General features: G+C 39.8%; 50 protein-coding genes (2 of these 50 only partly in view). 32 read left to right on the forward strand and 18 right to left on the reverse strand.

The genetic code is table 11. The features are described 5' to 3' along the window. From mnmG to rpmH, 7 genes are all read right to left on the reverse strand, one after another. A protein-coding gene (mnmG, locus tag G613_RS0103840; RefSeq protein ID WP_029231400.1) for a tRNA uridine-5-carboxymethylaminomethyl(34) synthesis enzyme MnmG crosses the window boundary here: on the reverse strand, positions 1-154 show its start. Its footprint begins 1,775 nt before the window's first position; 154 of the gene's 1,929 nt are visible here — the first part of the coding sequence; its start codon is at positions 152-154; the stop codon falls past the left edge of the window. A gap of 3 nt (positions 155-157) precedes the next feature. Then, positions 158-1,594: a tRNA uridine-5-carboxymethylaminomethyl(34) synthesis GTPase MnmE gene (mnmE, locus tag G613_RS0103845; protein WP_029231401.1), complete on the reverse strand. Its 1,437-nt coding sequence runs from the start codon at positions 1,592-1,594 to the stop codon at positions 158-160. 115 nt (positions 1,595-1,709) lie between these two features. Then, positions 1,710-2,465, reverse strand: coding sequence for an RNA-binding cell elongation regulator Jag/EloR (gene jag, locus G613_RS0103850; protein ID WP_029231402.1), 756 nt, complete (start codon positions 2,463-2,465; stop codon positions 1,710-1,712). 14 nt (positions 2,466-2,479) lie between these two features. Continuing rightward, positions 2,480-3,793 carry a YidC/Oxa1 family membrane protein insertase gene (locus G613_RS0103855; protein ID WP_029231403.1) on the reverse strand — a complete coding sequence of 438 codons (1,314 nt, stop codon included), beginning with the start codon at positions 3,791-3,793 and terminating at the stop codon, positions 2,480-2,482. A gap of 20 nt (positions 3,794-3,813) precedes the next feature. Beyond that, positions 3,814-4,023 carry a membrane protein insertion efficiency factor YidD gene (yidD, locus tag G613_RS0103860; RefSeq protein WP_029231404.1) on the reverse strand — a complete coding sequence of 70 codons (210 nt, stop codon included), beginning with the start codon at positions 4,021-4,023 and terminating at the stop codon, positions 3,814-3,816. Further along, positions 4,020-4,370: a ribonuclease P protein component gene (gene rnpA, locus G613_RS0103865; RefSeq protein ID WP_029231405.1), complete on the reverse strand. Its 351-nt coding sequence runs from the start codon at positions 4,368-4,370 to the stop codon at positions 4,020-4,022. The genes yidD and rnpA overlap by 4 nt, the downstream gene beginning before the upstream one ends. A 55-nt stretch (positions 4,371-4,425) precedes the next feature. Then, positions 4,426-4,560, reverse strand: a complete 135-nt coding sequence (gene rpmH, locus G613_RS0103870; RefSeq protein WP_013282343.1) for a 50S ribosomal protein L34 — start codon at positions 4,558-4,560, stop codon at positions 4,426-4,428. 571 nt (positions 4,561-5,131) lie between these two features. On the opposite strand from rpmH, the gene dnaA reads away from it, so the two are divergent. The 7 genes from dnaA to G613_RS0103905 all read left to right on the forward strand — a co-directional run bounded on the left by dnaA (position 5,132) and on the right by G613_RS0103905 (position 15,384). Continuing rightward, positions 5,132-6,532 (forward strand): chromosomal replication initiator protein DnaA, encoded by a 1,401-nt coding sequence (dnaA, locus tag G613_RS0103875; protein WP_029231406.1) that lies wholly within the window; start codon positions 5,132-5,134, stop codon positions 6,530-6,532. A 319-nt stretch (positions 6,533-6,851) separates the two neighbouring features. After that, positions 6,852-7,961: a DNA polymerase III subunit beta gene (dnaN, locus tag G613_RS0103880; protein WP_029231407.1), complete on the forward strand. Its 1,110-nt coding sequence runs from the start codon at positions 6,852-6,854 to the stop codon at positions 7,959-7,961. A gap of 33 nt (positions 7,962-7,994) precedes the next feature. Then, positions 7,995-8,210, forward strand: coding sequence for an RNA-binding S4 domain-containing protein (locus G613_RS0103885; protein ID WP_029231408.1), 216 nt, complete (start codon positions 7,995-7,997; stop codon positions 8,208-8,210). After that, positions 8,207-9,325, forward strand: coding sequence for a DNA replication/repair protein RecF (gene recF / locus G613_RS0103890; protein ID WP_029231409.1), 1,119 nt, complete (start codon positions 8,207-8,209; stop codon positions 9,323-9,325). The genes G613_RS0103885 and recF overlap by 4 nt, the downstream gene beginning before the upstream one ends. A 15-nt stretch (positions 9,326-9,340) precedes the next feature. Next, entirely contained in the window at positions 9,341-11,281 is a 1,941-nt protein-coding gene (gene gyrB, locus G613_RS0103895; RefSeq protein WP_029231410.1) for a DNA topoisomerase (ATP-hydrolyzing) subunit B, read from the forward strand. 47 nt (positions 11,282-11,328) lie between these two features. Further along, positions 11,329-13,878: a DNA gyrase subunit A gene (gene gyrA / locus G613_RS0103900; protein ID WP_029231411.1), complete on the forward strand. Its 2,550-nt coding sequence runs from the start codon at positions 11,329-11,331 to the stop codon at positions 13,876-13,878. A gap of 63 nt (positions 13,879-13,941) precedes the next feature. Further along, on the forward strand, positions 13,942-15,384 hold the full coding sequence (locus G613_RS0103905) for a GGDEF domain-containing protein (protein ID WP_029231412.1): 1,443 nt from the start codon (positions 13,942-13,944) through the stop codon (positions 15,382-15,384). Positions 15,385-15,482: 98 nt separating this feature from the next. Here G613_RS0103905 and trpA read toward each other — a convergent pair whose 3' ends face one another. The 5 genes from trpA to trpD are packed head-to-tail and all read right to left on the reverse strand — an operon-like array spanning position 15,483 to position 19,978. Next, positions 15,483-16,256 (reverse strand): tryptophan synthase subunit alpha, encoded by a 774-nt coding sequence (gene trpA / locus G613_RS0103910; protein WP_029231413.1) that lies wholly within the window; start codon positions 16,254-16,256, stop codon positions 15,483-15,485. Continuing rightward, the gene (gene trpB / locus G613_RS0103915; protein WP_029231414.1) at positions 16,249-17,439 is read right to left on the reverse strand and encodes a tryptophan synthase subunit beta; all 1,191 of its coding nucleotides are present in this window, start codon (positions 17,437-17,439) and stop codon (positions 16,249-16,251) included. Before trpB ends, trpA begins: the two co-directional genes overlap by 8 nt. A 50-nt stretch (positions 17,440-17,489) precedes the next feature. Then, positions 17,490-18,107, reverse strand: a complete 618-nt coding sequence (locus G613_RS0103920; RefSeq protein ID WP_029231415.1) for a phosphoribosylanthranilate isomerase — start codon at positions 18,105-18,107, stop codon at positions 17,490-17,492. Positions 18,108-18,118: 11 nt separating this feature from the next. Further along, on the reverse strand, positions 18,119-18,907 hold the full coding sequence (gene trpC, locus G613_RS0103925; protein WP_029231416.1) for an indole-3-glycerol phosphate synthase TrpC: 789 nt from the start codon (positions 18,905-18,907) through the stop codon (positions 18,119-18,121). 33 nt (positions 18,908-18,940) lie between these two features. Then, on the reverse strand, positions 18,941-19,978 hold the full coding sequence (trpD, locus tag G613_RS0103930) for an anthranilate phosphoribosyltransferase (protein WP_029231417.1): 1,038 nt from the start codon (positions 19,976-19,978) through the stop codon (positions 18,941-18,943). A gap of 854 nt (positions 19,979-20,832) precedes the next feature. On the opposite strand from trpD, the gene G613_RS0103935 reads away from it, so the two are divergent. From G613_RS0103935 to G613_RS0103950, 4 genes are all read left to right on the forward strand, one after another. After that, positions 20,833-22,566 (forward strand): ABC transporter ATP-binding protein, encoded by a 1,734-nt coding sequence (locus G613_RS0103935; RefSeq protein ID WP_029231418.1) that lies wholly within the window; start codon positions 20,833-20,835, stop codon positions 22,564-22,566. Further along, the gene (locus G613_RS0103940) at positions 22,566-24,347 is read left to right on the forward strand and encodes an ABC transporter ATP-binding protein (protein ID WP_029231419.1); all 1,782 of its coding nucleotides are present in this window, start codon (positions 22,566-22,568) and stop codon (positions 24,345-24,347) included. Before G613_RS0103935 ends, G613_RS0103940 begins: the two co-directional genes overlap by 1 nt. An 85-nt stretch (positions 24,348-24,432) precedes the next feature. After that, entirely contained in the window at positions 24,433-25,194 is a 762-nt protein-coding gene (locus G613_RS0103945; protein ID WP_029231420.1) for an exodeoxyribonuclease III, read from the forward strand. A gap of 17 nt (positions 25,195-25,211) precedes the next feature. Next, positions 25,212-26,204, forward strand: coding sequence for an AEC family transporter (locus G613_RS0103950; protein WP_029231421.1), 993 nt, complete (start codon positions 25,212-25,214; stop codon positions 26,202-26,204). A 27-nt stretch (positions 26,205-26,231) separates the two neighbouring features. Here the strand turns inward: G613_RS0103950 and G613_RS0103955 are convergent, their stop codons facing one another. Beyond that, entirely contained in the window at positions 26,232-27,170 is a 939-nt protein-coding gene (locus G613_RS0103955) for an alpha/beta hydrolase (RefSeq protein ID WP_029231422.1), read from the reverse strand. Positions 27,171-27,299: 129 nt separating this feature from the next. Here G613_RS0103955 and arfA point away from each other — a divergent pair, with 129 nt between their 5' ends. Next, positions 27,300-28,817 carry an arabinosylfuranosidase ArfA gene (gene arfA, locus G613_RS0103960; RefSeq protein WP_029231423.1) on the forward strand — a complete coding sequence of 506 codons (1,518 nt, stop codon included), beginning with the start codon at positions 27,300-27,302 and terminating at the stop codon, positions 28,815-28,817. A 90-nt stretch (positions 28,818-28,907) separates the two neighbouring features. Here arfA and G613_RS19010 read toward each other — a convergent pair whose 3' ends face one another. Further along, positions 28,908-29,495, reverse strand: coding sequence for a DUF4234 domain-containing protein (locus tag G613_RS19010; protein ID WP_081647769.1), 588 nt, complete (start codon positions 29,493-29,495; stop codon positions 28,908-28,910). Between the two features lie 258 nt (positions 29,496-29,753). Here G613_RS19010 and G613_RS0103970 point away from each other — a divergent pair, with 258 nt between their 5' ends. Next, positions 29,754-30,935: an aldo/keto reductase gene (locus G613_RS0103970; protein WP_029231425.1), complete on the forward strand. Its 1,182-nt coding sequence runs from the start codon at positions 29,754-29,756 to the stop codon at positions 30,933-30,935. On the opposite strand, the gene G613_RS0103975 is transcribed toward G613_RS0103970, so the two are convergent. Continuing rightward, positions 30,924-31,352: a hypothetical protein gene (locus G613_RS0103975; protein ID WP_029231426.1), complete on the reverse strand. Its 429-nt coding sequence runs from the start codon at positions 31,350-31,352 to the stop codon at positions 30,924-30,926. The two genes, G613_RS0103970 and G613_RS0103975, sit on opposite strands and share 12 nt — an antisense overlap. Then, positions 31,349-32,896 carry a Y-family DNA polymerase gene (locus tag G613_RS0103980; RefSeq protein ID WP_029231427.1) on the reverse strand — a complete coding sequence of 516 codons (1,548 nt, stop codon included), beginning with the start codon at positions 32,894-32,896 and terminating at the stop codon, positions 31,349-31,351. Before G613_RS0103980 ends, G613_RS0103975 begins: the two co-directional genes overlap by 4 nt. A gap of 120 nt (positions 32,897-33,016) precedes the next feature. Here G613_RS0103980 and surE point away from each other — a divergent pair, with 120 nt between their 5' ends. The 9 genes from surE to G613_RS0104025 all read left to right on the forward strand — a co-directional run bounded on the left by surE (position 33,017) and on the right by G613_RS0104025 (position 45,288). Further along, a complete protein-coding gene (gene surE / locus G613_RS0103985) occupies positions 33,017-33,733 on the forward strand; it encodes a 5'/3'-nucleotidase SurE (protein WP_029231428.1) in 717 nt (238 codons plus the stop codon). A 78-nt stretch (positions 33,734-33,811) separates the two neighbouring features. Continuing rightward, positions 33,812-36,067 (forward strand): DUF3160 domain-containing protein, encoded by a 2,256-nt coding sequence (locus tag G613_RS0103990; RefSeq protein WP_029231429.1) that lies wholly within the window; start codon positions 33,812-33,814, stop codon positions 36,065-36,067. Further along, positions 36,064-36,702 carry a hypothetical protein gene (locus tag G613_RS0103995; RefSeq protein ID WP_029231430.1) on the forward strand — a complete coding sequence of 213 codons (639 nt, stop codon included), beginning with the start codon at positions 36,064-36,066 and terminating at the stop codon, positions 36,700-36,702. Before G613_RS0103990 ends, G613_RS0103995 begins: the two co-directional genes overlap by 4 nt. 139 nt (positions 36,703-36,841) lie before the next feature. Then, positions 36,842-40,732, forward strand: a complete 3,891-nt coding sequence (locus tag G613_RS0104000; RefSeq protein WP_029231431.1) for an endo-1,4-beta-xylanase — start codon at positions 36,842-36,844, stop codon at positions 40,730-40,732. A gap of 115 nt (positions 40,733-40,847) precedes the next feature. Next, complete coding sequence (locus G613_RS0104005; RefSeq protein WP_029231432.1) at positions 40,848-42,386, forward strand: MBOAT family O-acyltransferase; 1,539 nt, start codon at positions 40,848-40,850, stop codon at positions 42,384-42,386. A gap of 29 nt (positions 42,387-42,415) precedes the next feature. Beyond that, entirely contained in the window at positions 42,416-43,516 is a 1,101-nt protein-coding gene (locus G613_RS0104010; RefSeq protein WP_029231433.1) for a hypothetical protein, read from the forward strand. A gap of 57 nt (positions 43,517-43,573) precedes the next feature. After that, on the forward strand, positions 43,574-43,819 hold the full coding sequence (locus G613_RS0104015) for a TIGR03905 family TSCPD domain-containing protein (RefSeq protein ID WP_029231434.1): 246 nt from the start codon (positions 43,574-43,576) through the stop codon (positions 43,817-43,819). Between the two features lie 30 nt (positions 43,820-43,849). Further along, positions 43,850-44,929, forward strand: coding sequence for an undecaprenyldiphospho-muramoylpentapeptide beta-N-acetylglucosaminyltransferase (locus G613_RS0104020; protein ID WP_029231435.1), 1,080 nt, complete (start codon positions 43,850-43,852; stop codon positions 44,927-44,929). 158 nt (positions 44,930-45,087) lie between these two features. Next, positions 45,088-45,288 carry a hypothetical protein gene (locus G613_RS0104025; protein ID WP_029231436.1) on the forward strand — a complete coding sequence of 67 codons (201 nt, stop codon included), beginning with the start codon at positions 45,088-45,090 and terminating at the stop codon, positions 45,286-45,288. A 64-nt stretch (positions 45,289-45,352) separates the two neighbouring features. Here the strand turns inward: G613_RS0104025 and G613_RS0104030 are convergent, their stop codons facing one another. After that, positions 45,353-45,895, reverse strand: coding sequence for an NADH peroxidase (locus G613_RS0104030; RefSeq protein ID WP_029231437.1), 543 nt, complete (start codon positions 45,893-45,895; stop codon positions 45,353-45,355). Positions 45,896-46,164: 269 nt separating this feature from the next. Here G613_RS0104030 and G613_RS0104035 point away from each other — a divergent pair, with 269 nt between their 5' ends. The 8 genes from G613_RS0104035 (at position 46,165) to G613_RS0104070 (ending at position 54,729) form a co-directional block, all read left to right on the forward strand. Continuing rightward, positions 46,165-47,031, forward strand: coding sequence for a MurR/RpiR family transcriptional regulator (locus G613_RS0104035; protein ID WP_029231438.1), 867 nt, complete (start codon positions 46,165-46,167; stop codon positions 47,029-47,031). 9 nt (positions 47,032-47,040) lie between these two features. Beyond that, positions 47,041-47,520, forward strand: coding sequence for an S-ribosylhomocysteine lyase (locus G613_RS0104040; RefSeq protein ID WP_029231439.1), 480 nt, complete (start codon positions 47,041-47,043; stop codon positions 47,518-47,520). Positions 47,521-47,538: 18 nt separating this feature from the next. Then, positions 47,539-48,234 (forward strand): 5'-methylthioadenosine/adenosylhomocysteine nucleosidase, encoded by a 696-nt coding sequence (locus tag G613_RS0104045; protein WP_029231440.1) that lies wholly within the window; start codon positions 47,539-47,541, stop codon positions 48,232-48,234. A 143-nt stretch (positions 48,235-48,377) separates the two neighbouring features. After that, complete coding sequence (locus G613_RS0104050) at positions 48,378-49,958, forward strand: glucose-6-phosphate isomerase (RefSeq protein ID WP_029231441.1); 1,581 nt, start codon at positions 48,378-48,380, stop codon at positions 49,956-49,958. A 143-nt stretch (positions 49,959-50,101) separates the two neighbouring features. Beyond that, positions 50,102-51,034, forward strand: a complete 933-nt coding sequence (locus G613_RS0104055) for a glycoside hydrolase family 43 protein (RefSeq protein WP_029231442.1) — start codon at positions 50,102-50,104, stop codon at positions 51,032-51,034. Between the two features lie 117 nt (positions 51,035-51,151). Beyond that, complete coding sequence (locus G613_RS0104060; protein WP_029231443.1) at positions 51,152-52,666, forward strand: sensor histidine kinase; 1,515 nt, start codon at positions 51,152-51,154, stop codon at positions 52,664-52,666. A gap of 23 nt (positions 52,667-52,689) precedes the next feature. After that, positions 52,690-53,379 carry a response regulator transcription factor gene (locus G613_RS0104065; protein WP_013279449.1) on the forward strand — a complete coding sequence of 230 codons (690 nt, stop codon included), beginning with the start codon at positions 52,690-52,692 and terminating at the stop codon, positions 53,377-53,379. 60 nt (positions 53,380-53,439) lie between these two features. Beyond that, positions 53,440-54,729 carry a sensor histidine kinase gene (locus tag G613_RS0104070; protein WP_029231444.1) on the forward strand — a complete coding sequence of 430 codons (1,290 nt, stop codon included), beginning with the start codon at positions 53,440-53,442 and terminating at the stop codon, positions 54,727-54,729. Here G613_RS0104070 and G613_RS18440 read toward each other — a convergent pair. Further along, positions 54,718-55,314, reverse strand: coding sequence for a response regulator (locus G613_RS18440; RefSeq protein ID WP_029231445.1), 597 nt, complete (start codon positions 55,312-55,314; stop codon positions 54,718-54,720). The genes G613_RS0104070 and G613_RS18440 overlap by 12 nt on opposite strands. 280 nt (positions 55,315-55,594) lie before the next feature. Here G613_RS18440 and G613_RS0104080 point away from each other — a divergent pair, with 280 nt between their 5' ends. After that, positions 55,595-57,256, forward strand: coding sequence for an InlB B-repeat-containing protein (locus G613_RS0104080; protein ID WP_029231446.1), 1,662 nt, complete (start codon positions 55,595-55,597; stop codon positions 57,254-57,256). Positions 57,257-57,389: 133 nt separating this feature from the next. Continuing rightward, positions 57,390-57,671, forward strand: partial view of an RluA family pseudouridine synthase gene (locus G613_RS0104085; protein ID WP_029231447.1) — the beginning only. 492 nt of this gene lie beyond the right edge of the window; only the first 282 of its 774 coding nucleotides appear in the window; the start codon lies at positions 57,390-57,392; its stop codon lies off the right edge, out of view.

Here is a 57,671-nt window from a genome sequence, read left to right on the forward strand (position 1 = left end):
TATGAGGGTTACATGGCATGAATGCTATATTGTCAGCACTCATTGTAAAGATAATTGTCTCAAGACCAAGTCTTGCACAGGCAAGAGCTGCCTCACATCCGGCATGTCCGGCACCTATAACAACTACATCATATTTTTCTCTAATATCTATCATAAATCACTTACCCATACAGAACTTGGAGAAGATTTCTTCTACAAGATCATCTCCAACTTCCTCACCAATAATTTCACCTAAACTTGCATAGGCATCATTTAAATCCACAGTATAAAAATCTTCTGACAAATCTTTTGAAATACTATCTTTTACAAGTTCCAAACTGTTATAAGCATTTTGTAAAAGAGCCTTGTGCCTCAGATTTGTAATATATAGTTCCTGCTTAGGAACAATTTCTCCATTTAAGAACAGATCAGATACAGCTTTTTTCAAATCATCAATACCATTTCCTTTAAGCATTGAAGTCTTAATAATAGGTAAATTATCACTTGAAGAATCTGAAAAACGCATACGAACAATATCTTCTGTTATTTTAATATCATCGCTAAGATCATCTTTATTAAGAAGAACTATCGTCTTCTTATCTCTGCAAAGATCTATTATTTCTTTATCTTCATCATCAATTTCTGATGTAGAATCCAATATATATAAAACAAGCTCAGCTTCTGCCACCATAGATCTGGCCTTATCCACACCAATCTTTTCTATAATATCATCAGTGTTTCTGATTCCTGCAGTATCAACCAGGTGAAGAATAATATCTCCGAGTCTGACTGATTCTTCTATTATATCTCTGGTAGTTCCGGCTATATCGGTAACAATAGCTCTTTCATCTCCTATCAGAGTATTTAAAAGAGATGACTTTCCGGCATTAGGTTTACCAACAATTACTGTTTTTATTCCATCTTTTCTAATTTTGCCTTCGTCGGCAGTTGAAATCATATGTCCAATTTCATCTATAACTTGAGTAATGATTCCATCGAGCTTATCAGAAAATCCTGTAAGATCATAATTCTCAGGATCATCAAGAGCAGATTCAATAAAGGCCATCTGATAAATGATCTTTTCGCGAAGAGATTTAATCTTACTATATATTTTTCCCTGAAGCTGATTACGTGAAGCTTCCAATGCGAAATTGTTCTGTGCACTGATAACATCCATAATAGCTTCAGCCTTAGTCAGATCAATTCGACCATTCAAAAAAGCTCTCTTAGTAAATTCACCGGGCTCAGCAAGACGACAACCGGATTTAAGTAAAAGCTCAAGGATTTGATTCATCACCAGCATTCCACCATGAGAGTTGATTTCTATAACATCTTCTCTGGTATAACTGTGTGGAGCTTTCATGAATGAAATCATTACTTCATCAACTATCTGATTTTCACCCAGTAAAGATTCATCCACAATATAACCATAGGTAATGGTATTGGGCTTATGAGATATAAGATTGTGCTCCTTACCTGCAGAAACGTAAATCTTATCACATATTTCTACAGCTCTATCACCGCTAACCCTGATGATACCAATTCCGGCATCACTCATTGCTGTAGCAATAGCACAAATTGTATCTCCACTTAAATTACTAAGAACTGAACTCATGACTTCTCCTCTGCTGAGCACACAAAGTTTTACATATTAACTATAACATAACACAGCAAATCACGTGCGCATAAGTAAACCCCTTAAGTAAGTACCTAAGGGGTTTGAAAAAGCATTATTTCTTGAGTGTTACTACAACGCGTCTGAATGGTTCATCACCTTCACTGTGTGTTGTAACATATCTGTCATTCTGAAGTGCTGAGTGAATAATTCTTCTCTCGTAAGGATTCATTGGCTCAAGAGCAACTGACTGTCTTGTCTTTCTAACCTTATAAGAAATGTTCTTAGCAAGGTTTTCAAGAGTAGCCTTTCTACGCTCTCTGTAATTTTCTGTATCAACCTTAACATGAATATAATCAGAAGATTCTTTGTTAACAACCAGTGAAATGAGGTACTGAAGAGAATCAAGTGTCTGGCCTCTCTTACCGATGAGTACTCCCATCTCAGCGCCACTAAGCTCAACATCAAGAATATTGTCATCTGCATTGAACTTAGTGTTAACACTAACTTCCATGTTCATAGCTCCGAATACATCCTTGAGGAAATCGTTTGCTTTCTTAACAAATACATCACCATCAACAGGATTAGAATTCTTTGACTCTGACTTAGGTGTTTCTTTTACTTCTTTTTTAGCTTCTTCCTTAACAACTTCAGCCTTAACTTCTGAAGCCTTAGGTGCCTCTGCTACTTCCGGCTTATCTTCTTTAATTCTTGCTTTGATTACAGCAGGCTTTGCATTGATTCCAAGAAATCCTGCTGAACCATTTGAAACTACTTCATACTCAAGTCTGTCGCTTGTAACCATAAGCTGTTCGCAAGCTTCTGTAATAGCATCATCTACATTTTTAGCTGTAAATTCCTTAAAGTCCATTACATTCTCCCCTATCATTCTTTTGTATAGTTTTCGTTATAATCTTTTACCATATTTGCCTTAGCTAAAAGAGAATCCTTACGAATGTTGTTCTTTTCATAAATTTCTCTAGACTTGGCAACCTTCTCTTCAACATCCTCTGTTGTCTCGATTGTAGAATTCTTAGCAATAGTACTGATGTTTCTTGTAGCCATATTAGCGTACATATTCATCTGAGGAGATGACTTCATCTTCTCCATCTTCTTTTTGTACTTCTCAGTATTCTTGGCAATCTCAGCATCGATGTCTGTCTTATCAATGTGCTTGTTGATAACGATCTGCTGAATAGATCTGATAACAGCACCTGCAATCCAGTAAATACCCATACCTGCAGGAAGACTTAAACAGAAGAATGCTGACATAAGAGGCATCATCAGGTTCATAGTCTTCATAGACTGCTGCATCTGAGCTGTAGGATCATTAGGATCAATCTTAGCATTAGGATCAGTATTCTGAGGCATCAGCTTAACATTAACCCACTGAGTAAATGCAGCAAGAACAGGAACTAATACACCACCAACAAGTAAAAGGAACTGCTTGTTAGCAAATGCAGTCTGAATCATATACATTGGGCTGTCACCAATATTAAGACCAATGAATGAGTTGAACTGATTAAGAGCTGTGTGAGTCTTATCTATAGAAGAAGTAAGACCTGTAAAGTGCTCAGAAATATTAGCCCAATCTGATGTTGATGTCTTATTAAGAATATCAATATAAGTATTCTCAACAAACTCAACATTACCTGATGTGAACTGTTCATTAGTAAATCTGCTGGAAAACTGTGAAGCGCTCTTTAAAGTCTGAATAAAATCAGCTGCTCCATCAGTATTACGAAGTTCCTCAACAAGAGGATAAAAAGCATTCCTTACTATTGTAACGTAAGCAGGAATGTTATTGATAACTCTGTAAAGAGCGAACAGAATAGGCATCTGAATGATAAGCTGAAGACAGCTACCAGTCTGTGATACACCATATTTTGCATAGAGCTCTTTGGTTTCTGCCTGCATTGCAAGCATTGAATCGTTATCTTTCTTACCTTTATACTTATCCTGAATAGCCTTGAGTTCAGGACTCATCTTAGCCTGAAGCTTAGAAAACTTCTGCTGTTTGTAAGTTAAAGGAAGAAGACACAAATAAATTACGATTGTGAAAATAATGATAGCAAGACCGATGTTTGGAATTCCAATAGCATTAAGGACATTGAAAATACCATTCATTACGTGACCAAGAAGCCACGCAACAGGTCCTACAATCTTACCTGTATCCTTGGTTAACAAAACTCCTGTCAAATTGTACCTCCTCTGAAAGTTTACGGAACCGGATCATAACCACCGCTTGAGAATGGATTACATCTAATAATTCTCCAAGCTGCTAAAAGTCCCCCTTTTAAAGCTCCGTACTTTTCTATTGCTTCTAGTCCATATTCTGAACAAGTTGGAATATATGGACATTTCGTTCTCTTTAATGGAGACAAATACTTCCTATAAAACTTGATTATAAAGATAAGTATTTTTTTCATTGAATACCGCCATTTTTCTTTATGCGGGCCTTCCCTGCCAGGCTAATTAGAGATTCCTGTATATCAAAAAAACTTGCATCTCTTGCACAGGCTCTGGCTACGACTACTATATCCAAACCACTATTGAATACATTTTCCTGTAGTCGGTATGATTCTCGAACAAGTCTTGCAAATCTGTGCCTTACAACACTGTTCCCAACTTTCTTACTACATGATATCCCAAGTTTATTGTCTGAACGGCCATTTTCCCACACATACAACACAATATACTTATTAGCATAACTTTTGCCATTCTCATAAACATTGCGGAAATCACTTGTTTTCTTCATTGATTGTGAAAAAAGCATTTTAATATCCTTTTTTTATTGAAGAAAAAAGGCCACAATTACTGCGGCCTTTAAATCATGCTGATAATCTCTTTCTTCCCTTTGCTCTTCTAGCAGCAAGAACTTTTCTGCCGCCCTTAGTAGCCATTCTTGCTCTGAAGCCGTGTACTCTGGCTCTCTGGAGCTTATGAGGCTGGAATGTCATCTTCATAGTGGAAACACCTCCTTCTTATACAAACTAAAATGGATCTCAAATTTAATGTACGTAACCACCCAAATGAACCAGATATTCATTTAAATGATTAATGATTGCATCCTTGTGTGGAAAAAATCTTTATAATTATAATAAATAAAAACATGTCAGTCAAGCCATAAACGCCCTGAAAATTAGTTATAAAATCTTAAAATATTTTTAAAATTAATTTCATCAATATGTGGTATTTAAAAAAATTATCCACAGCAAAATGTTGATTTTGTGGATAACATGTTGATTAATTTTTTTTCGACAAATTTATCCACATTTTTTCTGATTTTTGTGGAAAACATTGTATATATTAGGTTGATTTTTTTCTGAAAATGGCTTATTTAAGCCATTTATAACGGTAGATAGTTAATAGTGGAAAAAAAAGGGGTTTTCCACAAATCATTTTTCGAGTGGTACATTTTTAACCAAAAAAAATAGTTTTCCACATACCCACAATTGTGTCTGCTCTGTTTGATATTCATACCTAATTAGTATAAAATAGTTAAAGTCTAAAATTATGCTTTGTTGGGAGTTTTTCATGCAATCATCAGTAGAAATCACAAAAAAACTTAAATCAAATTGGGATGAAATTAAGAAGAATATAAGAATAGAATCCGGAATTACAGATATTTCTTATAGAACCTGGATTGAGCCTCTTACAGTATATGATGTACAGGGCAATACTGTTCTTATTCTTATTCCACAGGATAACCCTGTCGCTCTTTCATATATTAGTAAGAACTACATGGACTTTTTCAAAGTATCTATCTCTGAATTTCTTGGAGATATGTTCGAGATTAATTTCATGTTGAACAAAGATATTATTAATAATGAAGAAACACATGAAGATAAGAATGAAAATAATGATCAATCCCATTATTCTGGCAATTCTAACATAGATCATTCAAATCTTAATCCAAAATATAGGTTCGATACCTTCGTTGTAGGTAGTAACAATAAGTTCGCTCACTCAGCATCCCTTGCTGTAGCTGAGTCTCCTGGAATATCATACAACCCTCTTTTCCTTTATGGAGGACCGGGACTTGGAAAAACTCACCTTATGCATTCAATCGGACACTTTGTGATGGAGCATAATCACAAAGCCAAAGTATTGTATGTAACTTCTGAGCAGTTTACTAATGAAGTTATTGAATCAATCAGAAGTGGTAAAGCCGAGAGCATGTCTAAACTCCGTGAGAAATATCGTACAGTTGATGTTCTCATGGTCGATGACGTTCAGTTTATTATAGGAAAAGAGTCAACTCAGGAAGAATTCTTCCACACCTTCAATGAGCTTCACCAGGCCGGCAAACAGATTATTCTTTCATCTGATAAACCACCTAAGGAAATGGAAACTCTTGAAGAGAGATTCAGATCAAGATTCGAAATGGGTCTTATTGCTGATATTCAGTCTCCTGACTATGAGACCAGGATGGCAATTCTTCGTAAAAATGCTGAGAACTACGGCAAGCATATTGATGATGAAGTAATCAACTACATTGCTACAAATATTAAATCAAACATCCGTGAGCTTGAGGGAGCTTATAACAAGATCATCGCTTACTCAAGACTTAATAATGTAGATATAACTCTTGAGAATGCCATGGAAGCTCTTAAGGATATTATTTATCCTGATAAGTCCAAGGTTATCACACCACAGCTTATCATTGATACAGTTTGTGAGCAGTACGGATCCAAGAAGGAAGATATCTTCTCCAAGAAGAGAAATTCTGAAATCGTACTTCCTCGTCAGGTAATCATGTATCTTTGCAGAGAGCATACTGATGCTTCACTTGAAGAGATTGGTAAGCTTCTTGGTAAAAAAGATCACACTACAGTTATGAGTGGTATAAATAAGATTAAGAAGCAGATCACCTTTGATGAAGAGCTCAATAAAAATCTGGATATTATAATGAAGAAACTTAATCCTTCTTTATAATTAGTAATTCACAAAAAATAAAAAGTTATACACATTTGTGGATAACTTTCTTGATAACTTGTGATTTGTCAGGGGATTAATTGTGAATTAAGGTGGATTACCTTTTTTATATCTCATTTGTTAAAATTTGGCTTGTTTATAACTTTTTAATTTCTAACATCAAAATTTTTGTTTTCAACAACCAAAAATTTGTAAAAAAGCCGCATAAATTGTATAATAGAATAGGTTTTACACTTTTCAACAGCTATTATTAATTCTTTTATTATTTATTAATATTTATTTTATACTTTTTGGCCAGCGAAGGGAGTATGTGGTTAAAATGAAATTCGTTTGTTCTAAATCAAATCTCGTGAGTGGTCTGCAGATTGTTTCCAAAGCAGTTCCTTCAAAAACAACAATGTCCATTCTCGAATGTATCTTAGTAGATGCTACAGAGGGTATTATCAAATTTATAGCTAATGATATGGAACTTGGTATCCAGACAGTAGTTGAAGGCAATATAGTTGAGAGAGGCTATATAGCATTAGATGCCAAGATTTTTGTAGATATTGTAAGAAAACTCCCTGATAACGATGTAACTATTGAATCAGATAGCAGCAACAAGGTAACTATCAGCTGCGAGAGAGCTAAGTTCAATCTTATTGGCAGAAAGGGAGATGACTTCACTTATCTTCCATCTATTGAGAAGATTGATGGCGTAACAGTATCTCAGTACACTCTTAGAAATGTTATTCAGCAGACTATTTTCTCAATTGCAGAGAATGATGCAAACAAGATGATGGCTGGTGAGCTCTTCGAGGTAGATGGAGAGAATCTTAAGCTTGTATCTCTTGATGGTCACAGAATTTCTATCAGAAAAGTTAAGCTTAACGGTTCATATCCATACAAGAAGGTTATTGTTCCGGGTAAGACTCTGGGTGAGATCAGCAAGATTCTTGGTGATAGCATTGAGAAGATGGTTAACATCTATTTCACAGACAAGCATGTTCTCTTTGAATTTGATAAAACTACAGTAGTATCAAGACTTATTGAGGGCGAGTATTTCAGCATAGATCAGATGCTTTCCAGTGATTATGAAACTAAGATCAGCATCAACAGAAAGGAATTCCTTGACTGTATCGACCGTGCTACTCTTTTGGTAAAAGAAGGCGATAAGAAGCCTGTAATCATTTCAGTTACAGATGGCAAGATTGAACTTAAGATCAATTCTGCTATTGGTAGCATGGATGAAGAAATTGAAATTGATAAACAGGGTAAGGATCTTATGATTGGCTTCAATCCTAAGTTTCTTATTGATGCATTAAGAGTTATTGATGATGAACTTGTAGATATTTACATGGTTAACCCTAAGGCTCCATGCTTTATCAGAGACAAGGAATCAACATACATTTATCTTGTTCTTCCTGTTAACTTCACAACAGTAGACTGATAAATAATATTTTTTAGTATTAAGGATTTACAGATGGAAATAATCAAATTACGTGACGGCGATGATTTTATAAAGCTGGGCCAGGCTCTCAAGAAGGCTGGTCTTGAAGGGTCTGGAGTGGATGCCAAGAATGACATCCAGGCCGGACTTGTTAAGGTTAACGGAGAAGTTGAAGAAAGACGTGGCCGTAAACTGTATGATGGTGACATTTTTGAGTACGATGGCACACAGGTTAAGATTGAGAAATGATAATTAAGTCGCTAGAACTTGCTGATTTCAGAAACTATGAGAATCTCAAGATTGATTTCAGCAGTGGTACTAATATACTTTATGGAGACAATGCCCAGGGTAAGACCAATATACTTGAGGCAATATTTGTTTCGGCAACTACCAAGTCCCATAAAGGCAGCAAGGACAAGGAAATAATACGATTTGGAAAAGACGAAGGGCATGTAAGAACCATTTTGGAAAAAGATGGTGCGGAGTATCGCGTGGACATGCATCTTAGAAGCAGTAAATCCAAAGGTATTGCAATTGACGGTCAGAAGTTAAAAAGAGCTTCAGACCTTATTGGCATGTTGAATGTAGTTTTTTTCTCTCCTGAAGATCTTAGTATCATCAAGAATGGTCCTTCGGAGAGGCGCAGATTCATGGATATGGAGCTGTGTCAGTTAGATAATATATATCTTAATAGTCTTTCTAAATACAACAAACTTGTTGTAGAGCGTAACAAAGTTCTTAAGGATCTTTTTGAACATCCGGAAAATAATGTTCTCCTTGATGTTCAGGACAAGCAGTTATGCGAGTATGGATCCGTCATTATCAAGACTAGAGAAAAATTCATCAAAGATCTTAATGAAATAATAAGACCTATACACGAGAAGTTAACAGGAAACAAAGAGCTCCTGTCGGTTTATTATGAGCCAAATGTAAATGCAGATGAATTTGAAAAGAAATTAAAAAGCGCAAGACAAAAGGATATGTATTCCAAGCAGACTACAGTAGGTCCTCATAAGGACGATTTTTCTTTTATCGTACAAAAGAAAATAGCTGACAGCAGTGAATACGGCGATGGAATCGACATCAGAAAGTATGGATCCCAGGGACAGCAAAGAAGTGCTTGTCTCTCACTTAAGCTTTCAGAGATAGAAATTGTTAAAAGAGCTAAAAGAGAAAATCCGGTGCTGCTTTTGGATGATGTATTGTCAGAGCTCGACAGTAACAGACAGAACTATCTGTTAAATACCATAGGTGATATTCAGACAATCATTACCTGTACCGGACTTGATGAATTTGTTAATAACAGATTTGAAATAGATAAGCTGTTCAAGGTTACAGAAGGAACAGTAAGTAGCGAAAACTAAGAAATGGAGCATAATATGAGCGAAGAAGCAGTAAATTATGGTGCCGATCAAATCCAGATTCTTGAAGGACTTGAGGCCGTAAGAAAAAGACCTGGTATGTATATTGGTACTACTGCCAGCAGAGGTCTTCATCATCTTGTTTATGAGATAGTTGATAACTCGGTTGACGAAGCGCTTGCAGGATTCTGTGATCACATTGAAGTAACAATCAATGAGGACAACACAATTGTTGTTCAGGATAATGGACGTGGTATTCCGGTAGATGTGAACCATAAATCTGGACTTACCGGCGTTGAAGTTGTATTTACTATTCTTCACGCAGGTGGTAAGTTCGGCGGTGGAGGATACAAGGTATCCGGAGGACTTCACGGCGTAGGTGCTTCTGTAGTTAATGCTCTTTCTGAGTGGCTTGAGGTTCAGGTTACTAGAGGTGGTAAGATTTATCAGCAGAGATACGAAAGAGGTAAGGTTTGCTACCCTCTTAAGGAAGTTGGAACAGCTCCTGATAATGCTACCGGAACAAGAGTATATTTCAAGCCTGATGCAGAAATCTTCAGAGAGACAACTGTTTTTGAATACAATGTCCTGAAGCAGAGACTTCGTGAGATGGCGTTCCTTACAAAGGGACTTAAGATTACTCTTACAGATAAGCGCGTAGAGGAAGGTGAAGATCCTATTCAGCAGACTTTCCACTATGAAGGCGGTATCAAGGAATTCGTTCAGTACCTCAATAAGAGTAAGACAGCTCTTTATGGGGATATCATGTACTTTGACGGAAACAAGAATAATGTTCAGGTTGAAGTTTCCTTCCAGCACAATGATTCCTACAACGAGAGTATTTATACATTCGTTAATAACATCAATACACCTGAAGGTGGTACACACCTTGAGGGATTTAAGGCTGCTCTTACAAAGACCTTTAATGACTATGCAAGAGCTAATAAGATGCTCAAGGATAACGAGGAAAACCTTACAGGTGAAGATATCAGAGAAGGTCTTACAGCTATTATTTCTGTTAAGATCGAGGACCCTCAGTTTGAAGGACAGACCAAGCAGAAGCTTGGTAACTCTGAGGCCAGAGGTGCTGTTGCCGGTATCGTAGGTGAACAGCTTACGTATTACCTTGAACAGAATCCTAATGTGGCTAAGCAGATTCTTGAAAAGGCTATCCTTGCTCAGAGAGCAAGAGATGCTGCAAGAAAAGCGAGAGATCTTACAAGACGTAAGTCTGCTCTCGATGGAATGGGACTTCCAGGTAAACTTGCAGATTGTTCAGATAAAGATCCTAAGAACTGCGAAATCTTCATCGTTGAGGGAGATTCCGCCGGCGGATCAGCTAAGACAGCAAGAAGCCGTGCAACACAGGCTATTCTTCCACTTCGTGGAAAAATTCTTAACGTTGAGAAGGCAAGAGTTGACAGAATATATGGAAATGCTGAGATTAAGGCAATGATCACAGCGTTCGGAACAGGTATCCATGATGATTTTGATATCAGCAAACTCAGATATGACAAGATCATTATCATGACCGATGCCGATGTTGATGGTGCGCATATTTCTACACTTATGCTTACATTCCTTTACAGATTCATGCCTGAACTTATTAAGCAGGGCCATGTATATCTTGCACAGCCACCTCTTTATAAGCTTGAGAAGAATAAAAAGGTTTGGTATGCATATTCCGACGAAGAACTCGATAAGATTCTTACAGATGTTGGACGTGATCAGAATAATAAGATTCAGCGTTATAAGGGACTTGGTGAGATGGATCCTGAACAGCTTTGGGAAACAACCATGGATCCTGAGAGACGAGTTCTTTTACGTGTAAATATGGATGAGGAGTCTTCTTCAGATATAGACGTAACCTTTACAACCCTCATGGGTGATAAGGTTGAGCCAAGACGTGAGTTCATTGAGAAGAATGCTAAGTTCGTTAAGAATATAGATATTTTCTAAGAAAAGGATAAAAGGTAATGGCAGATAATAATAATATAAACAACGAAATGCCAGATGACGTTTTTGACAAGACAACCACTGACAGAATTAAAGAGGTTGATCTTCAGAAAACAATGGAGTCTGATTATATTGACTATGCCATGAGCGTTATTGCATCTCGTGCTCTTCCAGATGTAAGGGATGGTCTTAAACCGGTACAGAGAAGAATTCTCTATTCAATGATTGAGCTCAACAATGGCCCAGATAAGCCACATCGTAAGTGTGCTCGTATCGTCGGCGATACAATGGGTAAATATCATCCACACGGTGATAGCTCTATTTACGGAGCATTGGTTAATATGGCTCAGCCCTGGTCAATGAGATACTGTCTCGTTGACGGACATGGTAACTTTGGTTCTGTTGATGGTGATGGCGCAGCTGCCATGCGATATACAGAGGCAAGACTTACCAAAATCTCCATGGAGATGATTGCTGACATCAATAAGGATACAGTAGACTTTGTACCTAACTTTGATGAAACAGAAAAAGAGCCGGCTATCCTTCCAAGTAGATATCCTAACCTTCTGGTTAACGGAACTACAGGTATTGCGGTAGGTATGGCTACTAATATCCCACCTCATAACCTCAGAGAGGTTGTAAATGCTGTTGTTAAGATGATTGATAACAGAGTTCTTGAGGATAGAGAAACAGAGATAGAAGAAATTCTTGAAATAGTTAAAGCTCCTGATTTCCCAACCGGAGGTATTATCCTTGGTACAAGAGGTGCTGAGGAAGCCTACAGAACCGGTCGTGGTAAGGTTATAGTAAGAGCTGTTACAAACATCGAGCCAATGCAGAATGGCAAGAACAGAATCGTTGTAACAGAGCTTCCATATCTTGTAAATAAGGCTAACATGATTGCTAAGATAGCTGAGCTGGTTAAGCTCAAAAAGCTTGATGGTATTACTGCCCTTCGCGATGAATCTGACCGTGAAGGTATGCGTGTTGTAATTGAGCTTCGTAATGATGTTAATCCTAACATCATGCTGAACAAGCTCTATAAGCATACACAGATGCAGGATTCTTTCGGAATCATCATGCTTGCTCTTGTTAATAATGAGCCTAAGGTTCTCTCTATTACTGAGATGCTTAAGCATTACATCAAGCACCAGGAAGAGGTTGTAACTCGTAGAACCAAGTACGACCTTAACAAGGCTGAAGAGAGAAATCATATTTTAGAGGGATTGCTCATCGCTCTTGATAATATCGATGAAGTAATCAAGATTATCAGAGGCAGTGAAACTGTAGCTCTTGCCAAGGAACAGTTGATGGGAAGATTTGGTCTTACCGATGTTCAGGCACAGGCTATTGTTGATATGAGACTTCGTACTCTCACAGGCTTGGAAAGAGACAAGCTTGAGCAGGAGCACGCAGAACTCTTAAAGAGAATTGAGGAGTTGAAGGCAATTCTTGCAGACAGAAAAGTTCTTCTTGGTGTAATCAGAACAGAGATTACTGAAATTGCTGCTAAATACGGCGATGACAGAAAGTCTCAGATTGGCCATGACGATTCTGATATTGATACAGAGGATCTCATTCCTAACGTTAATACAGTAATCGCAATGACAAATCTTGGATATATCAAGAGAATGTCAATTGATAATTTCAAATCACAGAACCGTGGTGGTAAGGGAATCAAGGGAATCACAACAATTGATAATGACTTTGTTGAAGATATCCTTATGACAACAACCCATAACTATGTAATGTTCTTTACCAACACAGGACGTGTATACAGACTTAAGGCATATCAGATTCCTGAGGCATCAAGAACATCAAGAGGAATGGCTATTGTTAACCTTCTTCAGCTTGCTCCCGGGGAAAAGATATCAGCTATGATTCCTGTAAAGGGTTTTGAGGATGAGGAAAAGAGCCTCTTTATGGTTACCAAGAAAGGTACAGTAAAGAAGACTCCTATCACCGACTTCTCAAATGTTAGAAAGACTGGACTTGCTGCTATTACACTCAGAGATGATGATGAGCTTATCGAAGTTAAGACTGTTTCTAAGGATGCAGAAGTATTCCTTGTAACCAAGAATGGTATGTGTATCCACTTCGACGAGAATGATGTAAGATCAACCAGCAGATCTTCTATCGGTGTCCGTGGTATGATGCTTGATGATACTGATGAAATCGTTGGAATGCAGCTCAATACTCAGGGTGATTCACTTCTTATCGTATCTGAGAAAGGTTACGGAAAGAGAACTACTCTTGATGAATTCCACAGTCAGTTTAGAGGTGGTAAGGGAGTTAAGTGCTACAAGATTACTGAGAAGACCGGTAATGTAGTTGGTGTAAAGGCTGTTAATGATGACAATGAGATCATGATGATCACAAATGCAGGAGTTATCATTCAGCTTCGTATGGATGAAATTACAATCCATGGCAGAGTAACATCAGGTGTTAAGATGATCAATCTTGACAAGGGAGTTACTGTAGCACAGATTGCCAAGGTAAGAGAAAAGATTTCAGACGGCGATCATGATATTGATAATATCGATGATGTTCCGGAAGAAGTTGAAGACGAAAAAGAAGCTACTGAAGATCAGGATGAATAATTTAGCAGAGTGCGTAATTATATACGTACTTCAATAGATTATGATTAGGCAATGAGGGGCCCAATGAATATCGGACTGTTGGTTTCAGAATTAGAAGATAAAGATGTAAAAAAGATCTGTATTGGTGCAAGCCAGGCTGCAAGGGAGAATAATGCTACCCTGTGCATTATGCCTGGTAAGTACCTGTTATCAGAGACGAAAGAAACTGATCCTTTTGAATATCAGTATGCTGCTCTGTTTGATTATGCAACAGATTTTTCTTTTGATGTTCTTATAGTTGATATCGACAGAATAGGTAAAAATGTGCCAATTCTCAAAAAAGAATCATTTCTCAAGAAGTTTGCAGATGTGCCGCTTTTAACGCTTACCAAGCAGGAAGGCTTTACCAATGTAAACAGCGTAGAAACTGATAAAGATCAGCTGTATCAGCTTGAATATGAAGCAGTTTGTGATGCTATTTACTATGCAGACAATAAGAAATTACCTAATCCTCAAGCAGCCAAGACCTTCAATTTTGTAGAAAAAGAAGCTTCAGAGTCACTTAGTACACTGGCCAAGATAAGCTATCCTCTCCTTCATAGAAAGTACCCAACTGAAAAGGCCTATGAAGTAATGGCTGAGACAGTTGCGCTGGAAGGAATTAAGAGTTGTAGCGTAATGCTCTATGACAAAAAAATCAGGAATACCATCAAATATTGGTGGGAAAAACCTGAGAAAATAACGGTCAAGGCTAACCTGGTAAATGGAATAGTAAGTGATTTCGAAGACGGTGATAATAAAACAAAAACCAGTGATATTATACAAAACATCACAAAGGGTAAGCCTAATGTACTTGTAGCAGGCCCACTTTTTGTAGGTGAGTACCAGCTAGGTATTTTGGTTACTGAATTTACAGCCAATATTCTCACAGATTATTTCTTTGAGACAATCCTTAGCGTGATTACCGGAGTTGCCAGAGTATCATATTTGGAAAAAGAGCTGAAGAAAACCAACGAGGAACTCTATGAAGTTCAGGAAGAACTGGCCAGAGATGACTCGGTTCTTGACCATATTGGAGATCAGGATTACCTCACAGGTGGACTTAACAGAAGAGGCTTTTTTGCCAAGGCTTATGATCTGCTCAAGGAGAAATTCGGACCGGGAAAATGTGCCATTGTGGCCTATATTCACATGGAATCTCTTAAGGGAATCAATGAAATGTACGGTCATGAGGAAGGTGACAGGGCTGTAAAAAGAGTATCCGGAATACTTGAAGAAGTCTTTGAAGACTGTATTTATGGTCGTATCAGAGGCGATGAGTTTGCGGTATTGGAAATATCAGATGAAGAAGGAAAGGCTGAGAGTTTTAGACAGGAAATGTCCACTCAGAATGCCAAGCTTCTGGCTGAATCCAGCAGATATATGAACTATTTGAAATATTCAATCTGTGAATTCGGATACGAAGATAATCTCTCACTTCGAGAGATGCTCAAGGAAACAGATGAAAATCTGCAGAGAATAAAGTAATAGTGATTTACATAATATAAAAAGAGGATAGTCGCTATCCTCTTTTTTTACGTTTTGGTAAATCACCTTCTCGTCCAAAAACTGCATATTTATAATAATCATCTTACCATGGCTGTTTTCATGGAAGAAACATATTCTCTGATATGATTTGGTGCCTCTTTTCCATATTTTTCCAAAAGCTTGATAATGGCTGATCCGACGATGGCACCATCTGATATAGATGACATCTTAGCTGCCTGCTCCGGAGTTGAGATTCCAAAGCCTATTGCGCATGGAACATCAGTATTTTCGCGGATTACATTAACAATAGAATCAAGGTCAGTTGTAATATTGGTTCTTGTTCCTGTAACACCGAGGCTGGATACCAGGTAGATAAAGCCTTTTGCCTCTTTTGCAATCATGGCGATTCTGCCTGCAGATGTAGGAGCGATAAGAGATACAAGATCCACATCATACTTAGTGCAGATATCTTCAAATTCTTCTTTCTCTTCAAAAGGAAGATCAGGAAGGATAAGACCATCCATTCCGATTTCATTGCATCTTTTTATGAAATCCTCTGAACCATAGGAATAAACTACATTTGCGTAGGTCATAAATACCATAGGAACAGAAACTGATTTACGAAGATCAACAACAAAATCAAATATCTTATCTGTAGTAACACCGCCGTTTAAGGCGCGGAGATTAGCTCCCTGAATTACAGGACCCTCAGCGGTAGGATCGGAAAAAGGTATTCCAAGCTCAATAAGATCAGCGCCGCCTTTAACAGCAGCAATAACAGCTTCTTTTGTTGTTTCCAGATCCGGGTCACCGCAAGTAATAAAGGCTATAAAAGCTTTTCCGTTTTCAAATGCATTTTTAATCTTACTCATTGATATCCTCCCCTCTGTATCTGGCAATTGCAGCACAGTCCTTGTCTCCTCTTCCGGAAATAGTAACTACGATGATCTTGTCCTTATCCATAGTAGGTGCAATCTTCATAGCATGTGCAAGAGCATGTGACGACTCAATTGCAGGAATAATACCTTCGGTTCTTGAAAGATATTCAAAAGCATTTACAGCTTCATCATCAGTAATAGCAACGTATTCAGCCCTGTGAATGTCGTGAAGATATGCATGTTCAGGACCGATTCCCGGATAATCAAGACCTGCGGAAATTGAGTAGACAGGAGCAATCTGACCGTATTTATCCTGACAGAAGTAGGATTTCATGCCGTGGAAGATTCCAAGTCTTCCGGTATTGATGGTTGCTGCGGTTTCAAAAGTATCGATCCCGCGGCCGGCAGCTTCACAGCCAATAAGCTGAACATCTTTATCTTCAATGAAATTATAGAAGGTTCCAATAGCGTTGGATCCGCCTCCGACGCAGGCTATAACAGCGTCAGGAAGTCTTCCCTCTTTTTCAAGCATCTGCTCTTTAATCTCTTTTGAAATAACTGCCTGGAAGTCGCGAACAATTGTAGGGAACGGATGAGGTCCCATAACTGAACCAAGACAGTAGTGAGTATCATCAATTCTGGAAGTCCATTCTCTCATAGCCTCTGAAACAGCATCTTTGAGAGTTGCTGTGCCGGTTGTAACAGGAATAACCTCAGCTCCAAGAAGTCTCATTTTATAAACGTTAAGAGCCTGTCTCTTGGTATCCTCCTCTCCCATGAAAACAACGCATTCCATACCCATGAGAGCTGCGGCTGTAGCTGTAGCAACGCCGTGCTGACCAGCTCCGGTTTCAGCAATAAGTCGTGTTTTTCCCATTTTCTTGGCAAGAAGAGCCTGACCAAGAACATTGTTGATTTTATGGGCGCCGGTGTGATTTAAGTCCTCACGCTTTAAGTAAATCTTGGCACCACCCAGATCCTTGGTCATCTTCTCTGCATAGTAGAGTCTTGAGGGACGACCAGCGTATTCGTTCAAAAGCTCGGTCAGTTCCCTGTTGAATTCAGGGTCTTTTTTATAATGATTATAGGCTTCTTCCAGCTCTATAACAGCATTCATAAGTGTTTCGGGGATATATTGTCCACCGTGTACACCGAATCTTCCTTTTGAGTTACTCATTTTTTCTCTCCTCAGTGTTAATACTCAATTATCATATTTCATGGTATTTATCAGCATCTTATTTTTGAAATAAATTCTGTCATCTTGTCGAAATCTTTTATTCCCTCAGTTTCTATTCCGGAGCTCACATCTACTGCAAAAGGATTGACCCTTTTTATAGCCTCTGAAACATTGTCAGCGTCAAGGCCTCCCGCAAGAAATATTGGCTTATTCAGTTCTTTTACCAGATTCCAGTCAAAAGAACTACCGCTTCCCATACCTGAATCTAAGAGGTAATAATCAACAGATGAATTACTGCAAAAAACCTCGTATTTTGAAAAGTCATCTTTTGTCTTGATCACAAGGGCTTTGATTATTGGGATGCGAACATTTCCAAGTTCTTGTCTAAGCTTGGAAACATATGATAAATCCTCGCTTCCGTGGAGCTGAATAACGTCGATGATTTTTTTATCTACAAGTTCTTTGATAAAAGAGATATCTTCGTTTACAAATACTCCAACAGCCTTAATATCTTTATCCAAAAGACTTTTCAGATGATTAGCTGTGTCCAAATCAACATATCTGTGGCTCTTTTTATAAAAGACAAAGCCTATATATTCAGGTTTTAGCTTATTTACAAAGAGGATGTCCTCTTCTCTGTATAGACCGCACATTTTGACAGCTGTCATATCTGACTCCATTAAACTGATTTCATTTGATCCAGCAGAGCTTTCTTGTCAGTTGATCTCATTAAATATTCTCCGATGAGAACCGCATCTGCGCCGAATTCTTTTATATTTCTGATATCATCTACAGACGAAACACCGCTTTCGGAAACAAACAAAACATCCTTGGGAACAATGCTTCGAAGGCGCTTACTGTTATTTGTATCAACAGCGAAATCCTTGAGATTTCTGTTATTTACACCAATGATTCTGGATGATACCTCCAAAGCAGTTTCAATTTCTTTTTCATCGTGGGCTTCCACAAGGGCAGAAATTCCAAGCTCATCGCAGATTTCGATGTATTCTTTAATCTGGCTTTTCTCAAGAATTGAACAGATCAGAAGTACAGCTTTTGCTCCCAAAACCTTTGCTTCATGGATCATGTATTCATCAACGGTGAAATCTTTTCTGATACACGGGGTTTTGACTGCACCGGCAATTTCTTCAAGATATTTATTTGATCCAAGGAACCATTTGGGTTCAGTCAGGACTGAAATACAGTCAGCGCCGGCCTCTTCATACTCTTTTGCTATATCAAGATACGGAAATTCCTGTGCAATAATGCCTTTTGAAGGAGAAGCCTTTTTACATTCACAGATAAAAGAAATACCGGGAGCAGCCAGAGCATTTTCAAATTCGAAAAGGCCCTTCGGGAGGTTTTCGCTTTCCCGCCTAATCTCTTCATAAGATTTTTTTTTCTTGGCTTCTGAGGTTCTGTACCTAGCAAAATCTGCCAGTTCATCAAGGATTGTTCTGTTACCCATGTTAGTGCTCCGCTTGTTTTTTATTTATGAGTGTTACGCAATAGCCTCATTTTCTGTGTTACTTAGTTCGATAAGTTTTTCCAGGGTTTCTGTAGCTTTACCGGAATCAACGATTTCAGCAGCCAGCTTAACGCCCTCTGCAAAGCTTTCTGCTTTGCCACCGATATAAAGTGATGCGCCTGCATTTAAAAGAACTGCTTCTCTCTTTGGTCCTCTTTCCTTGCCTGAGAGGATATCTCTTGTGATCTGAGCGTTTTTTTCCGGAGTTCCGCCTACAAGATCATCCTTGGTACAGGTATTAAATCCGAAGTCTTCAGGCTTTATTGTGTAAGATTTATACCAGCCGTCCTTGATCTCGCAGATGGTAGTTGGTGAGCTCATGGAAATTTCATCAAGCTTGTCCTGTCCGTAAACTACCATTCCTCTCTTAACACCGAGACTTATAAGAACCTGAGCCAGCGGGATTACAAGATATTCATCATAAACGCCAAGAAGCTGCATTGAAGGCTTTCCTGGGTTTGTAAGAGGTCCAAGGATATTGAACACTGTCCTAAATCCAAGCTCTTTTCTGATAGCACCAACATATTTCATGGAAGTATGATATTTCTGAGCAAAGAAGAAGCACATTCCTGCTTTTTCAAGGAGCTCAACGCACTTTTCAGGATCCTGATTTATGTTTACACCAAGGGCTTCGAGGCAGTCTGCTGTGCCGCATTTAGAAGAAGCAGCTCTGTTTCCGTGCTTGGCAACTTTCATTCCGCCGGCTGCTGCAACAAGAGCAGAGGTTGTTGAAATATTAAAGCTCTGAGCGTTATCACCGCCGGTTCCGACGATTTCAAAGATATCCATTCCGGTCTCAACCTGTGTTGCGTGCTCTCTCATGGCTGCTGCACATCCGGCAATTTCATCTGTTGTCTCTGCTCTGGCGCTCTTTGTAGAAAGAGCTGAAAGAAATGCAGCGTTCTGAGTAGGTGTTGTCTCGCCACTCATGATTTCATTCATTACTGCATAGGCCTCATCATATGTAAGGTCCTCTTTGTTTACGATTTTTACGATTGCTTCTTTGATCATGTTCATTCTCTCCTTTTGTATTTGAGCAAAAAAAAGTCCCTGGCAGAATAATCTTCTGCCAAGGACGAATGTACATTTATACTATCCGCGGTGCCACCTTGAATTCGTAGTAAACTACGCGCTTATCAGATACAGTTTACCACCAGCAAAAGCGGTAATACATCATATCTATGGCTTCTAACGAGAGCCTTCCGTTGCAGAATACTCTGTGTAATAAAACACATTTGACTGCACCCTCAGCGGTCCATTTGAATATGTGTATCTTACCTGTTCTCAGCTAACCAGGCTCTCTGTGAAGGCATCATAGACGTTATCTCCGCTTCATCGGTTTAAAGTATTAAGTTAGTAAAAATAATACTCCGAGGTAATTAGATTGTCAACAATTATTTTACATTTCAAATCTCAGAATTTACTGACATTTGTATGAAAATTTTAAAAATTCAATTGACAATGAAATATTATTGTGCCATTATCAACGTATCAGCTTAGCTACGAGTTGATAAATTTTAAAGAAAGCGAGGTAAAAAATTATGACATTTACAGTGGCGAATATGTTTTTTGCGAATGCGAAATTTCATGCTATTACTTTACCTCGGGATGGGATATTTAGGATAAGATAAGGCAGATGCTCTTATTTCTTAATCTGAATATTTGTTGCGTATGCATTCCCCAGGTAAGTTAAATATTTACCTGGGGTTTTTTTATGCCTGTTAGGAAACTGGGCCCGTTTTCTAACAACGTAACACGCACCCGGGATAATGCTTTAGAAACCCAATTCATACTAACAGATAAATACTTAATTCTTTGACTTGATGTTTTTTATTCTGTTAGCTGCTTATTTAAAGGGAGGGACAATGAACACACTTGGAAGTTATGTGCGAAAGCACTGGGCAACATATACAATGGCAACTGTTTTCATGCTGATTGCGATTGCCCTTGACATGATGTTCCCTAAAGTTACAGAACGAATAGTTAACGAAGTACTTGTTGGCCAAAATTACACTTATTTCCCATATCTCTTGGTTGCCATAATCCTTATTGGTATTGGCAGAAGTGTATTTGGCTATTACAAGGAATTTACTTTTGATAAGAACTGCATCACTATTGGAACCGAAATGAGAAAGGATCTCTTTGACCACATCCAGAGTCTGTCCCTGGATTATTTCGATGATTCCAGCACCGGTGAGCTGATGGCAAGAGTTAAGGACGATATCGATAAGATATATCAGCTTGTAGGAATGGTTGCAATGAGAGGAATGGAGGTAACACTTAACTCTGTACTTATCCTCTATTTCATGTTCTCAATAAATGTGCCGCTTACTTTTTTACCTCTTACATTCATGGTAATCTGCGGCGCTACTGCCATCATCATGGAGAAAAAGCTTGATAAGGTCTACGACGCTATCAGTGAAGAAAATGCAGAGATGACCACAACCGCAGAGGAAAACCTTGCTGGTGTCAGAACTGTTAAGGCCTTTGCAAGAGAAGACTACGAGATCAAGAAGTTCTTTAAGCATAACAAAAGATACTATGACCTCAACATGGAAGAAGCTAAGGCTCTTATTAAATTCTATCCTGTATTCATGCTGGCTGGAACACTTCTTCCTGTAGCAGTTGCAGTACTTGGCGGAATCGCAGTTATAAATGGACACATGAACCTTGGAAGTCTTGCAGCATTCATTATTTACACCAGAAACTGCACATGGCCTATGGAAGAGCTTGGATGGATAACCAACGAATTTTCAAGCTCACTGGCTTCAATGAAGAAAATCAAAAAGATTTATAACGAGCATTCAACTCTGGTTGAATGTGAGAATCCGGTCCATGTGGATAAGGTTAAAGGAGAGATTGAATTTGACCATGTATCTCTTGAACTTGGCGGAAAAGAGGTTCTTTCAGACGTAAGCTTTTCGCTGAGAGCAGGCAAAACTCTTGGTATCATGGGACAGACAGGTTCGGGAAAGTCCACAATTATCAACCTGATCCAGCGTTTCTATGATCCCACAAGTGGAAATATTCTTTTGGATGGAACAGAGATAAAAGATATGGAGCTTGAGCAGGTAAGAAGCGCAACTGCAGTTGTTATGCAGGATGTATTTCTTTTCTCTGACACAATTGAAGAAAACATCCGCATGGGAAGAAAAGATGATATGACCATGGATGAAATCAAGACAGCAGCCAAGATGGCTAAGGCCTCAGACTTCATTGAAAAGCTTGAAGATTCCTATGAAACCGTAATCGGTGAAAGAGGCGTTGGATTATCCGGTGGTCAGAAGCAGAGAATCAGTATCGCAAGAGCTATATCCAAAAATGCTCCAATCCTGATTCTTGACGACTCCACATCTGCTCTTGATATGGAAACGGAGTCAGAAATTCAAAAGACACTTGATGAAATAAAGAGTACTACTCGTGTTATCGTAGCTCACAGAATATCTGCCGTAAGAAATGCAGATGAAATCATCTACTTACAGGATGGACGAATCGCTGAGCGTGGTACACATGAGCAGCTTCTTAAGATGAAAGGCCTGTACTATGAGACTTACATAGCTCAGTATGGCGCCGATGCAGAAATGGAGGTGAGTGCGTAATGGCAGCTAACTCATTTCGTGAAGATGAGCAAATGTCCAATACGGACCGAAAAAAGATATTTGTCAGAATGATCAGATATCTGAGACCTCATATAAAAGAAATAATCCCGGTATTTATCTCACTTATAATTACCGTGGGAATTAGTCTTATAAGTCCACTTCTTATTGAGTACGCCATTGACGTACATGTGGCAAATAAGAATATTCGAGGTCTTATTACAATCGCTACAATTATTGTAGCTTTAGGCGTTACATATATTCTTTTTGTTAAGCTCAGAATGTATATGATGAACAAGGTTGCCAATAAGGTTCTTCTTGATATAAGGCAGGAACTTTATGAGCACATCCAGACTTTGTCCTTCACATTCTTTGACAACAGACCAACAGGTAAGATCCTGGCCCGCATCATTGGTGACGTAAACTCAATGAAAGACGTAATGGCCAATACCATTACTAACCTGATTCCAAACTTTATTACTGTGTTTGGCGTAGTTATCATCATGCTGGTAAAAGACTGGAAGCTGGCCCTGGGCTGCTTTGCTTCCCTGCCCCTTATGGTTGTGAGCATTTTCTGGATAAGAAATATGAACCACAAAAGATGGCAGGATGTCCGTAAAAAAGCTTCAAATATGAATGCTTACGTTCATGAGGACATAGCAGGAATCTCAGTAGTTCAGAGCTTCCATGCAGAAAACGAGACCAAAAAGACTTTCAGAGAACTGGCCAATGCCCATAGAGATGCTTATATCTCTGCCTGCAGCGCATCAGATCTCTTTGGCCCTTCAATCGACATGAGCTGGGCCATCAGCAGCATGATACTGTACCTTGTTGCCATAAGATTCCTTGGCTATACAGCTGCTTCTGTTGGCCTTATCACAGCATTTGCCAGCTATTCTAGTATGTTCTGGAGTCCTATAATGGGTCTTTCCAACTACTACAATCAGCTGATTACCAATATTACTGCAGCTGAAAGAGTATTTGATATCCTTGATACAGAAGCTGAAATCCTTGATAAGGATGGCGCCTGCGAACTTCCTGATATTAAAGGAAGCGTCTCCTTTGAAAATGTGGGATTTACCTACGATGAAGGAACAGAGACTCAGACTAAGGTTCTTGAGAATGTTAACTTCAACGTTAAGCCCGGTGAAACAATTGCCCTTGTTGGCCCTACCGGAGCCGGTAAGACAACTATCGTTAACCTTATCAGCAGATTCTATGATATCCAAAAGGGCAAGATACTGGTTGATGGCCACGACCTTACTGACGTTACCATCAATAGCCTTCGTAAACAGATGGGTGTCATGACTCAGGATAACTTTATCTTCCACGGCACAGTGCGAGAAAACATCATGTATGGAAAGCTTGATGCAACTGAGGAAGAGATGATAGCTGCAGCCAAGGCTGTTAACGCCCACGACTTTATCATGAACCTTGAAAAGGGCTATGATACTGAGTTAAAAGAGAGAGGTGCAGGCCTTTCAATCGGTCAGAGACAGCTTCTTGCTTTTGCCAGAACCATGATATCCATGCCTAAGATACTTATCCTTGATGAGGCTACAAGTAGTATCGATACACATACAGAGATGCTGGTTCAGAAAGGAATTCAGGCTCTTCTGAAAGGCCGTACAAGCTTTGTTATTGCGCACCGCCTTTCAACCATCAAGAATGCAGACCGAATCTTTGTCATAAATAACGGCGGCATTATGGAGGCCGGAAACCACGACCAGCTGATTGCCAAGCGCGGAGCCTACTACGATCTTTATATGGCACAGTTTGCGTAAAAGAAAACGCGCATCCTTGCGAATACATTTCATTTGAGGTTTAATAGTTCTAGATATTAATCTCAGATAAATGAATGGAGAGACTATGGGAAAAAAGTTAGTATCATGGAATGTTAACGGACTTCGCGCCTGTGTATCAAAGGGATGCTTTCAGGAATTTATGGATAAAGAAAAACCTGATGTAATCTGCCTTCAGGAGACCAAGCTCTCGGAGGGACAGATTGAAATGGACCTTCCCGGATATGAGGAATACTGGAACTACGCAGAGAAAAAGGGCTATTCAGGAACTGCTATTTTTACAAAAGAAAAGCCTATTTCAGTAACCTATGGTCTTGGAATAGAAGAACATGACCACGAAGGCCGTGTTATTACCGCAGAATATCCTGATTATTACCTGGTTACAGTTTATGTTCCAAATGCAAAAGAGGACCTTTCAAGGCTTGAGTACAGGCAGGTTTGGGAGGATGATTTCCTTGCTTACATCAAAAAGCTTGAGGAGAAAAAGCCGGTTATATACTGCGGAGACCTCAATGTTGCTCATAAGGAAATAGATCTTAAGAACCCTAAGCCAAACAGAGGCCATGCGGGGTTTACAGACGAAGAAAGAGCTAAGTTTGATAATGTTGTAGGCTCAGGCCTTGTAGATACCTTCAGACATTTCTACCCTGACCAGGAGGGTGCATATTCCTGGTGGTCCTACAGATTTAATTCAAGAGCCAAGAACGCAGGTTGGCGTATTGACTACTTTGTGGTATCCGAGAAATTTATGCCTAATGTAGAAGATGCCAAGATATATGCGGATGCGCTCGGATCAGACCACTGTCCTGTCGGATTGATACTTAAGTGAGGCAGGAAGAGGAATAAATGGAAAATCTTATCTTTAGTTTAAATGCCACATTACCAATATTTATGCTAATGGTACTTGGCTACATATTTAATAAGCTTCACATTATCGATGAGAAGGCCGCAACCTGGATGAACAAGTTTGTTTTTAAAATTGCTCTTCCAGTACTTCTTTTCGAAGACCTTGCAGAGCAGGATTTTGCAGGAACCTGGAATGGCAAGTTTGTACTGTTCTGCTTTGCGGCAACCTTTTTAAGTATTGTTATTATTACCTTGATTTCAAAGCCTTTTATCAAGAATAAGGCGGAGCGCGGAGAATTTATCCAAGGCTCCTACCGCTCCAGTGCTGCCCTTCTTGGAATTGCCTTTATTCATAACATCTATGGCGAGGGAAGCACCGGAATGGCGCCGCTCATGATCATTGGTAGTGTGCCCCTTTATAATATTTTTGCCGTAACCATTCTGATGCTTACAGCTCCCAAGTCTGTGGTTATCGGAAGGTATACAAGTGAGGATAACAATTCAGAGGATGTTAAAAAAGAGCTGATCAAAAAGACAGCTCTCGGAATAATAACAAACCCTATTCTTATTGGTATTTTCTGTGGACTTATATGGTCACTTTTAAAGTTGCCAATGCCCAAGGTTTTAGGGCACATGGTTTCTGATATTGGAGGCTTATCTACTCCTCTGGGACTTATGTCCATGGGAGCAACCTTCGATTTTAAGAAAGCTCTTGGCAAGATCAAACCCACACTGGCAGCCAGCTTTATCAAGCTCTTTGCACTGGTTGGAATCTTTATGCCGATTGCTGTTCTTCTTGGCTTTAGAAACGAGCAGATTATCGCACTCCTTGTTATGCTTGGCTCAGCAACTACGGTATCAAGCTTTGTAATGTCCAAGAACATGGGACATGACGGAACTCTTAGTAGTAGCATTATTATGATGACAACCTTCGGATGCTCATTTTCCCTGACATTCTGGTTGTTCGTTCTGAAATCTTTGTCAGTAATATAAAAACACGCGGGCTTTCCCGCGTGTCTTTTAAAATTCAATTTTAGGATCAGAAAGAAAAGCATCAATTTTACCCCAGTAATTTACAGGATCTCGTACAACACACTCAATATGCTCTGCTCCTAAGATCATGCAGTACTGCTTAGGACATTTTGCTGCTTCATAAAGTCTTGAACACATGTGAGGATCAATAAAGGTATCATCATCTCCGTGAATAAAAAGTGTTGGAGTAGATGAGTTTTTAACTGCTTCAATAGGATTAACCTCATTGATATCATAGCCTGCTTTTAAGTAGATCATTACCCTTGCCAGGAAAAGAGCTATCGGAACAGGAATAACAGAGCCCTTAAATGATTTATAAGTATGGGCAAACTGTTCGCGAAGTGTAGCATAGGCGCTGTCTGCAATTGCTGCCTTAACATTTCTTGGAAGATGCTCACCTGTAGTCATCAAAGTTGTGGCAGAACCCATGGACATTCCATGAAGAATGATCTTGGCTTCAGGATCTCTTTTTACGATCCAGTGGATCCACTCGATAATATCAAGTCTGTCATCGTAGCCATATCCAATGTACTTGCCTTCGCTCTTGCCAAAGCCTCTAAGGTCTGGAAGAAGACAGTTTATGCCTTTATCCAGGTAGTGTTTTGCATAAATACCGTTAGCTTCGTGATTATCCCAGATACCGTGGATGATGATCGCGTAGCGGTGACCTTCTTCCTTGGCGGGAATGTAGGAAGCATGGAGCTTTAGCTGATCAATAGAATCAATGTACATATCCTGTCTGTCAGGATGGTTTCTGACAAATCTTCTGCCCTCGGTAATGGCCGGGTCGAAGTCTCTGTCGTCATCTGCATCTGTGTGCTGTTTTGGAACGCTGGATATCTTATAGATATAGCTACTAAAGGCATAAACCCCACCAAAAAAAGTAGAGAATATGCCAAGTTTCAAAAGTGAATTCTTTTTACTCATAATAATCTCCTCTATTTAATTACATATTAACATTTTTTTTACAAATTAATTGGGTTTTTTCCATTTTCTTTTTATAAAGAATGTATTATATTATTCATATGACTGTAAATTATTTTAGAGGTATTTAAAATGAAAAAAGCAAAAACAGAAAACAAAGTACAGGTTTGTATTGACCGCGACTTTACTATCAGTAAGGTTGATGAGCGTATCTTTGGTTCTTTTATTGAGCATCTTGGAAGAGCCGTATATGAGGGAATTTATCAGCCCGGTAATAAATTCGCTGATAAGAATGGTTACCGCAAGGATGTTATGAAGCTTATCCAGGAGATCGGTGTTCCAATCGTAAGATATCCCGGCGGAAACTTCGTATCATCTTTTAACTGGGAAGACAGCGTTGGACCTAAGAAGGACAGACCTCGCAGAATAGAGCTTGCATGGGGCGTTGTTGAGACTAACCAGTTTGGTCTTGATGAGTTCATGGATTGGTGTAAGAAGTGCGGAACCAAGCCTATGTATGCTGTAAACCTTGGTACAAGAGGAATAGATGATGCCAAGAACGTAGTAGAATACTGCAACAGCAAGGGCGGCACCAAGTATGCTGACATGAGAATTGCAAACGGTGTTAAGGATCCATACGGAGTCAAGCTCTGGTGCCTTGGTAACGAGATGGATGGTCCTTGGCAGACAGGACACCTTACAGCTGAGGAATACGGTCGTAAGGCAGATCTTGCAGGTCAGATCATGAAGCTGGTTGATCCTACTATTGAGACTATTGCATGCGGATCTTCTAGCCTTACAATGCCTACATTTGGTAACTGGGAGAGAACAGTTCTTGAGTGTGCATATGACAACATCGATTATCTCTCACTCCACCAGTACTATGGAAATGCAGAGCACGATACACCTAACTTCCTTGCTAACAGCGTAGCTATGGATCAGTTTATCAGCCAGGTTGTAAGCATCTGTGATTACGTTAAGGCTGTTAAGAGAAAGAAGAAAGATATCAACCTTTCATTTGACGAGTGGAACGTATGGTATCACTCAAATGAACAGGACAAGAAGCTTGAGAAATGGGTTGAGCACCCACATCAGCTTGAGGATGTATATAACTTTGAGGATGCACTTCTTGTTGGTTCTATGCTTATCACAATGCTCCGTCATGCTGACAGAGTAAAGATTGCATGCCTTGCTCAGCTTGTTAACGTTATTGCTCCTATAATGACATCTGATACAGGTGCATGGAGACAGACAATCTTCTATCCATACATGCAGACCAGCGTTTACGGACGTGGAGAGGTACTCAACACTGTTGTTAAGGTTCCTACCTATGAGTCCAAGCACGGCGATGCTCCTTATGTTGACTGCGTAGTTGTAGCTGACGAGGAGAATGATGCAGTAACACTCTTTGCTGTTAACAAGAATCTTGAGGATGACTTTGAGCTTACCTGCGACCTTAGACAGTTTGCTGATTACAAGGTTGTTGAGCACAGTGTTCTTACACACAAGGATCTTGAGGCTGTTAACACAGAGAAGAAGCCTGACAACGTTAAGCCTGTAGATGCAACTAAGAACTCTAAGGTTACTAAGGGCGTTCTTACAAGCACACTTCCTGCAAAGAGCTGGAACGTAATCAGACTTGCAAAGTAATTTTTCGACTTGAAAAGATAAACATAAAAAAGAGATAGACCGCATTGTGCGACCTATCTCTTTTTAATTAGTAATCAGTTAGCCTGGTAATTAGCAAGCAGATACAAGGTTGTTGATTGCATCCTGAGCAATGATGTAGTTAACAATACCAAGACCGAAGATGCTCAGAATAAGGAAAAGAATTGAAGTGCTTCCGTTAGGATTTCCCTTAATCATATCAACCTTCTCTCCCATCTTGTATGACCAGTAGAAATAGTAAATACCACAAGAAATGATTGAGAAAAGGAATGCAAGACCACCTGATGCAAGATCTGTCTTGCCTGTGATCTGGTTGGTCTCATCTGTAAGAACGATGAACCAGTAAATTCCGTAAATACCGCAAGTTACGATTGAAAGGATAATAGCGATAGCAAGATCTCTTTTCTGAATACCTGCAATATTAAGGTAATAAGGTGCTCCCTGCTGAGCAAAACCTTGCTGTGGATTACCCTGCTGAGTATTTTGCTGATAGCTGTTGTAATCAAAGCCAGTTGGCTGAGACTGCATCTGTGGCTGCTGATTAGTAGCGTTCATATTAGCTGCAGCGCCTGCTTCTATTGTTGCCTGAATATCTGCACCGCAGTTAGGGCAAAACTTTGTTCCTTCTGTTACTTCTGTTCCGCAATTTGGACAAAACATGATAAATCCTCCTCTAATACCTCTATTCGTTTAAACCTTTATCATAATAACACATGTATGTCAGTTTACAAATATATAACAAAGGGTAAAAGAAAAATGTTGCATAAGATAATTCGCATAAAAGAGGCTTCTGAAATTTGTTTAATATTTTATAAAATATAATTTTACAAAACCATAATAGAATTATATAATCTGCTTGTAAAAACTATTAGGTTAAGATAAGTGAATTGTTTCTTTTGGACATTTTAGGAGATTATTATGGAGTACAGGCAGAATAGAAACGGTGAACCAATATCAATCCTTGGCTATGGATGTATGAGATTTACTACAAATGGCCGCGGCATTGATATAGACAAGGCTGAAAAAGAGATAATGAAAGCCTATGAAATGGGCGTAAATTACTTTGACACGGCCTATGTTTATTCCGGAAGTGAAGCTGCTCTTGGGGAAATCCTGGAGAGGAACGGAATAAGGGAAAAGATAAACATAGCCACCAAGCTTCCACAGTATCTGGTTGGAAGCAGGGCTGCCCTTGATAAATATTTTGAAGAGGAGCTAAAAAGGCTTCGTACTACATATGTGGACTACTATCTCATGCATCATATGACCGCCATGAATCAGTGGGACAAGCTTGAGAGAGTTGGAATTAGAGAATGGGTTGAGGAAAAGAAAAGAACCGGTCAGATAAGGAATATCGGATTTTCTTATCATGGAAATACAGAGGATTTCATAGGTATTCTGGATTCCTATGACTGGGATTTCTGCCAGATACAGTATAACTATATGGATGAATATACTCAGGCTGGCCGAAAAGGCCTCGAGCATGCTGCCAAGAAGGGAATTCCTGTAGTTATCATGGAGCCACTTCGCGGAGGAAAGCTGGTTAATCTCCTTCCGACCAAGGCAAAAGCCCTTATACAGTCCCAGGCTACAGGCTATACTCCGGCGGAATACGGACTTAGATGGCTTTGGAATCAGCCGGAAGTTACCTGCGTTTTGTCAGGAATGAATTCTCTTGAAATGGTTGAGGAGAACTGCCGAATAGCGTCTAATGCTACAGCAGGTTCTTTTACAGACAAGGATTTTGAACTTATAGCGAAGGTAAAAAAGATTATATCTGAGACAGAACTTGTGGGCTGCACCGGATGCAGATACTGTATGCCTTGTCCTAAAGGTGTCGATATTCCTGCCCTGTTCAGATGCTATAATATGACCACACTTGAAAGTAAGTCCGCAGCCAGAGGCGAGTATTTCCAGACTGTTGCCCTCAAGAAAGATCCGGCCTTTGCAACTCAGTGCATAGAATGTGGAAAATGTGAACAGCACTGCCCTCAGAGCATACCAATCAGAAAGATGATCAAAGAGGCAGATAAGGTGGTTCGCCCTCTCCCATACAAGGTTGCAATTGGAGTGGCAAGGAAGTTCATGTTAAGAGGATGATGACTGTACATCTTCCGGTTCGATACTGATGATATCGTCAATGGCAATTGTTGACTTATCCATAAGCATAACAATGCGGCTGATGGAATCAATCTTGCGGATATTAGCAGTAATGGTAACATATGCTCCACCGGATTTAACTTCATCAGGCACAAAATAGGTGATTGAAGCCTTGGGGCGCTTAGAAATAACTAAATTAAGATCAGATAGTATTTGATCGAGCTCAGCCTTTTCATCTTCGCTGAGCTCGATTTTCTTTTCGGTAATACGAGCTGTTTCGCTAACAGCGTCATCGTAGCCGGTAAGGGCGGCAAAGGGCATAAACTGTGCGGCACGATTTTCCAGAGGCATCGGAGCATGCTTTTTGGAAATTGGTCTATCCATATAAATCATGTCTTTGTATTCATTCATGCTCATGCTTTGTGTCCACCTATCTGTCTTGCCCTGTCCAACCCGGTAGCGCCCTCTTCATAGGAGGTTCCGCGGACAATAGCCGTTTTTCCATATTTCTTTTGAATCTCCAAAGTGGCCTTTTGAAGGGCTTTGGCCTTGGCATTTTTAGATTCGTTTTCATTCTTCTCTTTCTCTTTTTCCTCGTAATCAACGAAAAGAGAAAGCTGCTCATAGGATTCTTCCCTGGATTTAACGGCGTCAGCTTCACTGAGAACGTGGCCGGCCGCTATGGTTATACGTCTTATTAAAAGACATTCATCAACCTGTGAGTCATAAATCTGCAACGAAGCTTCAATAATATGGTTACTCAGATTAGTAAAATCCTTAAGATTTATGCTTCCGTGTGCATGGGCCGGAACAAGCCTGCCGTAATAATCTTTGGTGATATCCCCGTGATACTTTTTCATTATCTCAGGGTCTTTGAGGCTGTCTATGTCGTAACCAACAGCTAGAACCAGCTGGTCAGTGACCTTCTCTTTTTCCATAAGCTGCATAGCCAGCGCTTCTGCCATTTCTTTGACAATAATCCTGGCTTTATCAAAGGTATAGGGACAGTGAAGGACCTGGCCCTGGCTTACGCTGTTATTATCGGGCTTGTACGCTTTGATCATTTCCATGGTGCAGGGTTCGTATCCCCAGGCGTGGTCAATTAAAAGCTCGGCATTTATTCCAAAGGCCTTGTACAGAAGGTCTTCGTTAAAGAACTCTCTCTCACCGCCAAGACTGCATCTTGCAATATCACCCATGGTGCTAAGACCGAGAGATTTGAGCTTCCTGGTATAGCCTCTTCCCACCCGCCAAAAATCAGTCAGGGGTTCATGATCCCAAAGCTTTTGGCGATAGCTGATCTCATCAAGCTCAGCGATTCGTACTCCGTTTTCATCCGGTTCAACATGCTTGGCTACGATATCCATGGCCACCTTAGCAAGATAAAGATTTGTTCCGATGCCGGCAGTTGCTGTGATTCCGGTCTCTTCCATGACAGACTTTATCATCTCCTGGGCCAGCTCTTTGGGAGTTTTATCATAAATCTTGAGGTACTTGGTAACGTCCATGAAAACTTCGTCAATGGAATAAACGTGGATATCTTCAGGGGCAATGTACCTAAGGTAAATCTGATATATCAGTGCACTGATTTCCATGTAGCGAGCCATTCTGGGGACAGCTGCAATAAAGGAAAGCTTAAGAGATGGGTCTTTTTGAAGGGTCTCTTCATCATCGGATTCACCTGTGAATTTGCGGCCCGGAGCGTGCCGAAGCCTTTCTATATTTATTTCTTTTACCCGCTGAGTAACTTCAAAGAGCCTTGCTCTTCCGGGAATTCCATACTTTTTAAGTGCAGGTGAAACTGCAAGACAAATAGTCTTTTCTGTTCTGCTTCTGTCAGCCACAACCAGATTGGTGGTAAGTGGATTTCGCTTAATATCCTGACATTCAACAGAGGCATAAAAAGACTTAAGATCGATCGCTATGAAATAATTTTGGCGAACATTAGTTTTGTTTTGCATGGTTTCATTTTACATCTTGGGGATATAAAGTGCCATATTTTGCATAGAACTTTTATAAATAGTATTATGGATATGTGGGTCTTAGACCATGGGTGTTAATGATGCTTAGGAGCTTATTATATGAGAAGAATTTTGATAACTAATGATGATGGAATAGAGTCTGATGGAATCAGAAGGCTTGCCGAGACTGCCAAGGAATTCGGAGAAGTGTGGATTGTTGCTCCGGAGAGCCAGAGAAGCGCAGCTTCACACAGCATAACTCTTCGTCATCCGATAGATGTACATCCTTATAAATTTGAAGTGGAGGGAGTGCACGCTTTTTCCTGCACAGGAACGCCCGGAGACTGCGTAAGAGTCGGAGTGCTAAGTATTATGCCGCAAAAGCCGGATGTTATCATGTCCGGAATAAACTTTGGCTACAACGTTGCAAGTGACATCCAGTATTCTGCAACAGCAGGAGCGGCCTTTGAAGGAGAATTCCAAAAGATACTGTCAATTGCCTTTTCAGAAGGAATGACGGGAGTTCACGAAGTCACAGATAAGTACCTTAGAGACATAATGGCAGAACTGATTGATAAGCCATATGTGGAAGGCCAGATTTGGAACGTGAATTTCCCACATTGCAAGATTGAGGAATGTAAGGGAGTATTAAGAGACAGACGGGTATCCAGAAAGTCTTTTTATACAGACAGTTACAGACCCGTGGAAGAGTTTGCAAATGGCGGTGTGAGCCTTATGGTTGACGGAGTGTTTAAGCCGGAAACAGACGAAGGCACTGATTACGGCGCAGTTCTTGATAATTATGTATCCATAGGTACAGTAAGGAATATCAGTTGAGCAACAGATAAAGCTAAGATATTGTTTTCATAGTAAACAGGCAGAACGTTGAATTGACATTACAAGTAGGAGGAAGTTATGAAAAGAAGAGTTTTAGCAGCTATATTAACGATGGCCATGCTGACCGGGTGCTCGTCAGTAGGAAATGTCCCTACAGAAAACGGGGCAGATGTTACAAATGATGCACCATCAGCAGAACAGACCGAGCAAAGTCAGGAAACAGCAGACACAAACAGTAATACTAAAGTGGTACCGCTTTCTACCAAAGGTTCTCTTCTTGGAAGTGAAGAGACCATCTATTATGATCCAAATCTTGTTCCATCGATTCCGAGCTATACTGTGGAACAGGATTTATCTAATGTCGTGATCAATCCGTATCTGGAATATAAATTTGATCCGGAGAATGATAATCAGTACAACAATCCCCAGAAAAACAAAGAGCTTCTTTCTAAAAATGGATTCTTTGTTGACCCCAAATCCGGTAATGAGTTTTTTGACGTATATGAAGGTAATCGCTACGGTCAGATTCCTAACTTTGTTACCGTGGATTCTCTGATGCATACTTACCATCTGTATTTTGCATATCTTATGAGAACTTCGGAAAAAAGCTATCTTGCAGGTGAACTTACAAGGCTTAGCGCAGCAATGCTGGAAGTTTCAGAGAAGCAGTTTGATGAACTTGCAGGAACTGACTGGGATAACGCAGCAAGAAGAAACGTGGCCCTTTTCTATATCGGAAACCTTCTTCTTGGAGAGAAGCCTGAAATGCCCACTGCACTAGCTGATAATGAAGAAATCATCAAGAGCGAGTATAACAAGGTCATGGAAGCTGCAGGCATAGATACCTGTGCACTTACTGGACTTATGGAGGATTACACCCAGTACAAGGTTCGTGGCTACTACGAAGGTGATGAGCAGCTTGAACAGTACTTTAGGGCTATGATGTGGTATGGAAGAATCCCATATGACCTTGAAAATGAAGATATGGTAAGGAGTGCAATTCTTCAGACTCTTGCGATTAACCCGAATCAGGATAAGTGGGATGGTATTTATAAGATCACAAGCTTTTTTGCCGGAGCTTCAGATGATCCCGGATATGTGGAATTAAGCGGACTGGTAACTGATGCTTATGGTCAGCTTCCGGAGCTTGCATCTCTTTCTGCAGATACAGCATCTTTTGACAAGGTGATGGCGGCAGCAAAAAAACTTAAGATGCCTGAGATCAATTCAATTCCTGTAATGGAAGGCGAGGATCCTATTATTCCTTCCTACAGATTCATGGGACAGAGATTTACTATTGATGCTGCTATAATGCAGAGACTGATTTACAGTGCGGTAAAAGAAAATCCGGATGGTGACAGAAGATATCTCCCGGATGCCCTTGATACACCTGCAGCTCTTGGATCAGAGGTTGCCATGGAAATCCTTGAGGAGAAGGGTGCCACAGAGTTTGAAAACTATACTGACAATATGACAATAGTGTCACAGCACTTCAATAATGATGATCCGGCCTTCTGGAATGCCAGCCTTTATGCAGGATGGCTCAATACCTTAAGACCACTTCTTGAACAGAAGGGTGAAGGCTATCCTACATATATGCAGAATAAGGAATGGACCAAGAAGAATCTTGAGACCTTTGCAGGTTCCTATGTTGAGCTTAAGCATGATACAGTTCTTTATGCTAAGCAGGCCATGGCTGAGATGGGCGGCGGAGATGAAGAGGTCCTGGATGACAGAGGATATGTGGATCCACAGCCTGTTATCTATAGCAGATTCAAATTCCTTTCAGAGAAGACCAAGGAAGGCCTTGAAGGCTACGGAATGCTTAGCGATGAATCAAAAGAGAACCTTGATAAACTTGCGGAAATATCAGGAACTCTTTTAACTATCTCAGAAAAAGAGCTTCGTAATGAAGCCCTCAGCGATGATGATTATGAGTTTATCAGATGCTATGGCGGCTATATAGAGCACTTCTGGAGAGAAGTAAACAAAGATGATGAGGATGGATCTCCTGTACATAGTGACCAGGCTCCTAGTGCTGTTGTTACAGATATAGCTACAGATCCTAACGGAACAGTCCTTGAAGTTGCCACAGGTACAGTTGATGCAGTTTATGTAGTATTTCCTATTGATGGAGAGCTGCACCTTGGAGTAGGAAGTGTCTACAGCTTCTATCAGTTTGAAGAGAACATTGATAACCGCCTTACAGACAGCCAGTGGCTTGATATGCTTAAGGGTGGATACATAGATACAGATAATGACTGGACTTGGGTTGAAGTTGAGAATCCTTATGAGCGTGCAGACTGGACCACAAGCTACAGAGTAGGCAAATGATGAAAAATACTACTTGCAAAACCAAGATAATAAAATGGCTACTGCTATCCTTAGGGATAGTGGTAGCTATTTGCGTTTTAGTAATAATCAGTAAAAGAAATTATATCCCAGCCTGGGTTAACTGGCAGGAAGAAACCTATGAAGTTCTGCTGAAAACGGGTGAAAGAACTGAGGATGATGATGATTGCGCAATAGTCACGGTGAAATTAGCAGATAAACACATGGAGGTTTCTTGTGATTCCACAGGCGAATACTTTATGACAGACAAGGGCATAAAGGTTCAAGATACCTTAAGTACTGATCTTGATGGAGATGGACTTCCGGAATTAGTTACCGTTGTCTGGAAGAAGGGGCTTTTTGGTAAGCACAGACCTTTCTGGATTACCTCAGATGAAAAGAACTATTCCCAGCATGTCTTTATATATGGAATAGATAAGGATGGCAAAGTTTCACAAAAATGGTTTGCTTCAGAGACAGGGATTCTTATAAATAGTATGGAAATTATGGAAAAAAACACACAGATTATCAGTTTTGAAGACACTAATGGAAACTGCACACTGTGGCGCTGGGAGGGCTTCGGCCTTAAATTTATGGGAAATCTCAGTAAATCTAAAAAAACGATAAAGAAAATATAAAAAATTGCAAAATCTAGCAAGTGGATAGCATTTTTTGGTAAGCATACTATGCGAAAATACTAAATAATCATAATTAGCGAAATTGTGCGTTGGGGATTTGCACAAAAAATTATGACTAACAAGGAGGAAATGCAAAGGTATGCACAAAAGATGGTTGGGGTTATCATCGTTTGTATTGGCAGGTCTTTTAACTGTCACAAACGTTGGTACAAGCGTAGCAACAGTTTATGCTGCAGAAGCAGGATCTTCAGGCAGCTCACTTTTTGTTGAAACTGAAGATGCTGCAGCTGATAGCTCAAGCGAAGAAGAGCAGGAAGAAGCTGATGCTTCTGGTTCATCCTCAGTAGAAGAGAAAGAGATTGAAGTTGAGGAAGTGACTGTAGGAGATGCAGAAGAAGTTATCATTCATGATGAGGCTTCAGAAGACGACACAACTACTCCTGCAGAAGAGGCTGTTAGTGGTCTGGTATTCTTTAACAGATGGAATCAGAGTTCTATAGTTTCAGGTAACCTTGAGTTTACTGATCAGTATCAGGAATTTTGCTATGATCTTGGCCAGATTTATGATACAGCTAACGTAAAGAGCGTTACAGTCAAAGTTGCAAATCAGGAAGGAAATGTATGTATTAAGTTCTATGATGATACTTTTACTGAAATGCAGGCTATTTACAGCAATGATGGCAGCAGCGAATATACAAATGTTCCTAATTATGATGGAAAACTGAAGTATGTTGGCGTTATGTCAATGCTTCCGGGTGAAGGTGACTATCCATATCATATTACAATCACTGATGTAAAGGTTGATGCACAGGAAGCACCAGCAGAGGCTAATGAAGAAACACTTGTACTTGAGGGCGATGCTCTTAAGTTCACAGAGGCTTGGGATGGCGGTGCAGTTGAAGGCACTACTCTTAACTTTGATCAGGAGTGGCGTGAATACAGAGTTTCACTTGGTAAGACAATCCCTGGTGAAGATGTTAAGTCTGTAAAGGTTACATTTGCTGAGGCTAACAGCCAGGCTATTTGTATCAAGACATATGGTGGCGGCACAGAGCTCAAGGCTGATTATGGCAAGAGCGGATCTAAGAGCTACACAACATATCCAGGTGTAAGTTCAGACGTTGATGCTATTGCTATCATGGCAATGAACAATCAGACATATCCATTCGAAGTTACAGTTGAGAAGGTAGAAGTTGTTGTAGATGTAACACCTGAGAGTGAGAGACCTCAGAAGGGTGTTGAGTATGACATCGTTGATCTTCGTGATCCTGTAACAGCTCTTATGGGTGATGATTTCATCATCGGTACAGCAGCAAGTTATGATGAGTTTGCAGATGAGCTTGATATGGAGCTTGTATTCAAGCACTTCAATGGTGTAACTCTTGGTAACGAGCTTAAGCCTGACGCAATGCTCAAGAGCTCAGCTCCAATCGTTACTTACGAGCTTAATGGCGAAGAAGTTCCATTCCCAGAGCTTAGCTTCACAACACCTGAGAGCCGTCTTGATCTTTTCGTAGATTGGAACGAACAGCACCCTGACAAGCAGATCAAGATCAGAGGTCACGTTCTTGTATGGCACTCACAGACTCCAGAGTTCTTCTTCCATGAGGACTATGACACATCTAAGCCATTAGTTACTCCAGAAGTTATGAACAAGCGTCTTGAGATCTACATCAGAGAAGTTGCAAAACACTTCACAGCAGAGGACAGCAAGTATAGAAGCCTGTTCTATGGATGGGATGTAGTTAACGAGGCTATTAGTGATTCTTCAGGCACATACAGAAACGGAAACGAGAATTCAGCTTGGTGGAGAGTATATAATTCACAGGAATTCATCACAAACGCATTCGTATATGCTAACAGATACATGCCAGCTAACATAGCTCTTTTCTACAACGATTACAATGAGACTGGCGCAACTAAGATGAAGGGTATCTGCCAGCTCCTTAGAGACGTTAAGGCTACACCTGGCGCAAGAATTGATGGTATGGGTATGCAGGCTCATTATCAGATTGCTTCTAACAATCCTTCAATGGAACAGTTTAAGACAGCTGCCAAGGCTTATGCTGAGATCGTTGATCAGGTTCAGGTAACAGAGCTTGACTTCAAGGGAGCTACAAGTGCTACAGATGAGAGACTTGCAGAGAGATATAAGGCTGTTTACGACACAATCAGAAGACTTAGAAATGAGGGTGTTAACTTCACAGGTATGACAATCTGGGGAGTAACAGATAAGCACTCATGGCTCCAGACAGCAAACAATAACGGTGGTGGTTCAAACGGAAGCTCCAAGCAGTATCCACTTCTTTTCGATGATTACTACAAGGCTAAGGCATGCTTCTGGACACTTGTAGATGCAGGCGAGCTTGAACCAGAAATCAAAACTGTAACACTTGTTCAGGATGTAACAGGAGATTTCAGCCTCGGTAATGGGTATGCAATGTCAATGGGTGAGACTACAGTAACATTTGCTCCTATGTGGAACGAGAATGGAATTGTAGTTAAGGTAACAGCCGCTGATGCAACTGTTGATGATACAGATAAGATCACAATCTTCACAGATGATGGTAAGATCAGAGTAACAGAAGTTAAGAGAAGTGAAGCAACAGCAACAGAAAATGGCTACGAAACAGTAGTTACAATTCCTGTTGATATGGATGTTCTTGAGGCAAATGGTGTTAAGATCGACTTCAGATTCACTGACGGCAACGACATGATGGCCTTCAATGACACAACATATAAGCAGTATGAGACCAGCAAGTATTATGCTGAAACAGTTGTTAAGCCTCTTCTTGCAGTTAAGAAGGGCACAGTAGTTGTAGATGGACAGGCTACAGATGCAGCTTGGGCTACAGCAAAAGAGTTCCCTGTAGCAATCAATGTTGGTGCTAAGGCTTCTGCAACAGCAAAGGTTCTTTGGGACGAGTCAAATCTCTATGTTCTTGTAGATGTTAAGGATGCGGTTCTTAACAAGGCAGCTTCAGATGCATGGGAGCAGGATTCTGTAGAAGTATTTATCGATGAGAACAACAACAAGTCCGGATCCTACCAGGAAGATGATAAGCAGTACAGAATTAACTTTGAGAATACACACAGTTTCAATGGAACAAAGTGTCTTGAAGAAAACCTTGAGTCTGCAGTAGCACTTACAGAAGAGGGCTATAGAATCGAAGCAGCCTTCAAGTGGACAGATGTTAACCCTTATGAAGGATACAAGGTAGGTCTTGACCTTCAGGTTAACGACGCTGATGAGTCAGGAAAGAGAGTTGGAACACTTAACTGGGCAGATAAGACTGGTAACGGTTGGTCATCTCCTGAAGTATTTGGAACAATCCTCCTTACAAAGGGCGACGATATTCCTGATGCACCACAGCCAGAAACTCCTGACGAGCCAGAGCAGCCTAAGGGCAAGCTTGTAACTAAGTGGGGGACCACATATTGCGTAACAGAAGATGGCGAGAAGCTCACAGGCTTCCAGTCAGTTGATGGAGTAGATTATTACTTCAACGAAAAGGGAGCAATGGTTAAGAGCAACTGGATTACAACAGAGGATGGCAAGTTCTATGCATTGTCAGATGGCGCAATTGCTAAGAATCAGGTTGTTACAAAGTGGGGAACAAAGTACATCTTTGCTGAAGACGGTAAGATGATTACAGGCTTTACTACATTTGACGATGTTGATTACTATTGCAATCAGAATGGTGCAATCGTTACTTCTAACTGGATTACAACAGAGGATGGCAAGTACTATGCAATGTCAGATGGCCATATTGCTAAGAATGTGATCGTGAATAAATGGGGAACCAAGTACGCATTTGATGCTGATGGCAAGCTCTACACAGGTTTCTTTACATTTGAAGGCAAGGATTACTACGCAAAATCTAACGGTGCTATGGTATTCCAGGATTGGATTACAGTTGGTGAGGATAAGTACTATGCGAAGGCTGACGGAACACTTGCCAAGAGTGAGACAATTACAAAGTGGATGCACAAGTATACATTTGACGAGAACGGAGTTCTTATTAAGTAATTAAAATAAATATCGGAAGGAGGCAGAGCAGTCTGTCTCCTTCTTTTTTGCGTTGTTTTACACTACCCCATGAATTTGGTATACTCTTTCTGATATTCAATTGATGGAGATACTTATGGGTTTTAATTCCTTTACATTTATATTGGTGTTCTTGCCAATTTTGCTTTTTGGTTGGAACGTATTCAATAAATTAGAGAAATATACAGTGGCAGATGTCTTTTTGACATTAATGTCACTGTATTTCTATTACACTTTTGGCGTTGAGTTTTTGCTGGTACTGTTGGCAAGTACACTTGGCAATTATGTTCTTAGTTTAGTACTTCATGTATCAGAGAAAAAATCTAATATTCAAACTACTATAAAAGTAGTCGGCGTATTGTTTAACCTATCTATTCTTTTCTATTTCAAATACCTGGGATTTTTTATCGATAATATCAATGCTCTTACGGGAGCAACAATAACTGCCAAGGAAATACTGATGCCCATTGGAATCAGCTTTTTTACCTTTGGACAGATATCTTTTATTGTAGACAGGGCAAATGGAAAAGCACCTCATTACCCATTTCTTAGCTATCTAATGTTCGCCTTTTATTTCCCTAAGCTTATCCAGGGACCTATAGCTTTCCACAAGGAGATGATAGATCAGTTCCAGGATAGCAGTCTTAGAAAATATGACTCAGATAAAATGGCGCGAGGCTTAATGTCTTTTATCATCGGATTATCCAAGAAGGTATTACTTGCAGATAACCTTGCCAAGGCTGTTAACTACGGTTTTCATTACACCTATTATTTGGATACACTCACAGTTATCCTGGTTATGCTGGCCTATACTTTCGAGATTTATCTTGATTTCTCGGGGTATTGTGATATGGCAAATGGTGTGAGCCTGATGCTGGGATTTGAGCTTCCAACTAACTTTAATTCTCCCTACAAGGCAGCTACTTCCAAGGAGCTTTGGCAGAGATGGCATATGACTTTGTCCAGATTTTTTATCAAGTATGTTTATATTCCTCTTGGAGGCAGCAGAAGGGGCAAGATCCGGACGCTGGTTAATGTCCTTATAGTATTTGTTCTTAGCGGATTGTGGCACGGAGCAGGATGGACCTATGTATGTTGGGGACTTATGCAGGGACTCTTAGTTGTTTGGGATAATCTTGGAATAACTGGGGTAAAAGAACTTTCGGATGGCGAAGGAAGTAGCAAAAAAGCAAAGTATCTTTTTAGAGAAAAGCCGCTTATTACATTGCCAAGACCAGTTGGAACAGCCATAACTTTTACTATGTTTGTGATATCCCTTATATTCTTTGGCTCTCAGGATCTTAACTACGTGGGAGCAATGTTTAACAGGCTCTTTGTGTGGACTTATCCGGGATTTTTGTACAAGACTGCAGAGAATCTCAAGATTCCGGAGAACTATATTTTCAGACAGCTCTTTACACAGCTTGGCAAAGATAATCTGGTAAATAGCGTATATGTGGCAACCTTTGTGATTCTGATAGCTATCAGCGGATTTGTTATGACCAGAAAGAATACAAAGGAAATTGTGGCAGAGACTAAGTTTGATGGGAAGACTATTGCAGGATTAGCAGTACTGTTCATTTGGTCCTTTATCTCCCTTTCAAATGTCAGCACCTTCATATACTTCCAGTTCTAAGATGAACTGAAAAAGAAAGATATAATTATATGAATCAAAATAGTAGTTCAAAAAATTTTATAAGAAGGCTATTCATCACAATATTAGTAGTTGCGGTTTTGGTAGGCGGAGTAGTTTATGCTTTTGATCCTTTCTATCATTATCACAAGCCATGGTTTGGGCTAAAGGCAGTTCTTAATGACAAGGAATATCAGTGCATCGGAACTCTGAGAAACTTCGATTATGACGCACTTTTAGTGGGATCCTCTGTAATGGAGAATAATGACAATGCCTGGTATGACAGTGCCTATGGAGTTAAGTCCATAAAGGCAATCAGAAGCTATGGTGCAACTGCGGATCTGTGTTATCTAATGGATGCAGCCTATGAGAAGCATGATATTAAAAGGGTATTTTACAATATAGATCCATCAGCACTTTCTGCATCTACACAGACTACATATGAGTCCACAGGATGCCCAATGTATCTGTATGACAAGAATCCTTTTAATGATGTGAGATATCTTTTTAATAAGGATGTTTTATTTGAAAAGATTCCTTATCAGCTGGCTAATTCATTTTTAGGTGACTATGACGAGGGCCTTTCCTATAACTGGGCAAAGTGGAAGAGCTTTAACAGTGATATGGCGCTTGGTTTATACCATAGATCCAATGAAGTAGTGCCTATGATGGATGAAACAGTTTATGAAAAAGAGCTTGCGGGGAATATAGCTCTTTTGACAAGCCAGGTTGAGGCACATCCTGAAACAGAGTTCATTTTCTTTTATCCTGTTTATTCCATGCTGTGGTGGGATGGAGTAGTAAGAAGCGGCGAAAGAGATGCTTATATTTATAATGAAATTCAGATGACAAAGGCTCTTTTACAGTATGACAATGTAAGAATCTTCTGTTTCCAGGCTCAGGAGGAGGTGGCCACAAACCTTGAGCTTTACATGGATTCTATTCACTTTGCGCCTGAGATAAATAAGCTCATGCTGGATGAAATTATTGCAGGGGAATATGAGCTGACCAAGGATAACTATGTTGATAAAATCCAGGAAGTTAAGGCGTTTTCTGAGCGAGTTGTGAATGATTATATAGTTCCCTATGAGGAAAAGGGACTTTTGAATTACCAAACTGTTGCAGAACAATAAGATATGTTATACTATACTCCGAATTACACGTAAGTGAGTTAGGAGTATAGTTTTTTTATGGTTTACAAGACAAAAGGAACCTGCTCAACACAGATAGATATTGAGGTTGAGGAAGGTGTTATCAAACACGTAGAGTTTACTAACGGATGTAACGGTAATCTTCAGGGAGTATCAAGGCTTGTTGAAGGTATGAAGTGCGAAGATGCTATTGCTAAGCTTAGAGGCATCAAGTGCGGCTTCAAGAATACATCTTGCCCGGATCAGTTGTCATATGCTATTGAGCAGGCAATGCAGCAGGCTTAATAATTTGCAATCTGAAAGAAGGTCATAGAATTGAGCGAAAATGCTAATAAGAAAATCGTCCTTACAGGTGGCGGAAGTGCAGGACATGTAACACCTAATATCGCACTGATTCCTGCACTTAAGAAGGCGGGATATGAGATTTTTTACATTGGTTCTTATGATGGAATCGAGAAGAAACTTATTGAGGACTACAATATTCCATATTTCGGAATAGCAACCGGTAAGCTTCGCAGATATTTCGATCCCAAGAACTTTTCAGATCCATTCAGAGTTATGAAGGGATTTACTGAATCCATTTCTCTTCTCAAGAAGATAAAGCCGGATATTATTTTTTCTAAGGGTGGATTTGTAAGTGTACCAGTAGTAAGGGCAGCACGTTTTCTGGGAATTCCTTATATTGTGCATGAGTCCGATATTACACCGGGTCTTGCAAATAAGCTTAGTATGAATGGAGCCAATAAGATTTGCTGCAACTTCCCGGAGACCATGAGACTTCTTCCTGCCGATAAGGCTATCCTTACCGGAACACCGATAAGAGACGAGCTTGGAAAGGGATCAAGAGAAGAAGGAAAGAGAATCTGTGGTTTTACAGATGATAAGCCGGTTCTCATGGTAATAGGCGGAAGCCTTGGTGCTCAGTCAGTTAATGAGACTGTAAGATTTGCACTGCCTAGACTCCTTCCGGAGTTTAATGTTGTTCATATCTGCGGCAAGGAGAAAATGGATAACCTAAAATTATCTGTTCCGGGATACAAGCAGTTTGAATACGTTAAGAACGAGCTTAAGGATTTGTTTGCAATGGCAGACATCGTGGTTTCAAGAGCAGGAGCCAATTCAATCTGCGAGCTTTTGGCACTTAAGAAACCTAATATATTAATTCCTCTTTCAACCAAATCAAGCAGAGGGGATCAGATGCTTAATGCAAGATCCTTTGAACAGCAGGGATTTTCACTTGTTATTGATAATGATGAGCTGGATGAGGATATCTTAGTAGAGACAATTGAGGACCTCTATGAGAATAGAGAAAAGTTCCTTGTAAATATGAGTAAGAGTAGCCTTCAGTCAGCTACAGACGCTATTGTGAGAATACTTAATGAGGAAGTACAGTGAGGTTTCACTGTACTTCTTTTTGATTAGAAACAAGCGGTAAAACATATTGTTACAAATGTGATAGAAGTCAGTACAAAAGGGGAAACTAAGTGATATCATTTAGTTCCTTGCAAGGGAAAATTATATTTACATTTAAATTAAATGGAGAGTAAAAAAGTATGAGAAAGTGGAATAACGCTGAGATCGTATCAATCGAGCTCAACGCAACAGCAAACGGTAGTGAGTACTGGGATCAGGAAGCTACAAAGTATCAGAAGGCTAGAAACTGGGACGAGGAAGATGTTAGAATTTCTGTTGGCCCTACAACTGGTGTAGTAGAGCCAGGAACAACTTCAGTTGTTGCTGATCTTCATTCTTGATAATAAGAATACGTTAAAAGAGCCCTATTCCTGCGTGGAATAGAGCTCTTTTTTATTATCTCTTTTATCCAAAATATCTCTTAAGGAGACCTGCAAATGCCTTGCCGTGTCTTGCCTCGTCGCGTCCGATTTCATGAACTGCGTCATGGATAGCATCAAGGTCAAGAGCTTTTGCTTTCTTAGCCAGATCAGCACGACCCTGTGTTGCGCCATACTCAGCATCAGCACGAAGCTCAAGATTCTTCTTGGTAGAATCAGTAATAACTTCGCCGAGGAGTTCTGCAAAGTGAGCAGCATGCTCAGCTTCTTCCCAGGCAGCCTTTTCAAAGAATGCACCAATCTCAGGATAGCCCTCACGGATAGCTACTCTGGACATTGCAAGATACATACCAACCTCTGAACACTCGCCGTTGAACATTTCACGAAGGCCGTTCTTGATTTCATCAGGAGCACTGGATGCCACACCAACTACATGCTCGCAAGCCCAAACCTTTTCGCCTTCCTGCTTGGTGAACTTCTCTGCAGGAGCCTTACATACAGGACAAGCCTCCGGTGGCTGATCTCCCTCGTGAACGTAACCGCAAACCTGACATACCCACTTCATAATCTAGTCTCCTTTCTTGCGCTATACGCAAAAGTGCATGAATGCACTAAAATACAAGAAATCTCTACCTATCAAGCATAGCACAAATAGTAATTTCATTGTGCACTATTTATAAATATTTAATAGATACTTTTGAAAACTTTGAAAATTAATTTCGCTATTGAAACTCGTTTTACTGTATACTAAATATGTGAAGTTTTGAACATTGTTAAACGATATATTAATAACACGTGCTTATATCGTTTTTGTGCAAATAAGACAGGAGAAACCTCATGAATATTGTCAGCGAAAAAATCAAAAGTTGCTACGATACATTACCATCGGCAGAAAAAATGGTAGCGGATTTTGTGCTTGAGAGAAAAGACGATCTTTTCCAATATCCGATAAAAGAACTTGCCAGATTATCAGGTACTACGCAGGCTGCATGGACCAGATTTGCCCAGGCCATTGGTTATACAGGTCTTAAGGATCTGAAAAATGCATATTACTCTGAAGCAAATGTATCTCTCAAACAGGCTGATAAAGGCCCAAAGATTGCATTTAAGGACGTTAACGAGTATACTTCATTACAGTCGATTGCTGATAATATTTGTGCTACAAGTGTGCAGGCTATCCAAACGACGTATCGATTGTTTGACACAGGCAATTTCAGTGAAATCGTAAACAAGATTGTTACAGCCAAACAGATACAGATATTTGGTGTAGGTACAGCAGGCGTTGCGGCATATGATCTGTATTGTAAGCTTCTTAGAATTCACTACAATGTTGTTTTTAATCAGGATCATCATATGAATTTGATGACAGTTTCTCAGATTGGACCTGAGGACGTTGCCATGTTCTTTGTAGATAATCCTAAGAATAAAGAGGTTATGCAGCTTTTCAACATTGCTAGTAAAAAAGATGCAATTACAATAGCCATCACAAAGCTTGGCAATAATACCCTTACTACAGGATGTAAGCATGTTCTTTTTACAACTTCTCCGGAGATTGATAAAAAGAGCGGAATAACCAGCTCAAGATTTGCTCAGCTCTTTATGGTTGATACACTTTATACAGCAATCTGCAATCGCGATTATAATAATATTCGTGAGTATCTTAGATTTTCTTACGAGGTATTCAACGAACAACCTAAGGAGTAAATAATTACTATGGAAAAAATAGCTAGTTTTACAGTCAATCACCTTGACTTAGAGCCTGGAATTTATGTATCAAGAAAAGATAAGGTTGGACAGGAAACAATTACGACCTTTGATCTTAGAATGACAGCGCCTAACAAAGAGCCTGTTATGAATACTGCTGAGGTGCATACTATGGAGCATCTTGGAGCCACATTCCTTCGTAATGATCCGGAGTATAAGGACAGAACAATCTATTTCGGACCTATGGGATGCAGAACAGGATTTTATGTTGTTCTTGCAGGGGATCTTTCTTCTAAAGATATTGTTCCTCTTATTACCAGAATGTATGAGTTCATAAGAGATTTTAAGGGCGAGGTTCCGGGAGCCAGTGCAAGAGATTGTGGAAACTATCTTGATATGAATCTTGGTATGGCAAATTTCCTTGCAAAGAGATATCTTGATAACACTCTTTATAACATTGATGACAAACATCTTGTATATCCAGAATAATTGAAAGCGAGAAGCGGCATGAAAATTGGTATTATTGGTGCTATGGAAGTTGAGGTTGAAACCCTTAAAAGTAGCATGACTGTTAAAAATACAGTTAAGAAAGCTTCCATGGAATTTTTTGAAGGAACCTTGGGAAGTACAGAAGTTGTAGTAGTAAGAAGTGGTATTTGTAAGGTTAACGCAGGTATCTGCGTTCAGATTCTTGTTGATACCTTTGGTGTTACACATGTCATCAACACAGGAGCAGCAGGATCTCTTGATGCCAGGATCAACATTGGAGACATAGTTCTTTCAACTGATGCTTGTTATCACGATGTAGACGCCACAGTATTTGGTTATAAGAAGGGCGAAATCCCTCAGCTTGGAACGCAAGTCTTCACAGCTGATGCTGGGCTTAGAGAAAAGGCAAAAGCAGCAATCAAGGTTGCAGCGCCTGATCTTGGCATATTCGAAGGACGAGTCTGCAGTGGAGACCAGTTCATTTGTGATAAAGCTGTAAAAGATGCTATTATCAAGGATTTTGGCGGAATGTGCTGCGAGATGGAAGGAACAGGAATCGCACAGGCATGTTTCCTTAATAATATTCCATTCCTGATCATCAGAGCTATTTCTGATAAGGCTGATGGAAGCGAGATAATGGACTATCCCGAGTTTGAAGCTAAGGCTGCCAAGGACTGCGCTGCAGCAACAATGGAACTTTTAAAATCATTATAATTTGCAGAAAAAGCGAGCGACCTGGCACATAAATCATATTGTCAGGTCGCTTTTTCTCTGATACACTTTATGACGGAATACGTTTTCCGTACTATGTTCATAATAGTAACATTTCACATATATTCCAATAGGAGGCTTTTAAAATGGTGAATTGGAACAATCTAGACACACTTAAATCTTACGATGCCCTTAAGAACACAGCTACTGTGAATCTTGTAGAGGCTATGACAGGTGCAAATGGCGCTGAGAGAGTTAAGAAATACTCAGTTCCTATGGCAGCAGGCCTTGATTTTAACTATGCAGCAAAAGAGGTAGATGACAACATTTTATCTGCTCTTGCAGCCCTTGCAGATGAGGCTCAGCTGGCTGAGAAGTATGAAGCTCTCTATAACGGCGAAGTTATAAATACAGGTGAAAAGAGAATGGTTCTTCACCAGCTCACACGTGGTCAGCTTGGAGAGAATGTAATGGCTGATGGCGTTAACAAGCGTGAGTTCTATGTAAAAGAGCAGCAGAGAATTGCAGATTTTGCCAAGAAGGTTCACTCTGGTGAGATCACAAATGCTAAGGGTGAGAAGTTCACAACTGTAGTACAGATTGGTATCGGTGGATCAGACCTTGGTCCAAGAGCTATGTATCTTGCTCTTGAGAACTGGGCTAAGAAGACCGGAAACTTCAAGATGGAAGCAAAGTTCATCAGTAACGTAGATCCTGATGATGCCAGCGCAGTTCTTAACTCAGTTGATGTTAATCGTACTATCTTTATCCTGGTTTCTAAGTCAGGAACAACTCTTGAAACTCTGACAAATGAGTCTTTTGTAACAGACGCACTCAAAAAGGCAGGTCTTGAGCAGGGTAAGCACATGATCGCTGTTACTTCAGAGACTTCACCTCTTGCAAAGAGTGATAACTACCTTGAAGCTTTCTTCATGGATGACTATATCGGAGGACGTTATTCTTCAACATCAGGCGTAGGCGGGGCAGTTCTTTCACTTGCTTTTGGTCCTGACGTATTTGCTCAGTTCCTTGAGGGCGCAGCAGAAGAAGATAAGCTTGCAGCTAACAAGGATATGCTTAAGAACCCAGCAATGCTTGATGCTATGATTGGTGTATATGAGAGAAATGTTCTGGGCTATGATAGCACAACAGTACTTCCTTATTCACAGGGACTTAGCCGTTTCCCTGCACACCTTCAGCAGCTTGATATGGAGTCTAACGGTAAGAGCGTTAACCGTTTCGGAGATCCTATTAACTATGTAACAGGACCGGTTATCTTCGGTGAGCCCGGAACAAACGGACAGCACTCCTTCTATCAGCTCCTTCACCAGGGAACAGATATTATTCCACTTCAGTTCATCGGCTTTAGAAACAGCCAGCTGGGGAATGATGTAAATATTCAGGACAGCACATCTCAGCAGAAGCTTTGCGCTAACGTAGCTGCTCAGATCGTTGCTTTTGCCTGCGGTAAAAAAGATGAGAATGCAAACAAGAACTTCAAGGGCGGACGTCCTTCAAGTATCATCATTGGTGATGAGCTTAATCCTAAGTCTCTTGGTGCACTCCTTGCACACTTCGAGAACAAGGTAATGTTCCAAGGATTTGTTTGGAACATCAATTCCTTCGATCAGGAAGGCGTTCAGCTTGGTAAGGTTCTTGCCAAGAAGGTTCTTGCTCATGAGACAGACGGAGCACTTGCTGAGTACAGCAAACTTCTTAATATCTGATAAATAGGCACATAAATTCAGGTCATGCTTCTTGAAAAAGGAGCATGGCCTTTTTGTTGGCTTTTTTATGCTAACGGTTCCACTTTGTTTGAATTATGCTATAATATTTTAGAAAAATCAAAACAATATCCAAGGAGGGTTACATGGGAGCTTATTTATTCGTTCATTTTAAAGAGAAATACACACCTGACGGGGAACAGGTTTATTTTGGAGTATCCAAAGATGGATTTAACTGGGAGCAGGTTAACGGTGGCAAGCCGATTTTGGAAAGTCACCTTGGAGAAAAGGGTGTAAGAGACCATACAATCATTAGAAAAAAGGACAACACATTTGTAATTCTGGCTACAGATCTTTGTATTGCCAGCAATTTTGAATCTGTTTATGAAAAGAACTGGAATAAGGTTAACAGAGAAGGAAGTAAATGCCTTTCCAAGTGGGAATCCAAGGACCTTATAAACTGGTCAGAGCAGGAACTCATAAAAGTGGTCGATGATGATTATGGCTGCGCCTGGGCACCGGACATCATCTACGATGAAGAGGCCGGTGATTACATGGTTCACTGGTCATCAAGATATCCAGCCCAGTCTGATAACTTCATGGCCATCTACTACGCCAAGACTGCAGATTTTATAAATTTTACAGCTCCCACCAAGCTTTGCGATAAGATAGATACCGGAATCATAGATTCTAACATAGTTTATGAGGATGGTTATTACTACAGGTTTGTAAAAAGCGACTTTAATCCGGCACATATAATTCTTGAAAGAGGCAAGTCTTTAACCGGAGAATATGAGAGAATGCCTGCTTTCGACGAGGAAATGAATAAGCTTGAGGATGGTCAGTATGAAGCACCGACCTGTTACAAACTTCCTGATGGCAGCTGGTGCCTGATGCTGGATTTCTACGGTTGTGAGAAAGAGAAGCAGGGATATGTTCCATTTGTGGCAAAAGATATTTCTACAGGCCGATTTGTGCGCTCTGACAAGGAGTTTAGCTTCCCTTATGGCTTTAAACATGGCACAGTTATGCTTATTACAGATGAGGAATACGACAGGATAAAGAAGGCCTTTAAGTGAAAATTTTATAAAGTTGAAACATATATTACGAAATCGGGAATTTGATATTAACAATCATGAACGATTTTATGATATAATTTTGATAGGTGCATAGATATAGGTTGCCGGGGGTGCATGATGCGTTTTCGTACAAAACTCTTAATCACGTCTGTGGCGATAGTTATTATTCCTATTATCTTGGCAATCGGTACATTTTTTGCGATAGGCAGATATCTAGTTTATGAACAGAAGCTTGACGATTTTTCGAATGGTTTTGACTATAGCATGGTGTCAAATCCAAGTGAAGCTTTTGCTGATATGACAGATGAAGTTACACATGATATAGCGCTTGCACTGATAGTTAATCCATTTATCCTTGAAGACAAGGACTTCCTGGAGAGTGTAGACAGCAAGATTGCAACTAAATATTCTTTTCTCCTGGTAAAGCGAGGCGAGGATATCTATTATGTGGCAAACATGGATCGTGCCAAGGATGTAGTAGATGAACTGCCAGGCTATGGAACAGATGTAAATGGCATATATTATACTGCTTCCAAACATTTAGTTAAGCAGATTGATTTCAGGTTTTCCACAGGTGATCAGGGAAGCCTCTACATTATTTCAGGTATCCGAACTGCACTCACAGCATCAATGTTCATTTATATGGGAGTTGCGATTATTCTGATTCTTTTGATCACCAGTGTTCTTTTGACAATGTGGATAGGAAACAGCTTCTTTAAGCCTATAGATGAGCTTAACGTGGCGATGCAGCATATTCAGGACGGTAATTTCGATTACATTCTTCCTACGGATATCAAGGAAAAAGGCGAGATTGGAGCCATGTATCGTAATTACGAGGACATGAGACTGAGGTTAAAAGAGTCTGCTGAGGAAAAGATTGAACGGGAAAAGCAGAACAAAGAGCTTATCAGTAATATCTCCCACGACCTGAAAACTCCTATTACTGCGATAAAAGGTTATTCCCAGGGACTTCTCGAAGGCGTTGCGGATAGCCCTGAGAAACAGATGAAGTACATTAAGATCATTAACAATAAGGCCAATGATATGAACAACCTTATTAATGAGCTGACCTTGTACTCCAGTATTGATAATAATAGAATTCCATATAATTTCATTAGACTTAACGTCGGTGAGTATTTTGGAGACTGTATAGAAGAGATTGGTGCAGACTTAGAGAGCAAATCAATCAAGCTTAATTACTCAAATCTTACAACTCCGGATACGCAGATTGTAGCTGACCCTGAGCAGATTAAGCGAGTGGTCAACAACGTAGTTAGTAACAGTGTTAAATATCTTGATAGAGATGACGGAACAGGTCAGATTGATATCAGGATTTTGGATGAGATAGATTCCATCAGAGTAGAGCTTGAGGACAATGGTAAGGGAATCGCACAAAGAGACATTCCAAACATTTTCGACAGGTTCTATCGTACAGATGCTTCCAGAAACTCCAAGCAGGGAGGAAGCGGAATCGGATTATCTATTGTTAAGAAGATAATCGAAGATCATGGCGGTTATATATGGGCAACCAGCCATGAGGGAGAAGGAACCTGCATGCATTTCGTATTACGTAAATATGTTGAGTATGCTGATAATCAGGAAACAGTTACAGTAGAACATGAAACACAATAATCAATAGAAAGGCAGATAAGTGTATGAGTAGAATTCTTATTGTTGAGGATGAAGAGGCCATTGCTGATCTTGAAAAGGATTATCTTGAGCTAAGCGATTTCGAAGTAAAAATCGAGAATACCGGAGATGCAGGTCTTGAGACTGCTCTTGCAGAAGAGTTTGATCTTATAATCCTGGATCTGATGCTTCCCGGAATGGATGGATTTGAGGTTTGTAAGCATATCAGAGAAAAGAAGGATGTGCCGATCCTCATGGTTTCAGCCAAGAAGGATGATATCGATAAAATCAGAGGCTTAGGTCTTGGAGCAGATGACTATATCACCAAGCCATTTAGCCCATCTGAACTTGTTGCCCGTGTTAAGGCTCATATGGCAAGATATTCAAGACTTGTTGGATCAGGCCACGAGAACAACGATTTCGTTGAGATCAGAGGACTCAAGATCGACAAGACAGCCAGAAGAGTATATGTAGATGACGAGGAGAAGAGCTTCACAACTAAGGAGTTTGATCTTCTTACATTCCTTGCAGAGAATCCTAATCACGTATTCACCAAGGAAGAGCTCTTTAGAAAGATCTGGAACATGGATTCCATCGGTGATATTGCAACTGTAACAGTTCATATCAAGAAGATCCGTGAGAAGATTGAGTATGATACCTCTAATCCACAGTACATCGAGACAATCTGGGGTGTTGGATATCGCTTTAAGGTTTAATTGCTGATAACTCCTATCTGGTCTTGTGCCAGGTAGGAGTTTTTTATAGGAGGCCAATTAATGACCGATGTAATCAGGACAACAAATCTCATTCTGGTATCAACAGGTTTTATCGTTTCTTTAGTGGGATTAGTTCAGGTTCTGTTTAGCAGAAATATAGAAAAAAAGACAAGATATTTCTTTTATAGTTTGTTTTCTGTTCTGGAATTATATACTCTGTGTATTCTGATAAGGGAGCTGACTCATTCCAATGTTGGAAGTTATAGCTGGGTAGTTCTTTCTAAAGTGGTGTTGTTTGGACAGGCTTTTTTTGCCTCGGTTCTGACAGTTCTGATCACTGCATTTCTACTATTTCAAACAGGTGAAGAAAACTGGATAAAGAATAAGGTGCTTATAGCTACAATTATCCTGTGGCTGTGTTATCAGGGACTACTTATCAGTAATATTTTTACAGGCAGTATCTATGAGGTTGACGATAACAATGTATATTCCAGAGGACCGATGTTTGCCGTCCTAGTAGTGCCAACAATAATGATAATGATAATTGACTTATTCATTATCTTTTGGAAGAGAAAGAAATACACTTCCAAGCAGATCAAGGCGTTTCTGGTATATTCGATACTGCCAATGATGGCCATGATAATACAAACAAGGCTTCTTGGAGTTCACCTTATTGTCTTGAGCTCAGTTTTGGCTACTTTTTTCATGCTGATTTGCATTATTAGCGATCAGAACGAGAAGTATTACAAAAAGGAGGCAGAAAATGCCCAGCTAAAGATAAACATTCTTTTAGCACAGATTCAGCCCCATTTTTTGTATAACAGTCTTACTACTATAAAATATCTATGTGCAAAGGATTCAAAAAAAGCAGAAGAGGCTCTGGATTATTTCATTAGTTATCTTCGTTATAATGTGGATTCACTTTCGAATGATGCGCCAATAGAATTTGAAAAAGAACTGGAGCATGTAAAGGGGTATTTAGAACTTCAGAAATTACGTTTTGGAGATGACCTTGAAATTGAGTATGACATAGAAACAACTGATTTTAAGATGCCTACCCTCACACTTCAGCCGCTTGTGGAAAATGCAGTAAATTACGGTGTAAGAAAAAATGAAGATGGACAGGGTATAGTAAAAATAATCACACGAAAGAAAGATGACCATGTAGAGGTCATTGTTGAAGACAACGGACCGGGATTTGTATATGATCCATCTCCAAATGCCAGGCAAAAGCTTCATGTTGGTGTAAAAAATGTTATGGAGAGAATTGCACGTATATCTGGAGGGGAACTTACCTATGAATCTGAAGTGGGTAAGGGAACAAGAGCAATAATAAAACTATATAAATGACATGCCTTGAATTGGGTGGCGAAGAGAAGAGAGTTGTTTTTTGATATCTTCGGCGTGGAGTGGTTTAAGAAGATATCCGCTCGCGCCAGTCTTCCATGCATCAAGAGCATAATCTGAATGACTTGTCAGGAAAATAATATTTACAAGTGGATTAAGTCTAAGGAACTGTTTGCACAGATCAAGACCATTTTCGTTTCCAAGTTCAATATCCAGGAAAATTATACCTACATCGTTGCTTTCAACGTATGCAAGAGCTTCGGAAGGCTTTGTAAAGCCTGTGATATTGACACCGGGGAGAGTTTCTTCAAGTACAGATATTGCTCCTTGTAAAAGAATTCGCTCATCATCCAGAACAATAATATCAGCCTGAGTATCAGAAGCATCTAGTGAATTGGTAAAAACTGATACGTCTACATTAAGAGCCTTGGCTATTCGAGACATGATGACAAGATCTGGGACTCTTCGGCCACTTTCCCAATTGGCCACGCTACATCTACTTACGAAAGCCTTATCTGCAAGGTCTTGCTGAGATAATTGACTTTCTGTTCTAAGCTTTTTTATAAGTGCTCCAAAAGAATTGTCCATGTAATTCCCTATCTATTTTCGAAAAATCATAGGTTACATCACTATAATATCACTAATTTTGTTTCAAAATAAAGCCATTCTTTCAAATAAAATTTCAGAAAAGCCTTTATTTATCAGTGTTTCACGACTGCTTAAGACTTTTTATCCCGTGTTTATAAAGGTATGGATTGTTTACAGGATGTGTCAGCCTGAAACTTTCAAAAGTTCAGTCGAGGGGACTAGAATGGACCTACCAAGAAAAAACGGGAACGTGAAACCCAAAGATAAGGAGGTCTTTATTATGAAGGTGAATTATAGAACATGGTTAGCTATGGTACTTAGTTTTGCACTTATGATTCAGGCACCGGTTGTTGCGTTCGCTGAGGGCGAAGAAGAAAATGGAAATCCTGGTTCTGAGCAAAACGAAATTGAAAATGAAGGTGAAGGAGCTGAGACTGGCGATCAAACTGGTGAGGGCGGAAATACTGGAGAAAACAATCAGACTGGCGATAATCAGAACGAAGGAGGAAATCAGGACGCTCAATCTCCTGTAGATCCATTTACTACTGAGGCAGCATCTTCTGAAACCCAGCAGTCTTATAATAACAATGAGATTGGATATGATGCTAAAAATAGTGGATTTAATGTTTACGGAATGTCCGGTTCTAATCAAATAAAAACAACTTATAGCAATGCTGGATATCAGACTTATGTAAATAGTAATGAAAACCAGATTGGCGTAAATGGTTTCAAGTATAATAATGCATATACTGTAGATGGTGTTAATACCACTATATCTGCGACAGTAGAAGGTTCAGATGTATTGATAAGATATGAAATCAATAATACTACTGGTGAAAGCAAAACTGTCAAAGTAGGATCTGCTGCAGATACAATGATTGGAACAAACGATAGTGCTCCAGTTGGATATTTAGCTGAGGGTACAGGAATATATATGAATCAGGGCGACCAGGGAGGAACATCCTTTGCATTATTGCCTTCATCAGAAGAAGATGCATTTACTACTCTTTGGTATGGCTATTATGGACAAAGAAGAGATAATGTTTTTAATTCTCAGGAAAATACAGCTGAATATTCTGGTGATAGTGGAATGGCGTATTCCTGGACTATAACTGTTGATCCTGAGTCAACAGCGACAAGAACAGCAGTGTTCAGAATTGGCAACATTGTACTTAGACAGATTACATATGATGCTAATGAAGGAGAAGGAATTATTGCCGGAACTACAGTTATCGGAGGAACTCCACAGAATGTAGTTGTTAAAGTAAATGATGGCTCAATAACAAAAGATGGCTATGATTTTGCTGGATGGGGTACATCAGCAGATGCAGCTACTGCAACATATTTTGGCGGTGAAACAATTGATTTGGGTTCTAGCGTTAATGATATTAAGCTTTATGCTCTTTGGCAGCTTGTAAAAGCTACTAATCCTAATGTAACTATTGAAGAAGTTGTTCAGATGGTTCAGGCAGAAGCAGTTGTTGAAGAAGCAGTTCAGGAAGTTACGACTAACCCTACAATAAATGAGACACTTCAAACACTTGGAACAGAGGGTATTAATATTATTACAACTCAGACTGGTGACGCGCTTCCAACAAATGAGCTTGGGAATGCAGAGGCAGTAACAAGAACTATTTCTCTTGATATCACAAAGGTTACACCAGCACAGTATAGGGATGTTGTAACAACTACAGTTCAGACTGTTCCAGTAAATGGTGTCGCTGTTATAGAAACAAATGATGTATCAATGCTTGATAATAATATTATAGAAGCTATGTCTTCTCGTCCTGACCTGGCAATCAATATAGTTTTCAGGCACGATGGAGTTAAGAAGAGAGTAGTTATCCCTCCAGGATACGATGTTAAATCTCTTCTGGATGAGAATGGATATTGTGGATTCCTTAGACTTGCAGCAATACTCGGATACACAATTCTTGAGTAACAAGTACCATTTTCACAATGTTCATATATCCCTTCTTGGTAGCCGTCGCACTAATTAGTGCGGCGGCTTCTTTGTACTATTTTATTTGCAGGAATGATATACTAAAGGCTATAAGATACGCGATGAGGTACGTATGAGAGATATTAAGTGGATATATGAAGATGATGATATTTTGGTTTGTCATAAGCCGGCTGGAGTGGCCACAGAAGGGGCTAAAGCCTACAATATGGATGTGGTAAGTGCTGCCAGAAATTATTTAAACAGGCAAAATAGAGGAAAGACAGCGGATAGAAAGCCGCCTTATGTGGCAACAGTACATCGTTTGGATCAGCCTGTAGAGGGAGTTCTGATCCTTGCAAAGAATAAGAAAGCTGCTACCAGTCTGGCTTCGCAGATAAAAGATCGAGCTACAGAT

The organism is Butyrivibrio sp. VCB2006 (genome assembly GCF_000420945.1).
In the GTDB taxonomy this organism is placed as follows: domain Bacteria; phylum Bacillota; class Clostridia; order Lachnospirales; family Lachnospiraceae; genus Butyrivibrio.

What these genes read in the sequence shown, in the direction of transcription:
- G613_RS0103980 (WP_029231427.1), bottom strand. Translation starts at nt 32,896, where the DNA reads ATGCAAAACAAAACTAATGTTCGCCAAAATTATTTCATAGCGATCGAT.
- G613_RS0103935 (WP_029231418.1), top strand. Translation starts at nt 20,833, where the DNA reads ATGAACACACTTGGAAGTTATGTGCGAAAGCACTGGGCAACATATACA.
- G613_RS0103990 (WP_029231429.1), top strand. Translation starts at nt 33,812, where the DNA reads ATGAAAAGAAGAGTTTTAGCAGCTATATTAACGATGGCCATGCTGACC.
- G613_RS0104025 (WP_029231436.1), top strand. Translation starts at nt 45,088, where the DNA reads ATGAGAAAGTGGAATAACGCTGAGATCGTATCAATCGAGCTCAACGCA.
- G613_RS0104060 (WP_029231443.1), top strand. Translation starts at nt 51,152, where the DNA reads ATGCGTTTTCGTACAAAACTCTTAATCACGTCTGTGGCGATAGTTATT.
- G613_RS0103955 (WP_029231422.1), bottom strand. Translation starts at nt 27,170, where the DNA reads ATGAGTAAAAAGAATTCACTTTTGAAACTTGGCATATTCTCTACTTTT.
- trpB (WP_029231414.1), bottom strand. Translation starts at nt 17,439, where the DNA reads ATGAGTAACTCAAAAGGAAGATTCGGTGTACACGGTGGACAATATATC.
- G613_RS0104045 (WP_029231440.1), top strand. Translation starts at nt 47,539, where the DNA reads ATGAAAATTGGTATTATTGGTGCTATGGAAGTTGAGGTTGAAACCCTT.
- mnmE (WP_029231401.1), bottom strand. Translation starts at nt 1,594, where the DNA reads ATGAGTTCAGTTCTTAGTAATTTAAGTGGAGATACAATTTGTGCTATT.
- G613_RS0103945 (WP_029231420.1), top strand. Translation starts at nt 24,433, where the DNA reads ATGGGAAAAAAGTTAGTATCATGGAATGTTAACGGACTTCGCGCCTGT.
- rpmH (WP_013282343.1), bottom strand. Translation starts at nt 4,560, where the DNA reads ATGAAGATGACATTCCAGCCTCATAAGCTCCAGAGAGCCAGAGTACAC.
- G613_RS0104035 (WP_029231438.1), top strand. Translation starts at nt 46,165, where the DNA reads ATGAATATTGTCAGCGAAAAAATCAAAAGTTGCTACGATACATTACCA.
- G613_RS0104015 (WP_029231434.1), top strand. Translation starts at nt 43,574, where the DNA reads ATGGTTTACAAGACAAAAGGAACCTGCTCAACACAGATAGATATTGAG.
- G613_RS0104010 (WP_029231433.1), top strand. Translation starts at nt 42,416, where the DNA reads ATGAATCAAAATAGTAGTTCAAAAAATTTTATAAGAAGGCTATTCATC.
- trpD (WP_029231417.1), bottom strand. Translation starts at nt 19,978, where the DNA reads ATGATCAAAGAAGCAATCGTAAAAATCGTAAACAAAGAGGACCTTACA.
- yidD (WP_029231404.1), bottom strand. Translation starts at nt 4,023, where the DNA reads ATGAAAAAAATACTTATCTTTATAATCAAGTTTTATAGGAAGTATTTG.
- G613_RS0103885 (WP_029231408.1), top strand. Translation starts at nt 7,995, where the DNA reads ATGGAAATAATCAAATTACGTGACGGCGATGATTTTATAAAGCTGGGC.
- trpC (WP_029231416.1), bottom strand. Translation starts at nt 18,907, where the DNA reads ATGGGTAACAGAACAATCCTTGATGAACTGGCAGATTTTGCTAGGTAC.
- jag (WP_029231402.1), bottom strand. Translation starts at nt 2,465, where the DNA reads ATGGACTTTAAGGAATTTACAGCTAAAAATGTAGATGATGCTATTACA.
- G613_RS0104050 (WP_029231441.1), top strand. Translation starts at nt 48,378, where the DNA reads ATGGTGAATTGGAACAATCTAGACACACTTAAATCTTACGATGCCCTT.
- G613_RS0103975 (WP_029231426.1), bottom strand. Translation starts at nt 31,352, where the DNA reads ATGAGCATGAATGAATACAAAGACATGATTTATATGGATAGACCAATT.
- rnpA (WP_029231405.1), bottom strand. Translation starts at nt 4,370, where the DNA reads ATGCTTTTTTCACAATCAATGAAGAAAACAAGTGATTTCCGCAATGTT.
- surE (WP_029231428.1), top strand. Translation starts at nt 33,017, where the DNA reads ATGAGAAGAATTTTGATAACTAATGATGATGGAATAGAGTCTGATGGA.
- G613_RS0104055 (WP_029231442.1), top strand. Translation starts at nt 50,102, where the DNA reads ATGGGAGCTTATTTATTCGTTCATTTTAAAGAGAAATACACACCTGAC.
- G613_RS0104005 (WP_029231432.1), top strand. Translation starts at nt 40,848, where the DNA reads ATGGGTTTTAATTCCTTTACATTTATATTGGTGTTCTTGCCAATTTTG.
- recF (WP_029231409.1), top strand. Translation starts at nt 8,207, where the DNA reads ATGATAATTAAGTCGCTAGAACTTGCTGATTTCAGAAACTATGAGAAT.
- G613_RS0104065 (WP_013279449.1), top strand. Translation starts at nt 52,690, where the DNA reads ATGAGTAGAATTCTTATTGTTGAGGATGAAGAGGCCATTGCTGATCTT.
- G613_RS0104000 (WP_029231431.1), top strand. Translation starts at nt 36,842, where the DNA reads ATGCACAAAAGATGGTTGGGGTTATCATCGTTTGTATTGGCAGGTCTT.
- arfA (WP_029231423.1), top strand. Translation starts at nt 27,300, where the DNA reads ATGAAAAAAGCAAAAACAGAAAACAAAGTACAGGTTTGTATTGACCGC.
- G613_RS0104040 (WP_029231439.1), top strand. Translation starts at nt 47,041, where the DNA reads ATGGAAAAAATAGCTAGTTTTACAGTCAATCACCTTGACTTAGAGCCT.
- G613_RS0103995 (WP_029231430.1), top strand. Translation starts at nt 36,064, where the DNA reads ATGATGAAAAATACTACTTGCAAAACCAAGATAATAAAATGGCTACTG.
- G613_RS0103950 (WP_029231421.1), top strand. Translation starts at nt 25,212, where the DNA reads ATGGAAAATCTTATCTTTAGTTTAAATGCCACATTACCAATATTTATG.
- G613_RS0103905 (WP_029231412.1), top strand. Translation starts at nt 13,942, where the DNA reads ATGAATATCGGACTGTTGGTTTCAGAATTAGAAGATAAAGATGTAAAA.
- dnaN (WP_029231407.1), top strand. Translation starts at nt 6,852, where the DNA reads ATGAAATTCGTTTGTTCTAAATCAAATCTCGTGAGTGGTCTGCAGATT.
- G613_RS0104080 (WP_029231446.1), top strand. Translation starts at nt 55,595, where the DNA reads ATGAAGGTGAATTATAGAACATGGTTAGCTATGGTACTTAGTTTTGCA.
- trpA (WP_029231413.1), bottom strand. Translation starts at nt 16,256, where the DNA reads ATGAGTAAGATTAAAAATGCATTTGAAAACGGAAAAGCTTTTATAGCC.
- gyrB (WP_029231410.1), top strand. Translation starts at nt 9,341, where the DNA reads ATGAGCGAAGAAGCAGTAAATTATGGTGCCGATCAAATCCAGATTCTT.
- G613_RS18440 (WP_029231445.1), bottom strand. Translation starts at nt 55,314, where the DNA reads ATGGACAATTCTTTTGGAGCACTTATAAAAAAGCTTAGAACAGAAAGT.
- G613_RS0104070 (WP_029231444.1), top strand. Translation starts at nt 53,440, where the DNA reads ATGACCGATGTAATCAGGACAACAAATCTCATTCTGGTATCAACAGGT.
- gyrA (WP_029231411.1), top strand. Translation starts at nt 11,329, where the DNA reads ATGCCAGATGACGTTTTTGACAAGACAACCACTGACAGAATTAAAGAG.
- G613_RS19010 (WP_081647769.1), bottom strand. Translation starts at nt 29,495, where the DNA reads ATGTTTTGTCCAAATTGCGGAACAGAAGTAACAGAAGGAACAAAGTTT.
- G613_RS0103970 (WP_029231425.1), top strand. Translation starts at nt 29,754, where the DNA reads ATGGAGTACAGGCAGAATAGAAACGGTGAACCAATATCAATCCTTGGC.
- G613_RS0103940 (WP_029231419.1), top strand. Translation starts at nt 22,566, where the DNA reads ATGGCAGCTAACTCATTTCGTGAAGATGAGCAAATGTCCAATACGGAC.
- G613_RS0103920 (WP_029231415.1), bottom strand. Translation starts at nt 18,107, where the DNA reads ATGACAGCTGTCAAAATGTGCGGTCTATACAGAGAAGAGGACATCCTC.
- dnaA (WP_029231406.1), top strand. Translation starts at nt 5,132, where the DNA reads ATGCAATCATCAGTAGAAATCACAAAAAAACTTAAATCAAATTGGGAT.